Annotated in this window: 45 protein-coding genes, 6 tRNA genes and 1 pseudogene (1 of these 52 running past the window's edge); 16 read left to right on the top strand and 36 right to left on the bottom strand. The window is 59.5% G+C overall.

Going from position 1 to position 57020, the window contains the following annotated elements; genetic code table 11:
- Positions 1-189, top strand: a pseudogene (locus BN1117_RS19730) (alpha-amylase family glycosyl hydrolase); the annotation flags it as partial.
- 249 nt (positions 190-438) lie between these two features.
- Here BN1117_RS19730 and BN1117_RS14535 read toward each other — a convergent pair.
- A complete protein-coding gene (locus BN1117_RS14535; RefSeq protein WP_040098499.1) occupies positions 439-936 on the bottom strand; it encodes a DinB family protein in 498 nt (165 codons plus the stop codon).
- Positions 937-1213: 277 nt separating this feature from the next.
- On the opposite strand from BN1117_RS14535, the gene BN1117_RS14540 reads away from it, so the two are divergent.
- Positions 1214-2128: a Gfo/Idh/MocA family protein gene (locus BN1117_RS14540; RefSeq protein ID WP_040098502.1), complete on the top strand. Its 915-nt coding sequence runs from the start codon at positions 1214-1216 to the stop codon at positions 2126-2128.
- 111 nt (positions 2129-2239) lie between these two features.
- Here the strand turns inward: BN1117_RS14540 and BN1117_RS14545 are convergent, their stop codons facing one another.
- The 3 genes from BN1117_RS14545 to BN1117_RS14560 form a co-directional block, all read right to left on the bottom strand.
- Positions 2240-2590, bottom strand: coding sequence for a TusE/DsrC/DsvC family sulfur relay protein (locus tag BN1117_RS14545; protein ID WP_019446869.1), 351 nt, complete (start codon positions 2588-2590; stop codon positions 2240-2242).
- Positions 2591-2614: 24 nt separating this feature from the next.
- Positions 2615-4768 carry a YccS family putative transporter gene (gene yccS, locus BN1117_RS14550; RefSeq protein ID WP_040098504.1) on the bottom strand — a complete coding sequence of 718 codons (2154 nt, stop codon included), beginning with the start codon at positions 4766-4768 and terminating at the stop codon, positions 2615-2617.
- A 261-nt stretch (positions 4769-5029) separates the two neighbouring features.
- Positions 5030-5686 carry a Bax inhibitor-1/YccA family protein gene (locus BN1117_RS14560; RefSeq protein ID WP_040098508.1) on the bottom strand — a complete coding sequence of 219 codons (657 nt, stop codon included), beginning with the start codon at positions 5684-5686 and terminating at the stop codon, positions 5030-5032.
- Between the two features lie 206 nt (positions 5687-5892).
- On the opposite strand from BN1117_RS14560, the gene BN1117_RS14565 reads away from it, so the two are divergent.
- Positions 5893-5980: transfer RNA gene (locus BN1117_RS14565), tRNA-Ser, on the top strand.
- A 472-nt stretch (positions 5981-6452) separates the two neighbouring features.
- Here the strand turns inward: BN1117_RS14565 and grcA are convergent.
- Positions 6453-6833 carry an autonomous glycyl radical cofactor GrcA gene (gene grcA, locus BN1117_RS14570; RefSeq protein ID WP_040098509.1) on the bottom strand — a complete coding sequence of 127 codons (381 nt, stop codon included), beginning with the start codon at positions 6831-6833 and terminating at the stop codon, positions 6453-6455.
- 369 nt (positions 6834-7202) lie between these two features.
- Between grcA and BN1117_RS14575 the strand changes: the two genes are divergently transcribed.
- The 3 genes from BN1117_RS14575 to BN1117_RS14585 all read left to right on the top strand — a co-directional run bounded on the left by BN1117_RS14575 (position 7203) and on the right by BN1117_RS14585 (position 9318).
- Positions 7203-7949 (top strand): substrate-binding periplasmic protein, encoded by a 747-nt coding sequence (locus tag BN1117_RS14575; protein ID WP_040098511.1) that lies wholly within the window; start codon positions 7203-7205, stop codon positions 7947-7949.
- A gap of 69 nt (positions 7950-8018) precedes the next feature.
- Positions 8019-8696, top strand: a complete 678-nt coding sequence (gene ung, locus BN1117_RS14580) for a uracil-DNA glycosylase (protein WP_040098513.1) — start codon at positions 8019-8021, stop codon at positions 8694-8696.
- Positions 8697-8766: 70 nt separating this feature from the next.
- Positions 8767-9318 (top strand): hemerythrin domain-containing protein, encoded by a 552-nt coding sequence (locus BN1117_RS14585; RefSeq protein WP_040098515.1) that lies wholly within the window; start codon positions 8767-8769, stop codon positions 9316-9318.
- A gap of 100 nt (positions 9319-9418) precedes the next feature.
- Here BN1117_RS14585 and ygjK read toward each other — a convergent pair whose 3' ends face one another.
- From ygjK to BN1117_RS14605, 4 genes are all read right to left on the bottom strand, one after another.
- Positions 9419-11899: an alpha-glucosidase gene (ygjK, locus tag BN1117_RS14590; RefSeq protein WP_040098517.1), complete on the bottom strand. Its 2481-nt coding sequence runs from the start codon at positions 11897-11899 to the stop codon at positions 9419-9421.
- Positions 11900-12091: 192 nt separating this feature from the next.
- Positions 12092-12892 carry a helix-turn-helix transcriptional regulator gene (locus BN1117_RS14595; protein WP_040098519.1) on the bottom strand — a complete coding sequence of 267 codons (801 nt, stop codon included), beginning with the start codon at positions 12890-12892 and terminating at the stop codon, positions 12092-12094.
- Positions 12893-12903: 11 nt separating this feature from the next.
- Positions 12904-13440, bottom strand: coding sequence for a YbhB/YbcL family Raf kinase inhibitor-like protein (locus tag BN1117_RS14600; RefSeq protein ID WP_040098521.1), 537 nt, complete (start codon positions 13438-13440; stop codon positions 12904-12906).
- A gap of 198 nt (positions 13441-13638) precedes the next feature.
- A complete protein-coding gene (locus BN1117_RS14605; protein ID WP_040098523.1) occupies positions 13639-14895 on the bottom strand; it encodes an adenylosuccinate synthetase in 1257 nt (418 codons plus the stop codon).
- A 170-nt stretch (positions 14896-15065) separates the two neighbouring features.
- Between BN1117_RS14605 and BN1117_RS14610 the strand changes: the two genes are divergently transcribed.
- The gene (locus BN1117_RS14610) at positions 15066-15998 is read left to right on the top strand and encodes a LysR family transcriptional regulator (RefSeq protein ID WP_040098524.1); all 933 of its coding nucleotides are present in this window, start codon (positions 15066-15068) and stop codon (positions 15996-15998) included.
- Between the two features lie 122 nt (positions 15999-16120).
- On the opposite strand, the gene BN1117_RS14615 is transcribed toward BN1117_RS14610, so the two are convergent.
- Both BN1117_RS14615 and BN1117_RS14620 read right to left on the bottom strand, forming a co-directional pair.
- Positions 16121-17557: a TAXI family TRAP transporter solute-binding subunit gene (locus tag BN1117_RS14615; protein WP_040098526.1), complete on the bottom strand. Its 1437-nt coding sequence runs from the start codon at positions 17555-17557 to the stop codon at positions 16121-16123.
- Positions 17558-17637: 80 nt separating this feature from the next.
- The gene (locus tag BN1117_RS14620; protein ID WP_040098528.1) at positions 17638-18783 is read right to left on the bottom strand and encodes a MalY/PatB family protein; all 1146 of its coding nucleotides are present in this window, start codon (positions 18781-18783) and stop codon (positions 17638-17640) included.
- Positions 18784-18965: 182 nt separating this feature from the next.
- Here BN1117_RS14620 and BN1117_RS14625 point away from each other — a divergent pair, with 182 nt between their 5' ends.
- Entirely contained in the window at positions 18966-20138 is a 1173-nt protein-coding gene (locus BN1117_RS14625; protein ID WP_040098530.1) for an MFS transporter, read from the top strand.
- A gap of 16 nt (positions 20139-20154) precedes the next feature.
- Here BN1117_RS14625 and BN1117_RS14630 read toward each other — a convergent pair whose 3' ends face one another.
- Complete coding sequence (locus BN1117_RS14630) at positions 20155-21054, bottom strand: LysR family transcriptional regulator (RefSeq protein WP_040098531.1); 900 nt, start codon at positions 21052-21054, stop codon at positions 20155-20157.
- A 127-nt stretch (positions 21055-21181) separates the two neighbouring features.
- Complete coding sequence (locus tag BN1117_RS14635; RefSeq protein ID WP_040098533.1) at positions 21182-21937, bottom strand: YciK family oxidoreductase; 756 nt, start codon at positions 21935-21937, stop codon at positions 21182-21184.
- A 222-nt stretch (positions 21938-22159) separates the two neighbouring features.
- On the opposite strand from BN1117_RS14635, the gene sohB reads away from it, so the two are divergent.
- Complete coding sequence (sohB, locus tag BN1117_RS14640) at positions 22160-23167, top strand: protease SohB (protein ID WP_040098535.1); 1008 nt, start codon at positions 22160-22162, stop codon at positions 23165-23167.
- Between the two features lie 180 nt (positions 23168-23347).
- On the top strand, positions 23348-24553 hold the full coding sequence (locus BN1117_RS14645; protein WP_040098537.1) for an MDR family MFS transporter: 1206 nt from the start codon (positions 23348-23350) through the stop codon (positions 24551-24553).
- Position 24554: 1 nt separating this feature from the next.
- On the opposite strand, the gene BN1117_RS14650 is transcribed toward BN1117_RS14645, so the two are convergent.
- Positions 24555-24908 carry a DsrE/DsrF/TusD sulfur relay family protein gene (locus tag BN1117_RS14650; RefSeq protein WP_005334901.1) on the bottom strand — a complete coding sequence of 118 codons (354 nt, stop codon included), beginning with the start codon at positions 24906-24908 and terminating at the stop codon, positions 24555-24557.
- Between the two features lie 158 nt (positions 24909-25066).
- Between BN1117_RS14650 and BN1117_RS14655 the strand changes: the two genes are divergently transcribed.
- Positions 25067-25459, top strand: coding sequence for a DUF1090 domain-containing protein (locus tag BN1117_RS14655; protein WP_040098539.1), 393 nt, complete (start codon positions 25067-25069; stop codon positions 25457-25459).
- A gap of 55 nt (positions 25460-25514) precedes the next feature.
- On the opposite strand, the gene BN1117_RS14660 is transcribed toward BN1117_RS14655, so the two are convergent.
- The 7 genes from BN1117_RS14660 to astB form a co-directional block, all read right to left on the bottom strand.
- Positions 25515-25763 (bottom strand): YfhL family 4Fe-4S dicluster ferredoxin, encoded by a 249-nt coding sequence (locus BN1117_RS14660; RefSeq protein WP_005334896.1) that lies wholly within the window; start codon positions 25761-25763, stop codon positions 25515-25517.
- A gap of 1 nt (position 25764) precedes the next feature.
- Positions 25765-27126, bottom strand: coding sequence for a prephenate-dependent tRNA uridine(34) hydroxylase TrhP (trhP, locus tag BN1117_RS14665; protein ID WP_040098540.1), 1362 nt, complete (start codon positions 27124-27126; stop codon positions 25765-25767).
- 278 nt (positions 27127-27404) lie between these two features.
- Entirely contained in the window at positions 27405-27695 is a 291-nt protein-coding gene (locus BN1117_RS14675) for a hypothetical protein (protein WP_040098542.1), read from the bottom strand.
- A 142-nt stretch (positions 27696-27837) separates the two neighbouring features.
- A tRNA-Tyr gene (locus BN1117_RS14680) sits at positions 27838-27922 on the bottom strand.
- A 44-nt stretch (positions 27923-27966) separates the two neighbouring features.
- A tRNA-Tyr gene (locus BN1117_RS14685) sits at positions 27967-28051 on the bottom strand.
- 39 nt (positions 28052-28090) lie between these two features.
- Positions 28091-28175, bottom strand: a tRNA-Tyr gene (locus tag BN1117_RS14690).
- Between the two features lie 241 nt (positions 28176-28416).
- Positions 28417-29754 (bottom strand): N-succinylarginine dihydrolase, encoded by a 1338-nt coding sequence (gene astB / locus BN1117_RS14695; protein WP_040098543.1) that lies wholly within the window; start codon positions 29752-29754, stop codon positions 28417-28419.
- A 355-nt stretch (positions 29755-30109) separates the two neighbouring features.
- Here astB and topA point away from each other — a divergent pair, with 355 nt between their 5' ends.
- Both topA and BN1117_RS19675 read left to right on the top strand, forming a co-directional pair.
- Positions 30110-32731 (top strand): type I DNA topoisomerase, encoded by a 2622-nt coding sequence (gene topA, locus BN1117_RS14700; protein ID WP_040098544.1) that lies wholly within the window; start codon positions 30110-30112, stop codon positions 32729-32731.
- 109 nt (positions 32732-32840) lie between these two features.
- Positions 32841-33005: a hypothetical protein gene (locus BN1117_RS19675; RefSeq protein WP_005334891.1), complete on the top strand. Its 165-nt coding sequence runs from the start codon at positions 32841-32843 to the stop codon at positions 33003-33005.
- 15 nt (positions 33006-33020) lie between these two features.
- Here BN1117_RS19675 and BN1117_RS14705 read toward each other — a convergent pair whose 3' ends face one another.
- The 11 genes from BN1117_RS14705 to BN1117_RS14755 all read right to left on the bottom strand — a co-directional run bounded on the left by BN1117_RS14705 (position 33021) and on the right by BN1117_RS14755 (position 49450).
- Positions 33021-33377, bottom strand: a complete 357-nt coding sequence (locus BN1117_RS14705) for an MGMT family protein (RefSeq protein ID WP_040098545.1) — start codon at positions 33375-33377, stop codon at positions 33021-33023.
- A 66-nt stretch (positions 33378-33443) separates the two neighbouring features.
- Complete coding sequence (locus tag BN1117_RS14710; protein ID WP_040098546.1) at positions 33444-34997, bottom strand: methyl-accepting chemotaxis protein; 1554 nt, start codon at positions 34995-34997, stop codon at positions 33444-33446.
- Between the two features lie 204 nt (positions 34998-35201).
- Positions 35202-37067 carry a beta-N-acetylhexosaminidase gene (locus tag BN1117_RS14715; protein ID WP_040098547.1) on the bottom strand — a complete coding sequence of 622 codons (1866 nt, stop codon included), beginning with the start codon at positions 37065-37067 and terminating at the stop codon, positions 35202-35204.
- A complete protein-coding gene (locus tag BN1117_RS14720; RefSeq protein WP_040098548.1) occupies positions 37052-37924 on the bottom strand; it encodes a glucosamine kinase nucleotide-binding domain-containing protein in 873 nt (290 codons plus the stop codon). Before BN1117_RS14720 ends, BN1117_RS14715 begins: the two co-directional genes overlap by 16 nt.
- 107 nt (positions 37925-38031) lie before the next feature.
- Entirely contained in the window at positions 38032-39753 is a 1722-nt protein-coding gene (locus tag BN1117_RS14725; RefSeq protein WP_040098550.1) for a glycoside hydrolase family 9 protein, read from the bottom strand.
- A gap of 114 nt (positions 39754-39867) precedes the next feature.
- Entirely contained in the window at positions 39868-40860 is a 993-nt protein-coding gene (locus BN1117_RS14730) for an ABC transporter ATP-binding protein (protein WP_040098551.1), read from the bottom strand.
- A gap of 11 nt (positions 40861-40871) precedes the next feature.
- Entirely contained in the window at positions 40872-41891 is a 1020-nt protein-coding gene (locus tag BN1117_RS14735; protein WP_040098558.1) for an ABC transporter ATP-binding protein, read from the bottom strand.
- Positions 41888-42808: an ABC transporter permease gene (locus BN1117_RS14740; protein ID WP_040098559.1), complete on the bottom strand. Its 921-nt coding sequence runs from the start codon at positions 42806-42808 to the stop codon at positions 41888-41890. The genes BN1117_RS14735 and BN1117_RS14740 overlap by 4 nt, the downstream gene beginning before the upstream one ends.
- A 1-nt stretch (position 42809) precedes the next feature.
- Positions 42810-43793 (bottom strand): ABC transporter permease, encoded by a 984-nt coding sequence (locus tag BN1117_RS14745; RefSeq protein ID WP_040098561.1) that lies wholly within the window; start codon positions 43791-43793, stop codon positions 42810-42812.
- 118 nt (positions 43794-43911) lie between these two features.
- Complete coding sequence (locus tag BN1117_RS14750) at positions 43912-45597, bottom strand: ABC transporter substrate-binding protein (protein ID WP_040098563.1); 1686 nt, start codon at positions 45595-45597, stop codon at positions 43912-43914.
- Positions 45598-46012: 415 nt separating this feature from the next.
- Positions 46013-49450: an ATP-binding protein gene (locus BN1117_RS14755; RefSeq protein ID WP_040098564.1), complete on the bottom strand. Its 3438-nt coding sequence runs from the start codon at positions 49448-49450 to the stop codon at positions 46013-46015.
- Between the two features lie 249 nt (positions 49451-49699).
- Here BN1117_RS14755 and BN1117_RS14760 point away from each other — a divergent pair.
- Together BN1117_RS14760 and BN1117_RS14765 are read left to right on the top strand one after the other, a co-directional pair.
- Positions 49700-49775 (top strand) — tRNA-Gly (locus BN1117_RS14760).
- A gap of 57 nt (positions 49776-49832) precedes the next feature.
- Positions 49833-49906, top strand: a tRNA-Cys gene (locus tag BN1117_RS14765).
- 47 nt (positions 49907-49953) lie between these two features.
- Here BN1117_RS14765 and BN1117_RS14770 read toward each other — a convergent pair.
- Entirely contained in the window at positions 49954-50247 is a 294-nt protein-coding gene (locus BN1117_RS14770; RefSeq protein ID WP_040098566.1) for a hypothetical protein, read from the bottom strand.
- A gap of 211 nt (positions 50248-50458) precedes the next feature.
- Between BN1117_RS14770 and BN1117_RS14775 the strand changes: the two genes are divergently transcribed.
- Entirely contained in the window at positions 50459-50659 is a 201-nt protein-coding gene (locus tag BN1117_RS14775) for a YbfA family protein (protein ID WP_040098567.1), read from the top strand.
- 599 nt (positions 50660-51258) lie between these two features.
- Here BN1117_RS14775 and BN1117_RS14780 read toward each other — a convergent pair.
- The 3 genes from BN1117_RS14780 to pykF all read right to left on the bottom strand — a co-directional run.
- The gene (locus BN1117_RS14780; RefSeq protein WP_040098569.1) at positions 51259-52191 is read right to left on the bottom strand and encodes a GGDEF domain-containing protein; all 933 of its coding nucleotides are present in this window, start codon (positions 52189-52191) and stop codon (positions 51259-51261) included.
- Positions 52192-52414: 223 nt separating this feature from the next.
- On the bottom strand, positions 52415-55744 hold the full coding sequence (mscK, locus tag BN1117_RS14785; protein WP_040098571.1) for a mechanosensitive channel MscK: 3330 nt from the start codon (positions 55742-55744) through the stop codon (positions 52415-52417).
- Positions 55745-55894: 150 nt separating this feature from the next.
- Positions 55895-57020, bottom strand: partial view of a pyruvate kinase PykF gene (pykF, locus tag BN1117_RS14790; RefSeq protein WP_040098573.1) — the 3' portion only. It continues 287 nt past the right edge of the window; the window shows 1126 of its 1413 coding nt (coding positions 288-1413); the start codon falls outside the window, past its right edge; the stop codon is at positions 55895-55897.

Below are 57020 nucleotides of genomic sequence, written 5' to 3' on the forward strand. Positions count from 1 at the left end.
GACAAGCGGGGTCATATTCCGGCCCAACTCGACCCCATTCTGGAGCGGTTGGGTCTTGATGGTGTTCGTTGGTTGAAACAGGTGACGCTGTTCAGACGACAAGGGATCAGAGTGGTGGGAGACAGAGATCAATGTCAGCAGTTTGCCCGCCACTGTGGTCAACTGCGATGTCATCAACCACGGCTTTGATTACTTTATATCTACCCTGCCGCTCACTCCGGGTATTGCACACAGTTCAGTGAGGAGCTGTGCAGGCACAGTCACTTTCTAAATCTGAAAATCTCTCTCCAGCCAATTTTTGAAGACATTAGTTCGATGCGCTCCCCCATGTTGTGTATGCAAGCAGCCAGATAGTGGCTTGCTCCCAAAGGTGGGTGTCCCAAAATTATCCAAAATTACCACTCCCAAAGGTGGGTGTCCCAAAATTACCCAAAATTATCAGCATCGCTCCGGCTCGCTGCGATGCAAAAAGGTGGTCAGGGTATCGCGCGGCGGCGTGATGCCACACTGCACCAGAATCCGCCCGATGGCTCCTCTGTGATAGCCACCATGAGTCACCAGATGGAGCAGCATTTCATCGCGGCTCATCTGCCCCTTGTCGCCATCGACAAAGCGAAACGAGAGTGGGGTAGCCCCCTCCTGCGGGCTCAGTGCCGTGACGTAATCCACCAGCCAGTTATCCAGCTCGGTGACTGCGCTGCGTAGGGCGGGGAGGGTAGGCGTCTCCGGGGTATTGGTGGCGGCAAAGCCGTGGCTTTCCCCCAGCAGATTGGCCTTGAAGATGGTATCGACCACGTGGATATGGTTAAAGATCCTGAGGCTGGTATGGTGGGCCTCGCCATATTGCTGCGCATCGAGCGTGGCGATGGCATCCAGCAGTTCGCCATCGGCCCAACGCTTGTAGTGAAAGAGGGATTGCAGTGTCTTGTTGCTCATCGCGTCCTTGCCCTTGTCGCTTCGTGAAGTGCGGCATGTTAGCCAAAAAGGGCTCAATACGAAACCCATTTTGGTGCAACTGTTGCCCCCGCCATGCAAAAGCCCCGAGAGCTGGCGCTTTTGGGGAAACGCCTTGTACGGGAGATCTGCCTGTTTGATTGAAGAGACAGGCACTCACCAGCCAACGCGCTAACGGCAGGCTGGATCTGCGGGAGAAATCCTGCGATGGTGCGGGCAGTTATCCGCTTGTCCCGTTATCGAGTGAAAAGGAGTTGAGATGCGCATTGCCATGATTGGTCTGGGGGATATCGCCCAAAAAGCCTATCTGCCGCAGCTTGCAAGCGACGAGCGGGTCACCCCGCTGCTCTGTACCCGCAATCCGGCGGTGCTGGAAAAGCTGGCCCGCCAGTATCGGGTCGCCGAGTGCTTTACCGATGTGGCTGCCATGCTGGCCAGCCGTCCCGATGCCGTGATGATCCATGCCGCCACCGCCGTTCACCGCGAGCTGGCCGAGCAGTGCCTGCGCGCAGGGGTCCCCACCTTTGTCGACAAGCCCCTGTGCGACAATCTGGCCGAGGCCGAGGGACTGGCCAATCTCGCCATCGCGCAAGATTGCGCCCTCTTTACCGGCTTTAACCGCCGCTATCTGCCCGCCATGGACGCTGCGCGGGCCCAGCCGCTCACCGAGCTTAACTGGCAGAAACATCGCTTTGCTCTGCCCGGCAAGGCGCGGGATTTTATGTTCGACGACTTTATCCATGTGCTCGACAGCCTCTGCTTCTATGGCGGTGTGCCGGACGGCGACTTTCATGCGGTATTGCGCCCCTGTGCGCAGGACCACAGCCTGTTGGCCGGGGTCAGCGTCAGCTGGCAGAGCGGCGATCGCGCCATCAGCGGCAGCATGAACCGCAGCGCCGGGATCACAGAGGAGCGCGTCGATGCCTACGGTGACAACCTCTCCCTGCACCTTGAGAACTGCACCCGCGGCATCATCGCCCGCGACAAACAGGCGCAGATGCTTGGCCCCAGCGACTGGCAGCCGGTGCTGGCCCAGCGCGGCTTTGCCGCCATGCTGGCGCACTGGTATCAGCAGATTGAAATCGGCAAGGCGGATGGCGAGCTGATCGCCTCCTACCTGCACGGTCACCGGCTGGCGGAGCAGCTGGTGGCGCTGGCTGACAAGCGGAGTTAAGGCTGGCTGGTAGTCGGAGGGATATGAATACGAGGTGCGCGAAGGTAGCGCACCAAAAACAACGGGGGCCGCAGTTGCGGCCCCCGTTGTTATGGGATGAGATGCATGGGATCAGATGCACTTCACCGGCTTGGGCAGGCCGCCAATCTTGGTTGCCTGCTTGGCTGGGCCTTCCGGGAACAGCTTGTAGAGGTAGCGGCTGTTGCCCTTCTCGGGGCCGTACTGCTTCTCCATCGCCTTGACCAGCGCGCGGATGGCGGGGGAGGTGTTGAACTCCAGATAGAAGGCGCGCACAAAGCGCACCACTTCCCAGTGCGGTTCCTCAAGCGTGATCCCCTCCTGCGCGGCCAGTACCAACGCCAGCTCCTCGCTCCAGTCGTTGCTGTTGAGCAGGTAGCCCTTGGCATCGGTCTCGATGAGTTGGCCGTTGAATTCCAGCTGATGTTTTTCGGACGCAGACATGGGGGCTCCTCGCTAATGGGGCTATCAGGATTGGGCGGGCATGGTAGCGCCTTGATCCCCGGTGAGCAACCGGCTCTCGTTGGCCAGATGCAGCAGCTGATCCGCCAGCTCGCTGATCAGGTTGAGCTGCTGGGTCAGCATCAGCTGCTCCTCGCTGCTGTCCGTGCAAAGAATGGGGCACTGACCACCGATGGAGCTGGAGGGGTTGCCCGCCAGATGACCGGCGGCCTGCTCCAGGGTGTGGCAGATATGGTGGCGCACCTCATCCAGCCCGCTGATGGCCTCCAGCTTGTCGCGATGGGCCCCCAGCGCCGAGATGTAGGAGAGCAGGGCGTGGTTGCGCCAGGTGAGGGTAAAGCAGAGATCGAGGAAGCGGCGGCGCTTTTGCGGCTCCACCAGCATGCTCTGCCAGGCGGTGGCCAGCTCGCTATCAGCCAGATGAGCGCTCTTGCGTGCCACCCGATAGTCGATGGACTCATCTCGCTGTTGGGTGAGGCTTGCCAGCACTGCCGAGAGGTAGCGGGCGTTGGCCGAGAGCGAGTTGGCGATCAGGGTCGGCAGCCGCTTGTACTGCCAGTCCGGCCAGAGCCAGGCCACCAGCCCGTAGGAGATCAGGCAGCCGAGCAGGGTATCGAGCAGCCGAGGCCCGAGAATGGCAAAGCCGATGCCATCGAGCAGGTTGAACGCCATCAGCACGTAGAGGGTGATAAAGCAGACCGCGGCACTGTAGTTGTTGCGCACCTGGGTAAAGAAGAGGAAGGCGGCCAGCCCCATCACCACCAGCTGAACGTGCAGCTCGGGGAAAAGCCAGAGCACCGGAATACCCACCAGAATACCGACGAAGGTGCCGAGCATCCGCTGCACCAGTCGGCGGCGGGTGGCGCTGTAGCTGGGCTGGCAGACAAACAGCACGGTCAGCAAAATCCAGTAGCCCTTCTCCAGATCAAAGGCTTGCAGTATGCCGTAGCCGATCACCAGCCCCAAGGAGAGGCGCAGCGCATGGCGAAACACCATGGAGTGCAAGGTGAGGTGCTGTTTGAGCTGGGTCAGTAGCGGCAAACGGGGCGGGCGCGCCAACGCGGGCAGCTCCTGCTCCGGCTGCTCGGGGTTTTGCAGCACTTCGGCGCTGCCCAGCAGCTGGTTGATGCTGGCCAGATTGCGGCGCAGGAACTTCATCGGCGTCAGCAGAGTTTTCGGGTAGTGCTGCTTGAGATTGGTGAACTCCAGCTGATCGCCGAGGGCCTCCAGGGTCCAGTGAATGCGCTTGTTATGGGCGTAGGGCTTGTGCACCAGAATGGCGTAACCCAGCCGCTGGCACGCCTCGGAGAGCTGCAGGAACACCTCCTGAAATCCTTCCAGCACTATGCCCTGCTTGAGCTCCGCTTCCAGCCGGCTGTAGGGGTAGTGGCTGGAGGTGGCTCGCTCGTGAATTTCCAGCGCCAGCAGGTAGAGGCGCAGCAAGCTGGCCAGCTCGGGGCTGGCCGGATGGCGGCGGCTCAGGCGGGCGTTGAGGGCCGATTTGGTGAGGGTCAGCGCGCTCACCAGATTGATATTGAGCTGGGCCAGATTGTGGCGAATTGCCTGGGCGCCGTGCTCGTCCGCCGGGAAGAAGCGGGATTTTTCCAGCAGGTAGCGACCAAGGGCGAAGTAGCTCTGGGCCAGCTGCTCGTGCAGGGTTTTGTAGGGCAGCAGCCAGAGCCAGATAAACGAGACCAGCCCGTACCAGAGGGCGCCGGCGCCGAGTGCCAGCGGCTGGTAGAAGAGATCCGGTGCCTTGGCGGCACCCAGCATGGTGTAGATGGCGATCAGCAGCGAGCCGAAGCTGATGGTGGCGTAGCGGGCACCGAGCGCCCCCACCATCACGAAGATAAAGGTGGAGCTGGCCAGCCCGATGGCAAACAGCCAGGGGGTAGGGTAAAGATACTGCACGCAGAGGGACGCAAACATGAAGCAAATCAGCGTCATGGCGAGGTTTTTCAGGCGCCCCCACAGGCTGTCGTCGGTTTCGGCGATGGCGCCCGCCACCACCCCGAGGGAGAGCAGCACGGTGAGCTGGATATTGCCGGTGGCCAGGGTGAAGGCGAGCAGACCGAGAATGGCCAGCAGCACCTTGAGTGCAAAGTAGATCTGACTATCGCTTAGCAATCGGCGTAACAAACCGGAGAAGTCCATGGGCATGCTAGGCACCCCCCTTGAGCGAAGCAAAATCGATGTGGCTATCAGTCAGCAGTCGGTGCAGCAGGTCAGAGAATTCCATCGGCATGAGACAGGGGCAACCATCAGTAAGAAATCGGAACGAAACGAGAGCGAGATGGTAACCCGCCAAGCGGGAAGTGGCCCTGATCCAAATCAGGGCCACTTCGCTTCATATCCTTGATTTACAACTTATCCTGACAGAAAAAGGTGCCAATAAAAACCCCGCCGAAGCGGGGTTTCTGATTAGTTGCGGTTGCCGCCAAGCAGGCTCAGCAGGCTCAGGAAGATGTTGTAGATGGAGACATAGAGGGTAACGGTGGCAGAGATGTAGTTGGTCTCGCCGCCGCGCACGATCTGCTGGGTAGTCAGCAGGATGGCCCCGGAAGAGAACAGCATGAACATGGCAGACAGAGCCAGGCTCAGGGCGCTCATCTGCAGGAAGATGTTGGCGATCATGGCCACCAGCAGTACCCAGAAACCGACGAACAGCATGCCGCCGATGAAAGAGAGGTCACGCTTGGTGGTCAGGGCATAGGCCGACAGACCGAAGAAGGTGAGCGCGGTGCCGCCAAGGGCGGTCATCACGATCTCGCCACCACCATTGTTCATGTACATATTGATGATGGGGCCCAGGCTGTAGCCCATCAGACCGGTCAGGGCGAAAGTGAAAACCAGCCCCATGCCGTTATTCTGGTTTTTCTGGGTCAGGAACATCAGACCGTAGACGCCGATGAGGAACAGGGCCCAGTGCAGCGGCGGCATGTTCATGACGGTTGCAATCCCCGCGACTACCGCAGAGAAGCCCAGAGTCAGGGAGAGCAGCATATAGGCGTTACGCAGCACCTTGTTGGTGTCGCGTACGGCACCCTGGGTGCCAGTGAGGATAGAACGGGTATCCATCTTGGGAGTCCTCTTTATGTCGGGGTGAGGCGGCAAGTCGCCTCGTGATCACTGTTTGTTACTGCATATCATATGCATTGTATGTAGAACAAATAGGGATGACGAGGAACAATTTCAAGCCACCTGCCATTTTGCTCCCGCACACTATCCCACAGGAAATATGTATTGCATATGAACAAGGGCTTAGCGTAGTATGCACGCCGTTCGGAGGGGTGGCAGAGCGGCTGAATGCACCGGTCTTGAAAACCGGCGATGGGCGACCATCCGTGGGTTCAAATCCCACCTCCTCCGCCATATTTAAAGAGAAAGCCCAAGCGATTCAATCTCTTGGGCTTTTTCGTATCCCTTATTTTGCGTGACGGATTCAAGATAAAGGCGGCGAACTGTCCTGATGTTTGCCAGCCTATAAGCCATAGGCTGAGCCTCTTGAGGTGTTAAAATTCGAAACCTGTTGATTTTGAATCGGATTTTTATGCGTATCGACCAGGTTCTCGATCTTCTTCACACCACTCACACCGTCCAGTTTGAGTCACTACCCGACCTTATTTCCCGAGCTTATCATGACGCTGCCGGCGTATGAGGTGAGAGTATCACCTCTAATCAGGTGGCCAAATTCACTATGCCACTACAACCCCAGAGGTTGAGTGTGATGAGTGTGAAAAAGCGCAATAAAAAAATGCCAGTCAGGTTTTACTGACTGGCATTAGCCGATTCATCGTTGTGGTGCTGATACTGCGCGTATCAGTTGCTCACTACAGGGCGCTGCTTACAGGCTCTGGGTGAAAGTACGGGTCACCACGTCACGCTGCTGTTCCGGGGTCAGGGCGTTGAAACGCACTGCATAGCCGGATACACGGATGGTCAGCTGTGGGTATTTTTCCGGGTTCGCGATAGCATCTTCCAGCGTTTCGCGACGCAGTACGTTGACGTTCAGGTGCTGGCCACCTTCTACAGCAGGCTCAGCCTGAACCGGCAGTTCGCGGTATTCGAACTGACCCAGCTCAGCCAGTTGCACTTCCTGATCGGCAGCGAAAGCATCGCCTTTGACGCAGATGCAGCGAGCTTGTTGCTTCTCTTCGTCCAGCAGCCAGAAAGAGTTCAGCAGAGCGGTGTTGGCGGCTTGGGTGATTTGAATGCCTTTGATCATGGTATGACTCCTCAATGGGAACGCGAATCCAACTGTAAGGAAATTACCCTGATGTATTTAAGCTACCGTCGATGGCGATGACTTAAAGGGCCCTTGCCTTACACCTTTTCTTTGATGGGGTCATATATACCACGGTGGTAATATTACCAAAATTGATCTAGATCAAGAAAATTCGACAAAGCACCATTTAAATGGGATTAAATTCTTGAGTTGAATCAAAAATAGGTCATTTTTCTGATTTTGTAAGATATCCAAATTATGCATCTTTTATCTCGTTAATCTAGTAATTTAACTACACCTTTTCGGCTTTTTTCTGAGGTTAATTGAGGGGTTGGCTACACTCAGCAAAAAAAGCGAGGAGAGTGCCGGGTGAATAATGGGTGGCGAAAGTGGGCATGGCTCGCCCTGTTCTGTTGCTGGGCAAGCAGTGTTGCGGTACGGGCCGAGACGGTGCGTATTGCCGTGGGCGAGTGGCCACCCTATATCAGTGAGTCGCTACCCCATCAGGGCTTTCTCTGTGAGGTGGTGCGGCAAGCCTTTGCTGAGTCCGGTCTTGATATCAGTTTTCACTTCTATCCGTGGAGCAAGGCTTATCAGCTGACCTGGGATGGCAAGTATTTGATCACCATGCCATGGTTTCGTTCTGCTGAGCGTGAACGAGACTTCTATCTTTCGGCAGCGCTTGGTCACTTTACAACCCGCCTTTTTACCTTGGGTGGTACCCCGCTTAAAAATCTTGCGGAGCTGAAGGGTGAGCCGGTAGGTGTAACCCGTGGCTACTTTTACGGTGATGGTTTTACTGCCCGCCAGGCAGCGTTGGCTCTCGAGTGGTCTGATTCTGATGAAGAGAGTATGGAAAAACTGATGACCGGTCGCATCCATTATCTGGTGATGGATGAACAGGTCGCCAGAGCGCTGTTCCGCCAATATAAGGAACTACATCAGATCACGGCCATCCCTGATTTGGTGGGATATCCCGAGCCGGTCTGGTCAAAACCGGCCTATCTGCTGGTACGCAAGTCCGAACCCGATGCTCGCCATTTAATCACGCTGTTCAATGGCGGGCTGCTCAAATTACGACGATCCGGTCGCCTGGATGAGCTCTGGGGGCCATGAGTCACGGTTGCGTCTTGCGGGCATGCCCCCTATCCTGAGCCCTTTGCCGTATCAAGTGAGGAGATCGGGGTGCTGACCTGGAGTGATGTGATTGGCTCTGAGAAAGAGCAGGACTATTTCAAGAGTACGCTGGCAACTGTCAGAGCCGAGCGGGATGCAGGCAAGGTTATCTATCCGCCAGCCACCGATGTGTTCAATGCCTTCAAGTTGACCGAGCTGGATCAGGTCAAGGTGGTGATCCTGGGGCAAGACCCCTATCACGGCCCCAATCAGGCGCATGGTCTCTGTTTCTCTGTTCTGCCTGGTGTGCGCACCCCCCCATCGCTGGTCAACATCTATAAAGAGATGCAGCGTGACCTGCCTGGTTTCGTTACACCCAATCACGGCTTTCTTGAATCCTGGGCCAAACAGGGTGTCTTGCTGCTCAACACTGTGCTGACGGTGCAGGCCGGTCAGGCCCATTCCCACGCCCATCTGGGATGGGAGACCTTTACTGACCGGGTCATCGAGCAGATCAATGCCAGCTGTCAGGGGGTGGTCTTCCTGCTGTGGGGCGCCCACGCCCAGAAGAAGGGACGTTTCATCGACCGCCAGCGTCACTATGTACTGACTGCACCACATCCGAGCCCCCTCTCTGCCCACCGCGGTTTCATCGGTTGCGGCCACTTTAGCGAGACCAATCGCTTGCTGGAACAACAGGGCAAGAGTCCGATAGAGTGGCAATCTGTCTGTCGCCCGCTTGATTGAGTGCAAAGTTCGGGCGGCAAATGGCCGTATACTCAGGGATAGTGTGTTAATTCAGAGCCAAGGAGTGCCCATGTTAGCCAGTCTGCACAAGGATCACCTCAACATCGCCCGATTATTGGAGCTGCTCAAACACAAGCTGGCAGCCATCCGTGCCGAGCAGCCAATCAGTTATTTTCTGGTGCGTGATGTCATCGACTACCTGCGGGAGGTTTCAGACAAGTACCACCATCCTAAGGAAGACCTCATCTATGACTACTACCTGAAATATCGGGTAGTGGACGGTGAGGTCGCCAACCGCCTGCATGAAGAGCACGTCAAGCTGCTGGAGGCCGGGGCCGATCTCAAGGAGATGGTGGAGATGATCCTGATGGATGCGGTGATCCCCCTCGATCAGTTCACCGCCAAGCTGGAGCGCTTCGTGGAACTGCAAGAGGCGCATATGAACTACGAAGAGGGGGTGATTTTCCCCCATCTGCGTGACTCCCTGACCGAGGATGACTGGCGTCATCTGGAGCAAAGCTGGCAAAACCGCGCCATTGGCGACCCCCTGTTCGGGGCTGAGGTGAGCCAGCACTTCCAGGCACTGGCCAAACGCCTCTCTTTGCCGCTCACGACCGGCTAAGACGAGCCCGTACCCGCAGCGTGGCAGGTATTGTGTGAGTTCAACGTGAGTAAAAACAGAAAGGCCTCCATCCGGAGGCCTTTTGCATAATGGAGCAAGCTTACGCCTGTGGTTTCAGGAAGTTGCGATAGAGCATATAGAGGTGGGCCGAGCTCCAGCTGAAGTTGCTGGCCCCCTGCATGGCACCGGTCTCCGGATTGTAGTTTTCGCGGATGGGGCCGCTGCCCGCCAGTCCTTCGGCATTGTTGAACAGCTTGTTGACCAGTGCCTCGGCATCGCTGCGATAGCCGTAGTTTTCGAGCCCCTTCACCCCGAAGTAGAACTGATCGAGCCAGACCCGGCCGCGCCAGTAGATATCGGGGTCGTAAGCCGGGTTGGTCAGCGCCGCCGTGCCCAGCGGAATTGTGGTATTGAACTCCTGGGTGTTGAGCATCACTTCTCGCACCTTTTCTGCTTTCTCCTTATCGGCGACCTCTGCCCAGAGCGGGCTCCACCCTTCCGGGCCACGGCCGCGGGCGGTCAGCAATTTGCCGACGCAGCCGTTGCCGTCAGCAACATCCCCCTGAGCAATCTGACGATCGTAATAGAAGCCTGACGCCTCATCGAACATGCAACGGTTGATGTAGCCAGCCAGCTGGGTCGCGCCATCGCGGTAGCGGCTCGCGTCGTCCGGTTTGCCAAGCAGGTCGGCCATATCTGCCAAAATGCGCTTCTCCTTGGCGAGGAAGGCGTTCAGCTCCACCGACTCCTGATCGATGGAGAAACCGATCAAATCGCCATTGTCCTGATGGTTTTCAAAGAAGAAGACGTTCCAGTCCTGACGCGCCTTGGCCAGATCGCCGCCATAGGTCTTATCGGCATAACGTTTGAGTTGATCTTGATTGATAAAGCCGAAGCGGGCGGCATTGTCCATGCCGGACTCCCAACCGGCGCCATGCTGGGCACCGATATCCATCTCGCTGTAACCGCCCACATTCAACACCTGTTGATAGAGCGGCATACCGGCGCAGCCATACCAGCCATCCCCCTCACTGGTACAGCTGGAGAGATCCAGCCCGGCGGGAATACCGTTGGGGTACTGCACCTTGAAGGTGATATTGCCATGCTCGTCGTTGTGCTCCACATGCTTGGTGGCACCATATTCGATGATGCCGTTGCGGTTGTTGTCCCGCGCGCGGTACCACCAGTCGTGATAGGCCTGCAACTTGGGATACATCTCGGCGATAAAGGCTTTGTCATTGGTGGCGCTGTAGATTTCCCAGATGGCCCAGGCGGAGAGGGGTGGCTTGGTATCGCGCTCGTTCCAGTTGCCGCCATCGCCGCCGCGATCCGCCAGCTTGTTGTAGAAGACGGCATCGATCACCATGCCCGCATCCTGCGGCCGCACCGGATCATCCGGCTGCACCTGATAGTCATACATGGCGCGTACGTTGTTCTTGGCTACCTCCGGGTTGAAGTGTGCCATGGCATAGGCGTGCTTCCAGCTGTCCCAGGCCCAGACCCCGTCGAACCAGCGGGCGGTATTGGAAGGGGTCACCCCGTCGTGGAGGATAGCGCCAGCGGGGGAGCGCCAGTTGCCGTTGAGGGTCTCCATCGCCTTGACGGCGATGCGACGCTCCGACTCGGGGATCCCCTGATTGGAGAGACCGTTGGCAAGGTAGCCCTCCCAGCGGCGGATGGAGTCGGCAAAATAGCTGGCCGGGTTGGCCAGCAGGGCCTGACGGCTCTGCTGATGGCGGCTGGCGTCATCTGCGGAGTGGAGATAGCTCTGCAGGGTATAGATATCCTCACGCCCATTGGCGGCCAGGGTCAGAGTGGCGTCACTCTGGTAACCCAACGCCTTGTCATCGAGGGTGGTGCGACTTGGCAGGGTGCGGTCGATGCGATAGCGGGCGCTGCCGCTCTGCATGATGTTCCAGGTGCTGCGCAGTTTGCCGAACTGGAATTCGATTCCTTTGTCGCTCTCGCTGATGGTGCGAGTCCAGCCTGGATATTTGCTGGCAATCGTATCCTTGGCATCCCATTGGTTGAGCAACTCGCCCTGCCAGTTGAGGTTGAGGGTGAGCGGTGTATCGGTCTGGTTGATGAGTCGGGTACGGATAAGGGCGGTGCGGGCATCGCCATAACGCAGCTCCAGCTCCAGCGTAAAGGGCTCGAACTCGAAGCGTTGCACCAGTGCACCGGGAATGGCGTACACCTCCTGCTTGCGGGCGCTGGTGAGCGGGAACGGGCGGCCGCTCCCATCGCTCAGGGTGAGCTTGTCCAGCTCGCTGGCAAAGAAGAGGCTGTACTCCTCTGAGATGACCATGGGGCCGGTAAAGCCCCCCCACTCCTTGTCGCTGGCAGGCAGCAGGAAACCGTGCCATGCCCCCAGATCGAGCAGCGGGTTGTATTTGAGGTTGGAGTAGCTGTCAAAGTCGCGGAATTGGGTCGGTGTTCCCCGACGGTCGATCACGTCCTTGTACTGGATGGCTTGTTCCGGCTTGGCGATGGTGCTGCTTTCCGACTGATGGTCGTTACAGGCGGTCAGCCCGAACAGTGCGGTACCCAGGGCTATTGAAAGTAAAGTTTTACGAAACATGGTTCTCTCTCATTCCTTTTTTGTAGTTTTGACAGAGTGCTTTTTTATTTTTTAGTGAAAGCGTTTGCGGGGGAGATTGTACGTCATTGATTAATATAGGCAGTGGTGTGGGATCACACTATTGAAAGGAGAGAATGTGAGCTAAATCACCTGGTTACATCAAGTTACAGAGTTTATTTGTTTAGTAATATTTTACTTGTTTTTGCTTGTGATGGTAGTCGGGCAGGTTTGCAGATATTGATAGGGGGTCAAACCGAACTGCTCTTTGAAGCGGGCGGCAAAACGGCTGGGGGAGTCATAACCGCAGGCGAGGGCGACCTCCAGCGGGGTCAGGCCCTGTTGCAACAGGTTGAGGGCGTGGCCCATGCGTACCTGAGCCAGCAACTGGCGAAAGCTGCGACCTTCGGCGGCCAGCTTGCGCACCATGGAGGCGCGACTCATGGAGAAGTGGGGGGCCACAGCCTCCAGGGTGTGGTCGATGCCGGGTTCCACCGCCAGGTAGCGGGCCAGCCGCTCTGGGAGGGTCATGGTGCTGGCGGGAAAGAGCAACCCGAGGGCGTTGGCGGCCCGCAGCTCGGCATAGAAGCCGCGCAGCAGTTCGGCCTGGGTTGCTTCGCTCAGTCCCCGTTCGGCCATGGTGCTGATGAGCTCAAAGCAGAAGGCGAGCCCGGGGGTGACCTTGACGGCGGGTTCCTCCAGATCGGCGTGGGAAGGGGCTGACTCGGCCAGCCATTCTGGCGGCGGCGGGGTGAGCAGCGTGATGGCGTGGGAGCAAAACTTGCCCTGCTCCGGCTGATTGACGAAGGTGAGCTGGTGGCCTGCCGGGATCAGCAGCCACCGTCCCCTGTCAAACGACAGACGCCGCTCTCGCCACCATAGCTGTTTGCTCCCCTGGGTGACCCAGATAAGGGTCGGGGCATAGATGAGCACCCGATGCAGGGGCTGCTGGCGGATCCCGAGATAGTGGCTCTGTTGCAGCAGGGGAGTGCTCATCCGGTTGGCTCCTAGGGGGTGACGAAGGTGGCGGTCAGGGTGGCTTTGCCGAGCGCCATGCTGTTGAGCATGTAGCCTACCATAGCCGGCGGGGTATCAGCCTTTACCTCGAGATCATGGGGCAGGGCCCAGGCGGTGAACTGATAGCGGTGCATGCCGTGACCTGCGGGCGGGCAGGGGCCGCCGTAACCCTGGTTGCCAAAGTCGGTGCGGATCTCCAATCCCTGCTTGAGCTTGCCGGAGGCATTGCTGGCCAGTTCGCTCTGGGTGGCAGGCAGGTTCACCACCAGCCAGTGCCACCAACCGCTGCCGGTGGGGGCATCGGGGTCATAGGCGGTGATGGCAACGCTTTTGGTGCCTGCCGGCAGATCCTGCCAGCTCAGTTGGGGCGAGTGGTTGTCGCCGCTGCAGCCAAAGCCGTTGAAGCTGAACTGTTTGTCCATCAGCTGGCCTTCGTGAATATCTGTGCTCTTCAGGGTCATGGCAAAGGCAGGCATGGCCGTCAGGCAGAGCAGTGGCAACAGGGCACTGGGTTTGAGCAATTTCATCGGGTGACTCCTCGTGTGGTAACGGGTTCACTTTAGCGAGGGCAGGGCGGAATAATTTTGCAGAACAGCTCAATGTGAGGTCGATTGGTGAGTTAATTGAGCCTTTGGGTGATTTTATGGCGATAAAGTAAATAGCAGCCATAAAAAAAACCGGCATCATGGATGCCGGTTTTTTTGTTTGACGATAAGAGATGCGGCTTAGCGCAGGATCATCTCGTCACGGCCCGGGCCGACGGAAACCATCGGAACCGGTACGCCGAGCAGCGCTTCGATACGCAGCACGTAGTTCTGGGCCGCCTTGGGCAGCTCTTCGAAGGTGCGGCAACCGCTGATGTCTTCGCTCCAGCTTTCCATCTGCTCGTAAACCGGCTTCAGGGCTGCGGTTTGCGGCCAAATCGGGTTCTCGGTGTGGGCACCTTCGTAAGCCACGCAGATCTTCAGATCCGGCAGGCCGGTCAGGCAGTCCAGCTTGGTCAGGGCCACTTCGGTGGCGGCTTGCAGCTCGACACCGTTCTTGGTGGCGACAGCGTCGAAGTAACCGACATCACGGGGACGGCCGGTGGTAGCGCCGAACTCGTTGGTGATCTTGCGGAACTCGTCCTGGTTCTCCATGGCGGTCAGCAGGGTGCCGGTACCGACAGAGGAGCTGAATGCTTTGGCCACAGCGATGACGCGCTCCGGGCGCAGACCCGGCAGACCGCCACCGATACCGGCGTAGGCGCCGGATACGTGGGAGGAGGTGACCCAGGGGTATTCGCCATAGATCAGGTCACGGCCAGCGCCCAGCTGGGCTTCGAACAGCAGGGTCTTGCCTTCGGCCTGCAGCGCTTTGAGCGGCATGCTGACGTTGCAGACGGCGTCGATCCAGGGTGCAGAGACTTCCAGCAGCCAGTCGGCCATCTCCTGGGCAGTCTGGGTGAATTCGAAGGAGGGGTAGATAGCCTTCATCTGCGGCAGTTTCCAGTCCAGCATGAACTGGATGCGCTCGACCAGTACGTCCGGCTGTTTCAGCCAGCCAACCAGGATCGCTTTCTTCATCACGCGATCGCCGTAGGCAGGGGCGATGCCCTGACGGGTGGAGCCATAGGCGCCGTCACCCAGACGCTGCTCTTCCAGGGTATCTTCCAGTGCGTGCAGCGGCAGGCAGAGGGTTGCGCGGTCAGAGATGGCCAGCTTCGGAGTCACGCCGGAGGCTTTGACTTCCTCGAGCTCGACGGTCAGTTTCTCGGGGCTGATCACCATGCCCGGGCCGAGGACAACCAGGCAATCCGGGTTGAATACGCCACTCGGAACCTGGTGCAGCTTGAAGGTGCCAAGGTCGTTGACCACGGTGTGGCCAGCGTTGTTGCCGCCCTGGAAACGAATGCTGGCGCCAGCTTGACCTGCCAGATAATCAACGATGCGGCCTTTGCCTTCATCACCCCAGTTAGCACCTACGACTACGATAGACGACATGACTCTTTCTCCTAAGACGTTAGGCGTTTATCCTAGGAGCCTGATGCGGATTAGAAAAATTAATTATCTTTATAATTCCGATAAGAGAACCATATAATTATGGCCAATTAAGCGGCAAACCGTCCGATTTTGCCTGGCTGGCCCCGCATATCGCGGGTTGAGAGACTCTTATGCTGGATATTCACTGGCTGCAAACCTTTGTCACCCTGGCCCGATTGCAACATTTTGGCCAGACCGCCAACGAGCTGCACATGACTCAGCCCAATGTCAGCCTGCATATCAAGCGGCTGGAGCAGGCGACCCGGGTGCGGCTGATCGAGCGCAGTCCGTTTCGCCTGACGCAGGCGGGGGAGCGGCTGCTGCAAAGCGCCGAGCGCACCATCGCCGAGTTGCAGCTCTGCCAGTCCGATCTCAATGCCCTCAACCAGTTGAGTCAGGGGACGCTGGCCATCGCCGCCAGCGACATTATCTCCCGCCTGCTGCTGATCCAGCCGTTCCAGCGCTTCAAGCGGGAGTTCCCCGGCATCGACCTCACTCTGTTCAACACCACTTCGGATCAGGCTGCCGAGCTGGTCAAGGCGGGCAAGGCGGATCTGGGTTTCGTGATGGCGCAAAAGCGCAGCGAGCCGCTCTTCTATACCGAGCTGCAACAGGTGACCTGGTGCGCGCTGGGCCACGGCCTTGCCCGCTGGCAGGCGCGAGCGGTGGCGGGGCTTGTGGATGAAGAGAGAACGCGCGACCCCCTCGATGAACCGACCCTGATCCTGCTCGGTCACGACACCCGCACCCGGGCACTGATCGACCCGTCCCTGCCGCTGCTGGCCTTGCCCCCTTGCCGCATCATGGAGGTGGGCAGCGTCGATGCCCAGCTCGATTGGGCCGAGGCGGGCTTTGGTGTCGCCATCGTGCCGGACTTCTCCCTGCATCCGCGCCTCAACCTCACCGCACCGGTCACCAGCCTCGGCGACTTTCCCGGGACCAGTCTGGGTTATGTGGTGCGCCAGAATCAGGTGTTGTCACGGGCCATCAAGCAGTTGCTGCACTGGGTGGAGGAGGAGATCCAGAAGCCCAATCCCTATCTGACCAAGGGGATGGAGCCGTAGCGGTGCGGCAAGGTGAGCAGGCCTATCGGGGTGACTAAGCCGCCATCAATTGTCACTATCGAACGCGCGTAAACAATCAGGGCAGCCGAGGCTGCCCTGATGCATTTGTGTGAGCTGACCACTCAGGGTTGCGGCGGGGTGGCTGCGCTGGTGGCAGGGGAGGGAAGTGTAGTGGTTTTATCCTGCTGCGGGGTTTCGCCACTCACCGCGCTGTTGGCCGGCTGGGCTGCCTGCTCTTGCGGCGCAGTGGCCGCAGAGGCGTTTTGTGGCAACAGAGTCGACACGGCAGCCGATGGTGATGGAATCGTTGACACTGCAGAAGAGGCCGAGGGGGCCATGCTCTCACCCTCGCTGGCTGGCTCAGTCAGCTCGAAGGTGACCTCGAGCGCCTCTTCGGGCAAGGGATTAACCTCTGTGGCTTCTGTCGCCTCTGTCGCAACAGCGGCACTGCTGGTGGCGGTTGCGTCAGAGGGCGCGTCAAGGGGGGCTGTCGTCCCGTCGGCGGCACTCACCGGCTCTGTCGTGGGCACCGCCTCCGAGGCCGATGGCGCTGGTGTTAACGGCTCCGGCGTCAGTTGTTCCGCGGTTAACTGCTCGGGGGTCAGTGGCAAGGGGGCTGGCGTTTGATCCGACATCCCCGCATGGAGGGGCAGCTCGGTGTGGGCCTGCAACTGCTCGGGGGTCACCTTGCTCAGGGCGGGATGCAGCCGACTGAACTGTTTGACCCGGGCCAGCAGGGTATCGCGCACGGTACGGACGATGGGGTCCGGCAGGCTGGCCAGCGCCACCAGTTCGGCACTCATCCCGATGTTGTTGATGGCTGTGGTCTGCCCCGGATAGAGGTTGGCGGCGATGCGGCTGCGCTGGTAATAGGGGTGTTGCTTGAGCAGCCTGTCGATCTGCTCCCCTTCGATGGGGATGAGGCGCACCTTGCAGCGGCTGATCAGATCGCCGACCGCCAGACTGGGGTGACCGGCTACCACAAAAGCGGCATCCAGCGATCCATCGCACAGCCCTTCCAGCGGTTCGCTGTCCGATTTGAGCTGATAGGCAGCAAACTGCCCGGGTTGCCATCCCATGGCTGCCATCAGGGCCTGGCTGGTGATCTGCTCACCGGCGCCCTTGTTGCCCGGATAGACTCGTTTCCCTTCGATATCTGCCAGGGTGGTGATGCCGCTATTGGGGGCGGCCAGCAGGGTCAACGACTCCTGATAGAGGCGAAACAGGCTGCGTAGCTCATTGTTGGCCCCCTGCCCGCTGAAGGGGCCGGTGCCGTTCAAGGCGTGGTGCAACACATCAGACTGCACCAGTGCCAGCTGTACGTCCCCCTTACCGAGTGCCTTGAGGTTGGCCATCGAGCCACGGGTACTCTGCACGGTACAGCTGTCCCCATGCAGGGCATGGCCGGCATTGAGCACCCGGCAGATAGCGCCACCGGTCGGGTAGTAGACCCCGTTGAGCGGGCCCGTTCCGATCGTCAGCGCCAGGCTGCCAAAGGGGAGCAGCGCAGCGAGTGCACAGAGGGGGAACAGAAGGTGATGCAAGATCCGTAGAGACATAATTGACCGTTGACTGAGTTGACCGCTGGCTGATGACACAGGGAAAAGGGATGGGGCTTGCCCATCCCGTTGCTGGCTGATCAGGGCTTGCTGTGGTTGAGGATTGCCCGCTCCATCCGCGCCAGCGCATCGGTCAGCCGTGCTTTGGTGCAGCCGAAGTTGAGTCGCACGAACTGGCTGTTGCCAAACTGGGCGCCGGGGGAGAGGCCGACACCGGCCTGCTCGAAGAAGGCGATGGGATCGGCAAGGCCAAGGGCGCTCACATCGATCCAGGCCAGATACGTCGCCTGATGACTGGCCAGCTTGACGCCGGGCCAGCGGGCTACCGCCTGCTGGATCAGGGCCAGATTGGCCGCCAGATAGTCGAGTTGCTCGGTCAGCCACTGTTCGCCACCCTCATAGGCCGCTTCGGCGGCGACAAAGCCCAGCAGGTTGACATCGGCGCTGATGCCGCGCATCGCCTGTTGCAGCCTGAAGCGCAGACGGGGGTTGGGGATAATGGCGAAGGAGCAGCAGAGACCAGCGATATTGAAGGTCTTGCTCGGGGCCATCATCACTGCGCAGCGCTCGGCCGCTTGTGCACTGATGGCGCCGTAGGGAATGTGGCGAGCATTCTTATCCAGCAGCAGATCGCAGTGGATTTCATCGGAGCAGATCACCAGATTGTGGCGCGCGGCGATGGCATCGATGGCCAGCAGCTCGTCACGGGTGAAGATGGTGCCGCCCGGGTTGTGGGGGTTGCAGAGCAGCAGCAGATCTGCGGCGGGAGCCTGACGCTCCAGCTCTGCCAGATCCAGCACCCAGCGACCCGCTTCTTCAACCATCGGCACGGTGAGCAGGGGACGATCATTGAAGCCCGGCGCCTGCAGGAAGGGGTAATAGACCGGCTTGGGGGTGATGATACCGCGGCCATGCTGGCTCCACGCCTTGCAGGCGAGGTTGAGCCCCGGCACCACGCCCGGCAGGAATACCAGCCATTCGGGCTCGATGGCCCAGCCATAGCGGGTCGCCATCCGTTCGATAATGAGTTCGATCAGGCGCGGCGAGGGGCGTGAATAGCCGAAAATGCCGTGGGCGACCCGTTTGCTCAACGCCTCGATCACGGACGGGGGGGAGACAAAGTCGGTATCGGCAACCCACATGGGCAGCACATCCTGACCCTTGTACTTGTCCCATTTCAGGCTCATGGTGCCACTGCGGTCTACTTCCTGATCAAAATCAAACATGCGAACTCCTTGTGCTGGCAGGATGGGCTTTCACTCTACGGGGTCGCGGCCTCCCCCGCAAGGCGCACACCCGCTTATGCCATCCTTGAGCCCGCTCTTGATAGTGACATAAGATAGGCGCCGAATTTTCATACGGCTGCCGCCCGTTAGCCCGTATCCTCCTTCCAATCAGTGGTAACCATATGAGTTTGTCGATAGCGGCGGTCAAACGCCCGGACCCCGTCTCTCTTTCATTTCTTGCCGTGACCTTTATGACTGGCGTCGCGGTGGCACTGCAGGTGCCTACCTTAAGTCTGTTTCTGGCCGAAGAGGTGCAAGTGCGCCCCTTTCTGGTCGGGCTCTTCTATACCATCAATGCGGTGGTGGGCATTCTGGTCAGCCAGTGGCTGGGTCACCGCTCCGATAACAAGGGGGATCGCAAGCGACTGATCCTGCGCTGCTGCTTTGCCGGGGTGGCGCTCTCCTTGCTGTTTGCCTGGAACCGCAACTACTGGCTGCTGGCAAGCCTTGGGGTCATGCTGGCGGCGTTGGCGGCCACTGCCAGTCCCCAGTTGTTTGCGTTGGCGCGGGAGTACTCCGACAGCCGTAACCGGCGGGCGGACATGTTCAGCTCGGTGATGCGGGCCCAGTTTTCGCTGGCCTGGGTCATTGGCCCCCCCATCGCTTTCGCACTGGCCATCGGCTACGGCTTCGAGCTGATGTATCTGGCCTCGGCACTGGCCTACCTGCTCTGTGCCCTGGTGGTGTGGCGCTGGCTGCCCTCGCTGCCATTGCCCCAGATGGCCGAAGAGAGCGAGCGGGTCAGCAGCTGGCGGGATCCGGCGGTGCGGGCGCTCTTTATCGCCTCCACCCTGATGTGGACCTGCAACAGCATGTACCTCATCAATATGCCGCTCTATATCACCCGGGAGCTCGGGATGGATGAGAAGCTTGCCGGTATCCTGATGGGCACGGCGGCGGCGCTGGAGATCCCCTTCATGCTGCTGGCGGGTTATTACACGGCGCGTTTTGGCAAGCGCCCCATGATGTTGCTGGCGGTGCTGGCCGGCGCGGCCTTTTACACCGGTCTGGTCACCCTCACCGACGCATATTCCCTGATCGCCTTGCAGCTGTTCAACGCCATCTTCATCGGTATCGTGGCGGGGATCGGCATGTCTTACTTTCAGGATCTGATGCCGGGGCGGGCCGGGGTGGCGACCACCCTGTTTGCCAACAGTATCCGCACCGGATCCATCATGGCGGGGGCCATCGCCGGTGTGGTGGCGGAGGTGTGGAGTTTCCACGGGGTCTTTATGGTGGCGCTGGGATTGGCACTGATGGCACTGGCCGCCAGCTGGCGGGTGCCCAACGTCTGATGGGCTGATGTGGCGGTTATGTGTCGTGCGGGGGTGCTGACGATTCGCCCTGATACTCGTTACGCAGGCAGCGCAGCAGCAGCTCGGTCGCTGGGCCGAGGGATTCGGGGGAGAGGGTCAGCAGATAGGTGTAGAGGTGGCGCTCGTTGCCGCTCTCCAGATCCAGCTGTATGAGTGAACCTTCCGCCAACTCTTGCTCAACCAGATGGCGCGGCAGCCAGCCATAGCCGAGGCCAAGGCGCAGCATGGCGAGCACTTCGTGGTAGTGGGTCGCCTTCCAGCCGGTGTCATCCGCATCGTTCCAGTCCACCGAGCGGTGAATGGGGGGATGCAGGCTGATCTGGTTGTGGCCGTTTAGCACATCGCTGCGGATGGGCCCCTCCTCTTGCGCCAGCGGATGGCTGGCGGCGCAGAGAGGCAGCAGGCACACCTCGTCCAGCAACAGGCCGGTGCGATCGCCGGGCAGGTGCTCGGAGAGCATCAGATCCCCCGGCTGCAGGGCGTTGAAGTGGCAGTGAATGCGTTCGTGCAGGTTGACCCGGCAACCCCGGCTGCGGGGATAGAAGCTGGCCAGCGCCCGATAGAGGCGATCCCTTGGCTGCAGCGCCGAGACATAGAGGTTGATCTGTGGCTCCCACTGACGTTCCAGGTTGTTGGCCAGATTCTCCAGCTCCTCCACCTGCTGGCTCAACTGACGAGCCCGCTTGAGGAAGATCTCGCCCGCCGGGGTCAGCACCGCCTTGCGGCCGCGCACCTCCAGCAAGGGCACCCCCAGACTCTGCTGCAACTTCGCAACCGCATGATTGAGGGAGGACTGGCTCTTGTTCAGCGCCTCGGCCGCCTGGGCGTAACCGCCGCAGTCGACCACCGCCTGAAAGATCCGCCATTGCTCAAACGTGCTCTTGGGACGAAACATAGTTCAACCTGATTGGAGATAAGATGGTCAGTGGTTCGAACAGGGAGCCTCTGCTCCCTATTCAATTTAACCCCTGTCGCACAACACTCTGGCTATTTTATTGATTTATTTGGGCTGGGCCGCCTGTTTATTTTGGCTGAGCCACAAAGGTCTGGCCGGTTTTGCCGCGGCTGTCAGGCCCCATCAGATAGAGGTAGAGCGGCATCAGATCGGCCGGGGTCTTGAGGTTCATGGGATCTTCCGCCGGGAAGGCGCTGGCGCGCATCTTGGTGCGGGTACCGCCCGGGTTGAGGCTATTGACCCGCACGCCGGTGTTCTCCAGCTCGTCGGCCAGCACCTCCATCATCCCCTCGATGGCAAATTTGGAGATGGCATAGGTGCCCCAGTAGGCACGCCCCTTGCGTCCCACGCTGGAGGAGGTGTAGACGATGGAGGCATCGCCCTGCGCCTTGGCGGTCTGGCGCAGCAGCGGCAGCAGCGCCTGGGTCAGCAGAAATTCCGATTTGACGTTGACCTGCATCACCTCGTCCCACTCCTTCTCCTGAATATGTTCAAACGGAGAGAGGGTGCCGAGCAGACCGGCATTGAACAGCACGCCATCGAGGCGGCCAAACTGCTGGGCGAAGGTTTCGGCCATGCCGCGGTAGTGGGCGGCGGTGGCCCCTTTCAGATCCACCGGCACGATGGCGGGCAGCGGATAACCGGCCGCTTCAATCTGGTCATACACGGCTTCGAGTTTGGCGCTGGTGCGGCCGAGCAGGATCACGGTGGCACCATGAGCGGCGTAGGTGAGGGCGGCTTCGCGGCCGATCCCGTCGCCGGCACCTGTGACCAGAATGACTTTATCCTTGAGCAGATCGCGGGGTGCCTGATAATCGAGCATGACAACTCCTGTTAACAAATTCCGGCCATAAGTGCATGGCAATCGGCGCCAAGTGTACTGATCCGCGCGCCCGTTTGACCAGCCAGCGGCAAGAAAAATGTGAAGAAAATAGAGAGGTTGTGATGCTCGGGTTGGTTTTTCCGGGCTCTGGCTGCGATTTTTTGCGCGCATCCGCCAAACTCCCTAGAATGTGACGAAAACCGATCCATTGTGGAGTCCATCGTGACATTTCTGACCGAATATGGCCTGTTTCTGGCCAAGACAGTGACCTTCCTGCTGGCCATCGGCGCCATCATCCTGATGATCGTCAGCACTCGCCAGCCGAAAGCGCGCAAGGGTGAGCTGGTGGTGACCGATCTCTCGAGCGAGCTGGAGCAGGGGCAGTTTGCGCTCAAGAGCGCGCTCGCCAGCAAGGCCGAGCGCAAGGTGATGGAAAAGCAGCAGAAAGAGGAGCAGAAAAAGCGCGCCAAGGCGGGGGATGAACGCAGCCGCCTGTTCGTGCTCGATTTCAACGGCAGCATGGATGCCAAAGAGGTTGCCTCCCTGCGTGAGGAGGTGAGCGCGGTGATTGGCGTGGCCCAGCCCGGCGACGAGGTGCTGCTGCGGCTCGAATCCGGTGGTGGCGTAGTGCATGGCTATGGCTTGGCCGCTTCCCAGCTGCAGCGGCTGCGCGATCGTGACATCAAGCTCACCGTGGCGATTGACAAGGTGGCGGCGAGCGGCGGCTACATGATGGCCTGCGTGGCGGACAAGATCCTGGCTGCCCCCTTTGCCATCGTCGGCTCCATCGGGGTGATCGCCCAGATGCCGAACTTCAACAAGTTGCTGAAAAAGCACGATATCGAATTCGAGATGCACACCGCCGGTCAATACAAGCGCACCATCACCATGTTCGGCGAGAACGACGATCTGGGGCGCGAGAAGTTTCGCGAGGAGCTGGCGGCGATCCATGAGCGCTTCAAGCAGTTTGTTGCCGAACACCGGCCGCAACTCGATATCGATCAGGTCACCACCGGCGAGCATTGGCTGGCAAGTCAGGCCAAGGGGCTGGGGCTGGTGGATACCCTCTGCACCAGTGATGACTATCTGTTGGCGCAGGCGAGCCACCACAAGGTGATCGGCATCAGCTATCGCAAGCCAAAAAGCCTGACCCAGAAGCTGGGGCAGCAGGGCGCGCAGGCGCTGGAAGCCGGACTGGGGCGGCTGTGGCAGCAGAGCCCCTGGCGTTAGCCAGAGGGAAATCTCGCGATAAAAAGGCCAGCCGATGCCTATCGGCTGGCCTTTTTGCATCCGGTTGTACCTTGCTGGTGCACGAGGGTTGTTTCTATTGAGGCCCTCTGTTACAACTGAATGCTTTCCCCGTTTATGACAGGATCTTGTGGTAAGAGCTGCGGGGCATGGAGCATCGCGATGTCATGGAGCACCCTCAGACACTTTACCCCGCTGGTCTGGATCGTCATTCTGGGCACCTTTATGGTGCGCACCAGTTTTTTCATGGTCTGGCCTTTCCTCTCCATCCTGCTCTATCGGGAGTATGACCTCTCCGCCTCCGGGATCGGGATGTTGCTCGGAGGAGCCGCTGTGCTCTCCTGCCTGATCGGCTTCTACGTGGGATGGCTCTCCGACAAGATTGGCCGCCGCGCCATCTTGCTGCTGGGCTGCGCCGTGTCGTGCGGGGCCTACCTGCTGCTTGGCTTTGGTCACTCGCTTTGGCTGATCGCCCTGGGGGTGTTTGGCTCCGGCCTCTCCTATGCCTTTATCGATACCCCGGGCAAGGCGTTGATGGGGGACCTGCTGCCCGAGAGGACGCAGCGAGAGCTGGCGCTGCACCTGCGCTACTTCCTGCTCAATGTGGGGGCAGGGGTGGGCCCCTTGATTGGGGTGATGGTGGGGCTGGGGGCGCGGCAGGAGACCTTCGTGGTAACTGCGGTGAGCTACGGCCTGCTGGGGCTCGCCTTCTTGTTCGGGTTTCGTCGTGATTGTGCCAGTCAGCCTGCTGCGGGACTCACGCTGGGGGCCATGCTCAGGGTGGTGGCGCGGGATCGGGCCTTCATGCTGTTTATCCTCGCCAACTTGCTGATGATGCTGGTCTATGCCCAGGTGGAGTCGCCGCTTATCCAATATTTGACCCGGGCAGGGGCGCCGGAGGTGGAGACCCTGGTGGCGCTGCTGGTTGCGACCAATGCGGTCACCATCATCACGCTGCAATTTCCGCTGCTGCATCTGACCCGACGCTGGCGGGTGAGCCTGCGGTTGCAGTTCTCCATTCTGTTGATGGCGGCGGCCCAGGTGCTGTTCGCCCTGTCGAACCCGGCATTGCATTGGCCCTGGTTGCTGGCGGTGTTTTTGCTCAGTGTCGGGGAAGCGGTGCTTTTTCCGCTCTTTAACGTGCTGATCGACGAAATGGCGCCCCCTCACCTCAAGGGGAGTTACTTCGGAGCCAGTGCCCTTGCCGGACTTGGCTGGGCGCTGGCCCCCTTGGTGGGGGGATGGTTGTTGCAAGTATGGGGAGGGCCTGCCCTGTTTGCCGTAATGGCGGGGATCTGTGTGCTGGTGTTCGCCCTGTACGGAGCGGGCAACCGGGAGGCCAGGGGCCTGACCTGCCCGGTGAAGTAACTCAGAAGGTCAGTACTTTATCGGCAGCCAGGGTCCATTGGGCCAGCATCGGCAGGGTGCCGACCTCAATGCCCTCGATCAGCGGCAGGGCTGTGATGCCACGAGCATCGGTGCAGGTTTTGCACAGGCGAATGGTGACACCTTGCGCCAGCAGGATCTCCAGCATCTGGCGCAGGTTGTACCCCTCGGCCGGTGCCTGACCGGCCAGCGCTGCACTCACCGCATCAGACATCAGGAACAGCTTCAGGCTGGCTCCACCCTGTTCGTTGAGGGCGATAGCGAGACGCAGGGCGTTGAACAGGGATTCGCTGCCATAGGGGGCACCGTTGGCAATGACCACAATTTGTTGATTCATAACAGACTCCCGATTGGAAAGAGCGCCATTGTAGAACCAACAGGGTGGCAATTGCGTGATGTTGCACAACTTCTGTCGCACCTTTTTCCCGCTTGCTTGACCCTGCTGCCGATCGAGGTTTTGATGGTCAGCTCGCAAACAAGACCGGATGAATCGAGATGTGGAAAGTATTGGGAGCCGGCTTGCTGCTGTTGGCGGGTCAGGCCTTTGGCAGTGAGGCGGTCGGTTGCAAGGCCCGTCTGCACGCCGTCAACGACCAGCTGGTGTTTGCCAAAGCACACAATAACGCCGGGCAGATTGCCGGGCTGGAACAGGCCGCGCGCAATATCAAGGCCAACTGTACCGATGAAGGTCTGCTTAAGGAGCAGAAAGAGCGGGTTAACAAACTGCGTGGCGAGGTGGATAAGCGTCTGCTCGAGCTGCAGGAGGCGAGAGTGGCTGGCAAGCCGGGCAAGATTGCCGACAAGCAGAGCAAACTGGATCAGGCGCAGATCGACTTGCTGGCGGCGCAACGGGAGCTGGACAAACTGATCCGGCAGGTCGGCAAGTGATGGCCAGCCGCTGAACGCAGGATCAAAAAAGGCCGATTGCTCGGCCTTTTTGCATTTACTGTCGGTGCATCCGCACAAACTTTTCCATCAGCTGATCTTCTGTCTCCACATGAGCGGGATCCCAGATGATGCAGTCGATAGGGCAGACACTGATGCAGGTCGGCTTCTCATAGTGACCGACGCACTCGGTGCAGCGACTGGGGTCGATCTCGTAGATCTCCTCACCCAGGCTGATGGCCTGGTTGGGGCACTCGGGATCGCACATGTCACAGTTGATGCACTTGTCGGTGATGAGCAGCGCCATTTCAGGCCGCCGTGTGCGGGTTGCGGGTATCCTGGCTGTCGCCCAGATTGCGCAGCAAAATGCCGTAGTTCACATCCAGATCTTTCGGGACCGGCACATAGACCACGTGACCGTTGCCCGGCGCGGTGTCGATAAGCTCCCCTTTGCGGTTCTCCATCTGCTCCAGATTGAAACGGACGTTGCCCAGCGGGGTCATCAGCTCCAGGTTGTTGCCCACCAGGAACTTGTTCTTCACCTCGACCTCGACCATGTCACCTTTGCGACCGGTGATCTCGCCGACAAACTGCTGGGTGTCGGAGACGGAGTAGCCGTAGTCGTAGTTCTGGTATTCGCTGTGGTTGTGACGGCGCAGGAAGCCCTCGGTGTAGCCGCGGTGAGCCAGATTCTCGAGGGTGCCCATCAGGCTGCGATCGAACGGACGACCCGCCACCGCATCATCGATGGCCTTGCGGTAAACCTGAGCGGTACGGGCGCAGTAATAGAAGGATTTGGTGCGCCCTTCGATTTTCAGGGAGTGAACGCCCATCCTGGTCAGGCGCTCGACGTGCTCGACCGCGCGCAAGTCCTTGGAGTTCATGATGTAGGTGCCGTGTTCGTCTTCAAAGGCGCTCATGTACTCGCCCGGGCGGTTGGACTCTTCCAGCAGCACCAGGGCATCGGTCGGCTTGCCAAGGCCTAGCGTGTTGTCCGGACGCACTGCGATGGGCTCCTGACGGTGGACGATCTGGCCCACGTCATCTTCTTTACCTTCGTGCACCTTGTACTCCCAGCGGCAGGAGTTGGTGCAGGTGCCCTGGTTGGGGTCACGCTTGTTGATATAGCCGGAGAGCAGGCAGCGGCCGGAGTAGGCCATGCACAGGGCGCCGTGAACGAACACTTCCAGCTCCATCTCCGGCACCTGCATGCGGATCTCTTCGATCTCGTCCAGCGACAGCTCGCGGGAGAGGATGGCGCGGGTCAGGCCCATCTGATGCCAGAACTTCACCGTGGCCCAGTTGACCGCGTTGGCCTGCACCGAGAGGTGAATGGGCATATCCGGGAAGGCTTCACGCATCATCATGATAAGACCGGGGTCGGACATGATCAGCGCATCCGGCTTCATCTCCACCACAGGGCGCATGTCGCGGATAAAGGTCTTGAGCTTGGAGTTGTGGGGCTGGATGTTGGCCACCACATAGAACTGCTTGCCCAGTGCATGGGCTTCGCTGATGCCGAGCTGCAGGTTTTCATGATCGAATTCGTTGTTGCGCACCCGCAGGCTGTAGCGGGGCTGACCGGCATAGACGGCATCGGCGCCATAGGCATAGGCGTAACGCATGTTCTTGAGGGAACCTGCGGGGGAGAGCAATTCTGGTTTAAACATGGCGGACTCTTTATATCTGATTGCAAATCAGGACGATGCCACCTGATGGCATCGTAGTGGTTGAGTTGCGGTGCAAGATGCCCTCCGAGAGGAGGCTCAATGCCGCGCGACCCGATGACGGCATATCCGGGGCCTATCTACAGAAGATGCGCCGGATATTCGGGGTGCGAGATTGTACTCGCCCCCACGTCATCATGCAATTTGGCAGGAATATCATGCGAATGGAAAATCAGCTTTTGGGGAATCTTTGATGGTGGGTTAGCGATAGTTGCTGATCTTCAATTATCCACTGCGAGTTGAAAATCGGGGAACTGCTCACTCATAAAATTGCGGGGGCTGTGGCCATTGCCTGCGGTGGCCAGCCACTCCCAGTCCAGTCTTGGCGAGCCGGCTTTGAAGCGCTGGTAGGCCACCCCCTTGTGAACCGTCAGAAAAAGAGTCGTGGGGAGTCCCAGCTTGTTGCTGTAGCGCACCATCAGATCGCCCTGATAGTCATTGCCGATCCTGACTTTGAGCGCCTGCAGTGTCAGACCGGTGGCGTGGCCATGCTCGTCCCAGACTTCAAACATGATGTGAACACTCTGATGTGGATGATGCCACGATGGAAAAGACGGGATGCAATTGCAACTGTCAGATCTGACAAGCTCAGAAAAATGTGGGGAGAATGACAGAAAGCGAAAACCCGGCGCTAGGCCGGGTTTTCTTGAATGATGGTGGAGGGAGAAGGATTCGAACCTTCGAAGGCAGAGCCGTCAGATTTACAGTCTGATCCCTTTGGCCGCTCGGGAACCCCTCCACAGGGGCAAAGCAAATTGTATTCAGCCATTGCAATCAGGGAAATGGTGGAGGGAGAAGGATTCGAACCTTCGAAGGCAGAGCCGTCAGATTTACAGTCTGATCCCTTTGGCCGCTCGGGAACCCCTCCACGGGGTATTTCCTGATTGTCACTACTTTTGCACTTGAATGGTGGAGGGAGAAGGATTCGAACCTTCGAAGGCAGAGCCGTCAGATTTACAGTCTGATCCCTTTGGCCGCTCGGGAACCCCTCCCCAAGTGCGAGGCGCATACTATCAGATCCAGAGGCTTTGTGAACCCCTTGATGAGGCATCTGGCCGTAAAAAATGACTGTTCGTCGATTTTTTGATACATCCAGCTCAAAATTCAAGCTTATCAGCAAGTTGTGCGCTGCTTTTCTGCACAAAACAGCATCCGTGCAAGTTGGCGATCGCGCTGAAGAGAAGGCAAATAGCAGAAGACCGCCAGTGTCGGCGGTCTTCCCGGGCATCACATCTAGCGCTGGAACGGGTAGACCGAACCCAGTTTCAGGATCTGGGTCAGCTCGTCCAGCGCGCAGCGGGACTCCTGCACCAGTGCGGGATCCCGCAGATCGTCGAGGGTCAGTCGGTCACGGTAGTGGCGATCGACCCAGCCATCGAGGCGGGCAAACTGGCTGTCGTTGATGAGGCAAGCCGGATTGACCGCCGCGAGTTCCTGATCGTTCATGGCAACCCGTAGTCGCAGGCAGGCGGGGCCGCCGCCATTGCGCATGCTCTGTTTCACATCCATATAGTGGACCGCCTTGATCGGCGTCTCCTGCGTCAGCAGCTTGCCAAGATAGGCCGACACCGCCGGATTATCACGGCACTCGGTGGGGGCGATGATGGCCATCTCACCGCTCGGCAGGGTGAGGATCTGGGTGTTGAACAGATAGGATTTCACCGCATCCAGCACGGAAACTTCTGCAGTCGGCACTTCGATAAAGTGCAGGTCCCCTTCGCCAAACTTGGTACGTACCTCGGCCAGCGCCGACTCGGTATTGAGGAACGCCTGCTGGTGGAAGAAGAGCAGGTTCTGGTTGCCCACCGCGATCACGTCGTTGTGGAACACCCCCTGATCGATCACATCCGGGTTTTGCTGAATAAACACCACGCTCTCCTCGCCAAGGCCATGGAGACGGGAGATGGCCTGGCTTGCCTCCAGAGTCTGGCGGGCCGGATAGCGCTTCGGCGCCGGGCGGGAGTAGTCAAAGGCGCTGCGGCCATAGACAAACAGCTCGACCCCCGCCTCGCCATAGGCACGGCAGAGGCGGGTGTGGTTAGCTGCCCCCTCGTCGCCGAAGTGGTCATTCTCCGGCAGATGGAGGTGGTGGCTGAAGTGGCGATCATTGTTGAACACGGCTCGCAGGATACGGCCCGTGACGTCGGGCTCCAGAGAGCGGTGAAACTTGTTGGTCAGGTTGGCGGGGGTGAAGTGAATGCGGCCATCCTGAGTATCGGCACTGGGAGAAACGGTGGCGGCATTGGCGGTCCACATGCTGGAGGCTGAATAGCAGGCAGCCAGTACGGCAGGAGCCTGCTTGGCGGCCTGCTCCAGCACCCGGGCATCGTTGCCGGTGAAGCCTAGGCGGCGCAGGGTGGCGAGATCGGGACGCTCTTGTGGGGCCAGTACCCCCTGGGTCATGCCAAGCTCGGTCAGCGCCTTCATCTTGCGCAGCCCCTGCTTGGCGGCCTCTTTCGGATTGGAAGCCTCCTGGGCATTGCTCTGGGAGGCGACATTGCCGTAGGAGAGGCCGGCATAGTTATGAGTCGGGCCGACCAGACCGTCGAAATTGACCTCGAAGTGCTTCATTGAGTACATCCTTTCGATTTTTATGATGGGTAGCGGTTCCTTCCGCGCACAATGCGTCGGGGTTGGGCCATTATAAAGAGATTTTATGTTTTTGTAACAAGCTGGTAACCGGCAGACGTTTTTATGTCGTTTCAGATATAAAAAGAGGGGCGGTATGGCAGAAAATTGAAAAAGCGGTTGCGTCCGGCCTGTTGCCTTCGCATTAATAAATAAAGAAGCAATAAAAGAAGCTGTGTGGTGCGGGCTGGTCAGGCAAATTTGCTCACAAGATTGCTTTTTCGTGCCAAATCTCTTATACAGCCCCACAAAACCGCACACCAACCCCGTCGGGTGCAATGAGGATAATAGTTACAGCATGGGCAAATCACTGGTCATAGTGGAGTCTCCGGCCAAGGCCAAGACGATCAACAAATATCTGGGCAAGGACTACGTGGTGAAATCCAGCGTTGGTCATGTTCGCGATCTGCCCACCAGCGGCAGCGCCAGCACCGAGCCCAAGAAACCTGTCATTCGCGGCATCAAATTGAGCGAATCCGAGAAGGCTGCCAAGGATCGCAAGGCCCTGTTTGCCCGGATGGGTATCAATCCGACCGCTGGCTGGCAGGCTAACTACCAGATTTTGCCCGGCAAGGAGAAGGTGGTCAGCGAGTTGCAAAGTCTGGCCGAGAAAGCCGACACCATCTATCTCGCAACCGACTTGGATAGAGAGGGAGAAGCGATCGCCTGGCATCTGCGCGAGATCATCGGTGGCGACGACAGCCGCTACAAGCGCGTGGTGTTTAACGAAATCACCAAGAGCGCCATCAAGGAGGCGTTTGCCCAGCCGTCCGAACTCAATATTGACCGCGTCAATGCCCAGCAGGCCCGTCGTTTCCTCGACCGCGTGGTGGGTTACATGGTCTCCCCGCTGCTGTGGAAAAAGCTGGCACGCGGTCTCTCCGCCGGTCGAGTGCAGTCCGTTGCGGTGCGTCTCATCGTCGATAAAGAGCGCGAAATCAAGGCGTTCGTGCCGGTCGAGTTCTGGGATCTCAATGCCGACCTGCTGACCGCCGACAAGAGCGATCTGCGGATGGAAGTGGTCAGCCGCAACGGGGCTGACTTCAAGCCGGTGACCCAGGCCGAGACCTTTGCCGCTGTCGCTGCCCTGGAAGGGGTCGACTACAAGGTCGTTAACCGGGAAGACAAGCCGACCGGCTCCAAACCGTCCGCGCCGTTTATCACCTCCACCCTGCAGCAGGCGGCCTCTACCCGTCTGAGCTTCGGGGTCAAGAAGACCATGATGATGGCCCAGCGCCTCTATGAAGCGGGTTACATCACCTATATGCGTACCGACTCCACCAACCTCAGCAAAGAGGCGGTTGAAGCGGTGCGTGAATATATCGGCGAGCAGTATGGCGCGGCCTATCTGCCAGCCGAGCCGAATCTGTATGGCGCCAAGGCCAATGCCCAGGAAGCGCATGAGGCGATCCGTCCCTCCAACGTACAGGTGACTGCCGAGATGCTGGAAGGGATGGAGCCGGATGCCATGCGTCTGTACGATCTCATCTGGCGTCAGTTCGTTGCTTGCCAGATGACCCCGGCTCAATACGACTCCTCCACCCTGACCGTCAAGGCGGGTGAGTTCGAGCTCAAGGCCCGTGGTCGTACCCTGCGCTTCGCCGGTTGGACCAAGGCGCTGCCGCCGATGGGTCGCAAGGGCGAAGATAGCCAGCTGCCGGCGGTGACCGTTGGCGAGGTGCTGAAACTGGTCAAGCTGGATCCGCGCCAGCACTTCACCAAGCCGCCTGCCCGTTTCACTGAAGCTGCGCTGGTGCGCGAGCTGGAAAAACGCGGCATCGGCCGTCCGTCAACCTACGCCTCCATCATCTCCACCATCGTTGATCGCGGTTATGTGCGGGTCGAAAGCCGCCGCTTCTTTGCCGAGAAGATGGGTGAGATCGTCACCGATCGTCTGGTGGAGAACTTCGTCGAGCTGATGAACTACGAGTTCACCGCCAAGATGGAAGACAAGCTCGATGGCATCGCCGAAGGGAGCCTGGAGTGGAAGAAGGTGCTGGACAGCTTCTACGCCGAGTTTACCCAGGAGCTGGAGAAGGCTGACAAGGCACCCGAAGAGGGCGGCATGCGTGCCAACCAGATGGTGATGACCGACATCGACTGCCCGGATTGCGGCCGCAAGATGGGGATTCGTACTGCCACCACCGGCGTGTTCCTCGGCTGCTCCGGTTATGCTTTGCCGCCGAAAGAGCGCTGCAAGAAGACCATCAACCTGGTCTCTGCCGACGAGTTTGTCTCCGCCACCGACGGCGAAGAGGCTGAAACCGAAGCGCTGCGCGCCAAGCACCGCTGCGGCGTCTGTGGCACAGCGATGGATGCCTACATCATCGATGACAGCCGCAAGCTGCACGTCTGTGGCCGCAATCCGGACTGTGATGGCTACGAGATCGAGAAGGGCCAGTTCAAGCTCAAGGGCTACGAAGGGCCGAGCATCGAGTGCGACCGTTGCGGCGCCGAGATGCAGCTCAAGAACGGCCGTTTCGGCAAGTACATGGGCTGCACCAACGAGACCTGCAAGAACACCCGCAAGATCCTGAAAAACGGCGACATCGCGCCGCCGAAGGAGGATCCGGTGCCGCTGCCGGAGCTCAAGTGCACCCAGTCCGATGCCCATTTCGTGCTGCGTGACGGTGCTGCCGGTCTGTTCCTGGCGGCCAGCAACTTCCCCAAATCCCGCGAGACCCGCGCGCCGCTGGTGGAAGAGCTCAAGCGCTTCAAAGATCGCATCTCCGCCAAGCACAAGTATCTGGCCGGTGCACCGCTCACCGATCCGGACGGCAACCCCGCCATCGTGCGCTTCAGTCGCAAGACCAAGGAGCAGTACGTGATGAGCGAGGTCAACGGCAAGGCGACCGGCTGGACCGCTCACTACGATAACGGCAGCTGGAATCAGACTCTGCCCAAGCCGAAAAAAGCATGATGAGAAAGAGGTCCCGCACTGGGGCCTCTTTGCTTGGCGGGCGTCGTATACTGAGATGGCTGCAAGGAGTGCAGCTGTCGTCAATCGCGAAGTAGACAAGGAGGTTGAGATGGAGATTAACGAGATCCGGCCGGGCATGAGCTGCATGACCCGGGAAGGGGCAGCTTATGTGCTGGAGGTGGACCGGCAGAGCCTGCTGGTACTGCTGCAGCGCGCGGACGAGACCATACCGGTGCAGGTGCGCAGTGACGAGATCCTGGCGCCGCTGGAGTGATCCGGCCGTGCCCCTTCAAAACGGCAGTAGAAAAAGCAGCTCGGCCAAGTCGGGCTGCCATTGCCACTCCTTCATTCTGACCCTTCCACCAATCACGGGCACGCCCTCTTCCTGCAGCAATCCCGCCTGTCTGTCGAAGCCAGCCGATCCTTTCGGTAACGAGATAGTGCCCGCCGCGCCCAGCACCCGATGCCAGGGCAGTACCTTGTCGGTTTCCCGCAGCACCTTGCCCACCAGCCTTGCCCGTCCGGGCAGACCGGCCAGATCGGCCACCTGACCGTAACTGACCACCTTGCCCGCTGGAATGAGGGCGATGATCGCTTCGATACGGGCCGCTTTGTGCAATGGGGATGAACTTGATTCAATGCTCATAGCGACGATTCGTCAAAAACAACAGAAGCGCCATTGTGGCGCTTCTGTCATGGGGTTGGCAATGAGTCAGCCGAAGGTCTGACTGAGCCCTTTCAGTTGCTTGGCCCGTTCCAGCAGTTCGCGGCTAGAGTCATCTACTTTCTGCATTTTTGCGCTATTGGCGTGGGAGTATTCGGAGATCTGGTGGATGCTGCGGCTGATCTCCTCCACGACCGCTTGCTGCTGTTCTGCAGCGGTGGCGATCTGGGTGGAGTGTTCGGTGACCAGCTCTATTTCTGCCAGTACGGTATGGAGGTTGCTGGCGCCCTCCCGGGTCATCTGAGCGCACTCGCGGGTCTGTTGCAGATTCTCCTGCATCATGCCGCGCCAGCGCCCCAAGGTCTGCTGGATCTGCTGGATGCTGCCCTGGATCTGCTCGGTCGCCTTGTGGGTGCGGGTGGAGAGAGTTCGCACTTCGTCCGCCACCACCGCAAAACCACGGCCCTGATCCCCGGCGCGAGCGGCTTCGATGGCCGCGTTGAGAGCCAGCAGGTTAGTCTGCTCGGCGATGCCCTGGATCTCGCCCATGACACTGCCAATCCGTTCGGATTCGCTGGCGAGCTCTACCGCCGAGTTGAAGGCCAGCTCCGCCTGTCTGGCGAGTTGTTCCATCTGTTGCTCGGTCTGGTTTAACTGTCGATTGGTTTGTTCACAACGGTTGCGAGCTTCGTTGACTTGACTGTTGGAGTCCTGAATGTTGCGGGCGATTTCGTGAGCTGTGTTAGCCATCTGGGTCATAGCCGTGGCCATCTGCTGGGTCTGGGCATCTTGCTCGTTGATATCGAGACAGGCCTGATGAGAGGCCTGCTTAAGGTTGCTGGCCAGGGTTTGCAGAGGTGCCGTGGCATCGTTGACCCGCCCCAACACGGTGCGGATGCGGGCCTGCAGCATCTTGATATGAAAATCGGCAATGGCGCCGGGGTTGTCACCGGAGTAGACCAGCCGGGTCAGACTGTCATATTCACGGCCCAACTGCTGCAGATAGTGGGGCAGAGCGAAGATCTCGCGCCAGTAGGCGCCGCCGATGAGCAGCAGCGGCAGCAGCATCAGCAGGGCGGTCATGGCCCCCTGGCTGGCGAAGGTCCAGCCCATCAGGCCGAGCAGCAGCAAGGCGATGGTCGGAGCACGCAGCCGGGCAAGGGAAGGGAGACGGTTGGCCGTACCGCGCTCCGCCTTGAGCAGGGTCTGATAGGTCCGGGTGGCCACCCGTTTGAGCTCCGGATCGGGTTTGCAGCGGACCGACTGGTAGCCACTGATCCGCCCTGCCTCATAGATGGGGGTCACATAGGCATCGACCCAGTAGTAGCGGCCATCCTTGCAGCGGTTTTTCACCATGCCGCGCCAGGGTTTGCCCTCCTTGAGGCGAGCCCAGAGATCGGCAAAGGCCGCTTTGGGCATGTCGGGGTGGCGCACCAGATTGTGGTTGTATCCCACCAGCTCCTCTACCGAGTAGCCGGCGATGCGGCAAAAAGCCGGGTTGGCATAGGTGATAACCCCGCGCAGATCAGTGGTAGAGACCAGTTGCTCGTCGGCAGAAAATTCCACTTCGCTGTCCAGGGTATGGACGTCTCTGCGGGCCATAGGAATACGCTCCGATGTTATCGTTGACATGCTTGTCATAGATTAGGGTAGCAGCACCGGCGTGATATGCAGCTTGATAGCGGGCCGGCTTCATAGGGGGCTGTATTCTGCCAATAATGGCGGATGAATGGTAGGGGGGAAGTTGATGTTTTGTTGGCTAATCGTAAAAAAGGCGGCCGATTGGCCGCCAAAGTAGAGACAACATTACCTCTGTGGCATCCGGTAGCACACCTGCAACTGATCGAGGATCTGCAGCTGACCCGGCAGGCGGGCGGCGAAGTGATCCCAGCCCTTGTGGGCGGGATCGCTCCAGGCCACCTCGGCCGTGGCCAGCGTACGCGGGAACAACATGTAGTCGAGACGATCACGGCTGGTGATCAATTCTGACCACAAGGGGCTCAACACCCCGAGGATGTTATCGTTGGCATGGAAATCGGCTGGGGCAGGATCACACGAGTAGATCTGCTCCAGATTGAGGGTCCCCGCCCAGTAGAGGCCGGGTTCATGAATATCGGCGCTCCAGGCGAGATCCAGATAGAGGAACTGGGCGGGCGCCATCACCACCGGATAACCGGCCGCGGCAGCATCCAGCCCCGCCTGAAAGCTGGTCCAGGCGCAGATAGCCGCTTTGCGGCTCACCTTGTCACCATGCAGGATCTCCTCCCAGCCGATCATCTGTTTGCCTCTGGCGGCCAGATAGCGCTGGCAATGGCGCAGCAGATGGCCCTGCAGCTCACGGCAGTCGGAGTAGCCCTGTTCGGTCATCAGCTGCTGGCAGGCGGGGCTGTCGGTCCAGACCCCGGTCGGCACCTCGTCACCCCCCATGTGGATCTGCGGGCCGGGGAAGAGTTCGCACACCTCGTCCAGCACCGCTTCCAGAAAGCGGTAGGTGCCGGGCAGGGCGGGGTTGAGCACGTTGTCATCGAAATGCTGAACCGAGCGGTAGCGGGAGTGATCCGCCGCTTCCACCAGCAGCTCGGGCAGCGCCTTGATGGCGGCGTGGCAGTGGCCCGGAATGTCGATCTCGGGAATGACGGTGATGCCGAGCTCACTGGCATAGCTCACCAGCTCCTTCACCTCGCTCTGGGTGTAGTAGCCGCCATAGGGCTCGGCGCCGCCGCTCAGCTGGGGGCCGATCGCCAGATCGTAGCCGCGCCAGGCACCCACGTCGGTCAGCGCCGGGAAAGCCTTGATCTCGAGCCGCCACCCCTCGTCATCGGTCAGGTGCCAGTGGAAGCGGTTGAACTTGTAGAGGCTCATCAGCTTGAGCAGACGCTTGATGGTGGCCGGCGTGTGGAAGTGGCGGGCGCAGTCGAGAAAAATGCCGCGAAAGCCAAAGCGCGGGGCATCCTCCAGCGTGACGCAGGGCAGGCTCTCCCCATGTTGCAGATACCACTGGGCCAGGGTCACCAGCCCATGACGCCAACCCGCTTCGTCGGCGGCAGCAATCACCACCTCCTGCGGCGTGATGGTGAGTTGGTAGGCTTCGGGGGCCAGTTTGGCCTCGGTCAGCCTGATTTCTGCGTCGTGATCCTGCTCCAGCGCCAGCGACGTCAGCTCGTTAAAGTGGGCCAGCAGACCCGGTACATCACGGGGGGCGCTGACATGAGCCCGCTCGGCCAGCCGGAAGTTCCCCTCCAGCAGCACCAGATGGGCCGGTTGCGGCACGATTCCGGGCAGGGGCTCGACCTTGGGCAGGTCGGGGCGACTTACCGGCGGGTTCTCCAGTCCGAGATCCTGCTCCGCCAGGGTCACCGGCAGCAGCTGGGCGCCGGTGGTCGCCTCCGGCAAGCTGAGAAAAAAGCCCTGCGGCATGTCGGAGATCTTCTTGATGGGGGCCTGGCGGCAGCAAAAGCGCAGCTCGCGGCTACCTGCATTCGGAACCATCACCTTGTAGCTGCCGCTCTGGCGCTCCAGCTCGCCCCCTTGCAAGGATTCGGGGTCGATATGGCGGGCCAGACAGAAGTGAAGCTTCCATTGATTCTCTGGCAAGTGCGACAGAGTGAAGGTGAACCAGACATCCTCGCCGTCACGTCGGGCGACCTGGGTGTGGATCAGGGGTGTAGACATGGAAAATCCTCTGATTGGGCAAACAGGATGGCGCCATCGAGCGCATCTGCCTGGGGGGGGATCAGGTTGAGCTGGCCGAGACGGGGAGCGAGGCGGGTGCCAATCCCCCCCAGCAGGGCGATCTGTCTGGCACCCAGCTGGGTCATTCCCTCCAGCAGGATCCGCAGCTGTTCGCAGGCTTCGTCCAGCAGCTGATTGGCGAGCTCGTCGCCATCGTTGGCGGCATCGAATACCCAGGGGGCAAAGTGGCCATAGTCCGCCGGAATGGCGCGGGCGGCCCAGCGTACCACTTCGGCCTGATCCCGTTTGAAGCGGTCCATCAAGCGGATGGCGAGGGTGCTGGGGGGCAAAATGCCATCGTGGCAGAGCAGGGATTGCTGAATGGCGCGCAGCCCCAGCCAGGCGCCGCTGCCTATGTCTGAAATGGGGAAGCCGCGGCCGGAGCAGGTGCGGATCTGCCCCTCCTGATAGACCAGCCCCACCGAGCCGGTACCGGCGATCAGAATGGCTCCCTCGCGGCCGCCAAAGGCGCCGAGGCAGGCACCGAAGGCATCGGAGGTGAGCCTGACGCTGGCAAAGGGGAAGGGCATCTTGAGCAGGGCGTGATAGCTGTCGGCCAGCTCGGCGGAGGCGAGCGCCAGCCCGACCCCCATCTGTTGTTCACACTCGATGCCTAGCCCGGCAGCAAGGCGGGCGCTGGCGATGGCGGCCAGCACATTGGCGTGGGCATGGGGGATGCCCAGCTCCAGATTGGAGCCTGCCGCGCGCCCCTCTCCGAGCAGCTTGCCCGCCCGATCCCGAATGCGGGCGCGGGTGTGGGTGCCACCGCCATCGACGCCGACCCAGTACTCAATCATGGCGACCTCCATTTCCCTGCGCACTCTGCCAAGTGATGGCCAGAGCAAACCGGACTGCATGGAGGATCCGCTGTTCTTCCCTGTGCCAGTTATGATCGCTGTACATCTCAATCATGGCGACCTCCATTTCCCTGCGCACTCTGCCAAGTGATGGCCAGAGCAAACCAGGCTGCGTGGGGGATCCACTGCTCGCCCCAGCGCCAGTTCTGATCCAGCCTGTCCTTGTACTCCTCCGGAATAAAGGCCACCTCATTTTCGTCATCGAATCCGGCGGTGATGCCGTTGCAGATGCCCCCCTGCGCGTTGGGATACCCGGCGGTATAGGTGGGGTTGTTGATACCGTGGCCCGCCAGCATGCAGGCGTTGAAGGGGTTTTGCCCGAGGATCCAGTCGAGCTGGCGTTGGCCATAAGTGATTAGCGGCTGGCTCTGGCGGGGGAAGTGGCGGGCGCCAGCAAAGGCCATGGCCGCCAGCGAGGCGAGGCGGGCATTTTCCCCCTGCCACCAGTAACCGGACTCGTTGTTGTGGGGCATAAAGAAGCTGATGCGCGGCGCTTCATCTACCCCTTTCACATATTGGCGGGCGAGGGAGAAGGGGTTGCCCGCACGGGCGCAGAGCGCCAGCTCGGCGGCCAGCGCCTGCTCCACTACGGTGTGTACCCGGGCCTGGTGCCCCTGATCCGGCTCTACGCCCAGATATTCCAGCAGCGCCAGCACCGGCAGACCCGCCTCAGCGGCGTGATAGTAGGGGCGCGAGCCATCCTCGTTGGCCGACCAGTAGTGACCCAGCTCCGGATGAATGCGCTGGCGGGCGCAGAGCTTGCTGGCGCGGACTCTCGCTTCATTGAGCCACTCGGTGCCGAAGGTGCGGGTCAGCTCTACCGCCGCCAGCAGGGCGCAGTAGTCATCGATGATGTTCTCGACCCCGTCATCAAGGTAGGTGAGGTTGTGCTCGCACAGATGCAGGTAGCCGCGTTTGGCTGCCTCGGCGTAGCGGCTGGCATCGACGTCGCCGCTGACGCTCTCGCGGGCGGCGCGGGCCAGCGCGGCGATAGCCATGCCGCCCCCTTGGCGAAAACCCGCCTGCCAGTTGGCGGATTTGATCCCCTGTTGGGTAGCATAGGCACACAATTCGCGCTGGGCGGGATCCTTGCTCCACTTGTCGAACAGGGTCATGTAGAAGAAGCCCGACTCATCCTGCATCCGGCAGAGGAAATCGGCGCCGTGCAGCGCCTCGTCATTGAGCCGCTTGCAGAGGTTCACCCCGTCGATATCGCGGCGGGGGGCCAAGAGTTCGCGGCACTTGAGCAGGGCCCACACCACCATGGGGGTCTGCTGGGGGTTGAGGTAGTTGGCGTAGGAGAGGTGGCTCAGGTACTTGCTCATGTCGCCGCTGGCATCGAACCAGCCGCCGTGCACATCTTTGTGTTGGTCGGTGCCAAACAGGCGGGCGCTGCGGTCGGCCCGATCGAAGGTGCCGCTGGCGCGCTGTCCCTTGAAGTAGTGGATGACGTCCGAGAGACAGCGGCTGGCCAGCAGATCCTGGCCGATGGCAAAGCGGGTGGAGCGGACAATGCCTTGGGCAGTGATCGCCTCCAGCCGATAGTGACCGGGCTCCTTGAAGGCGGAGAAGTCGGCGCGCCAGTAAGCGCGGCCCTGCCAGCCGGGGACGCTGCCAGCCGGTTGCAGCGGGGTTTCAAACAGGATCTGGCCATCACCCTGGCGTTGCAGCCTGACATAGCCGCCGAGATCAGGGGCGGGGGAGGTTTGCAACAGGGCGACCTTGTGTCCGTCGCACTCGTAGCCCACCTGATTGATCAAGAGTTCCATCAAGGTATTACTCCTGTGGTTCACCGCCGGGCGGTGAGGCACATCACGGGGCTGTGGCCGCCCCGTATCGAGGCATGGCCGGACAGGGTTGTCCGGCCGGTCTAAGTCTCACCCTCACTCGTAGAGGTAGCAGCGCACGAAGTGGTTGTCGGCAAGCTTGGTGATGGGGGGCAGCGTCTCCTTGCAGCGGGGCATCGCCTGATTGCAACGCCCGGCAAAGGGGCAGCCACAGGATTCCGGCGTCCAGAGCGGGATCTCCCCCTTGCGGCCCCCCTCCAGCTCGGCGTGGATGCTCTTCTCCGGGTCGGGCACCGCCGAGATGAGCAGCTGGGTGTAGGGGTGCTGCGGGTGGTGCAGGATCTCGTCCACCTCACCCCACTCCACCATGTGCCCCACATACATCACCGCCAGATCTTCCGCCACATAGCGGGCGGTGGCGATGTCGTGGGTGATGTAGAGCATGGAGACGCCGAGCTCGTTCTTCATCTGCTCCATCAGGTTGAGGATGCCGATGCGAATGGAGACGTCGAGCATGGAGGTGGGTTCGTCCGCCAGTACCACTTCCGCCTCCACCGCCAGATTGCGGGCGATGTTGACCCGCTGGCGCTGACCGCCGGAGAGCTGGTGCGGATACTTGGCCGCCGTTGCCTTGGCGGGGGTGAGCCCTACCTTCTCAAGCAGGGCGTAGACCATGTCGGGCAGCTCTTTCTTGTCGATCACCTTGCTGTGCAGCAGCAGGGGGCGGGCGATGTGGTGATAGATGGTGTGGGTCGGATTGAGCGAACCGAACGGATCTTGCCACACCATCTGCACGCTCTGGCGATAGTCCAGCAGGGCGGTGCCCTTGTTGAACTCCTCCAGATCGTGGCCGCGATAGAGAATGCGCCCGGCACTGAGCTTGTACATCTTGGCGATGATCTTGGCGATGGTGCTCTTGCCGGAGCCCGACTCCCCGACCACCGCCAGGGCGCGGCCCCGGTGCAGGTTGAAGGTGATGTCGGAGAGTGCCCGCATCTTGCCACTTTTGATGGCATTGGAGTTGATGGGGAAGTCCTTGTAGAGGTGCTGGACTTCGATGATGGGTGCATCGGTTTTGGCGATTTGCATGACAGACATCCTTAACAGCCAGCGGCCTTGTCCAGATAGATCACGGGATCTTGTTGCAGTCCCTGCTCCTCATAGAGGTGGCAGGCGGTCTGTTGCCCGGGGCGGATCTCGGCCAATCTGGTGTACTCCTGACGGCAGCGATCGTGCACCTTGCCGCAGCGGGCCTGAAAGCGGCAGCCGACCGGCACCTCCAGCAGGTTGAGCGGGGTGCCCGGGATCCCCTCCAGCACCTTCTTCGGCCCGTGCAGGGGGGGGAAGGAGTTGCCGAGCCCTCTGGTATAGGGGTGTAGCGGCGCGGTCAGGATCGCCTTGGAAGGAGCGACCTCCACCAGTTCACCGGCATACATGATGCCGATGCGATCGCAGAACTCCACCATCAGGGAGAGGTCGTGGGTGATAAACAGAATGGAGAAGTTGAACTTCTCTTTCAGGGCATAGACCTTCTGCAGGATCTCCCGCTGTACCACCACATCGAGCGCTGTGGTCGGCTCATCCATGATGAGCAGCTCGGGGTTGAGCGCCATGGCGATGGCGATCACCAGCCGCTGGCGCATGCCGCCGGAGAACTGGTGCGGGTAATCCTTGAGCCGGCTCGGGTGGATATCGACGATGGCGAGCAGCTCCTGGGCGCGCTTGATCGCCTCATAGCGAGTCAGCCCCGGGTTGTGGGCCAGCAGCACGTCGCAGAACTGCTCCTCCATCCGCAGCACAGGGTTCAGGGCGTTCATGGCGGACTGGAACACCACCGACACCTGTTGCCAGCGGTAGGCGCGCAGCCGCTCGTCGTTGTAGTGGAGGATGTTCTCCCCCTTGAACAGGATCTCGCCACCGCTGATGTAGGCGGGCGGCTTGTGCAGCCGGGCCACCGAGAAGGCGACGGTGGATTTGCCGCAGCCCGACTCACCGGCGAGACCGAAGATCTCGCCCTGTCGGATATCGAAGCTCACCGAGTTGACGGCGCGCACGTCGCCATTTTCGGTGATGTAGTCGACGCAAAGATTGCGTACTGACAGCAGGGGATGCTTGTTCATGCTCTCTTCTCCTGTGCTGTGGCAACCGGTGTGGTGACTGGCGCCGCGAGTTTCTTCCAGCGGCTCAACCCTTTGTGGGAACGCAGTTGCGGGTTGGCAATCTCGTCGATGGCGAAGTTGAGCAGGGCCAGACCGGCACCCAGGGTGGCGATGGCAAAGCAGGGGGCCAGGATCTCCCACCAGGCGCCGACCAGAATGGCGCTGGAGGTCTGGGCGTTGTAGAGCATGATGCCCCAGCTCACCACGGTCGGGTCGCCGAGCCCGAGGAACTCCAGGGTCGCTTCGGTGACGATGGCGTAGATGATGGAGCCGATAAAGCTCACCCCTATGATGGAGATGAGGTTGGGCAGGATCTCCACCAGAATGATGCGCCAGGCCGGCTCGCCCAGCACTTCGGCGGCGATGACGAACTCCTTCTCGCGCAGGGCCAGGGTCTGGGCGCGGATCACCCGCGCGCCATAGGCCCACGAGGTCAAGCCGATTATCACGGCAATCACCGTCGGTGACGCCTCCCCGATAAAGCTCGCCAGCACCAGTAGCAAGGGGAGGTTGGGGATCACCAGCACCACGTTCATCAGGAAGGTGAGGCATTCATCCACCAGACCCCCGAAGTAACCGGCGGTGATGCCGATGGCGACGGCCAGGGTGCAGACCAGCAGGCCTGCGCTGAAGCCCACCAGCAGCGAGATACGGGCACCGTTGGTGAACTGGGCCCAGATATCGTGGCCCATGCGGGTGGAACCCATCACGAACTCGGCACTGGGCGGCTGGTGCGGGCGAGCGACCCGTTTGGTCGGCTCGTTGCTGGCCAGAATGGGGGCAAAGATAGCCATCAGTACGAAGGTAACCACGATGGCGAGGCCACAGGCAGCCTTCTTGTTGCCCAGCAGGATTTTCAAGATAGTCGGCATACGCATCTTATTTGCCTCCTGTACGCAGACGGGGATCCAGGAAGACGTAGAGCACGTCCGCCAGGAAGTTGAAGCTGAGCATGGTGATGGTCATGATGAGCAGCTGCCCCTGAATGAGCGGGTAGTCGCGGGCCAGAATGCCCTGATAGAGGGTCAGGCCCAGGCCCGGATAGTTGAAGATCACCTCGGTGATGAGAGAGCCACCGATAACGAAACCGAGCGCCATGGAGAGGGCGGTGACGCTGGGCAGAATGGCATTGCGGGCGCCGTAGTTGAAGATCACCCGGTTGCTGGAGAGCCCCTTGGCCTTGGCCATGGTGATGTAATCCTCGCCGAGCAGGTTGATCATGTTGTTGCGCATGGTGATGAGAAAGCCCCCCACCTGCACCACGGCCAGGGTCAGCACCGGCATGATGGCGTGGGTCATGATGCTCTTGATGTGCTCCCAGCCAAAATCGGCTTTTATCTCGGGGCTGTAGGCGTAGCCGATGGGCAGCCACTCGAGGCTGACCCCGAACAGGAACAGGGCAAGCAGGGAGACCACCACAGGCGGAATGGCCTGCATCACCAGGGTGAGCGGGGAGAGAATGCTGTCCATCCGGCCGCCGCGATACCAGGCGGCGAAGATGCCGACGATGGAACCGAGGGAGAAGCTCAAAATGGTGGAGGTGCCGACCAGAAACAGGGTCCAGCCGATGGCACGGCCCAGCACGTCAGAGACCTGCTGCGGGTAGAAGCGCACCGAGGTGCCGAGATCCCAGGTGAAGACACTCTTCACATAGGTGAGAAACTGGGTGCCGATGGGGCCGTCGACAAAGCCGAAGGTGGCTTTGAGGGCTTCCAGGGCGGCGGGTTCCATCATGGCGCCAGCACGGGCAAACATCACGGAGACAGGATCCCCTGGCATGGCACGGGGTAACAGGAAGTTGATGGTGGCGGCTACCAGAAAGGCAACCAGGTAGAAGGAAAAGCGTCTCAGTATGAATCCCATGATAGTACCTTTTACTGCAAGTCTGCCCCGCGTCGGGTATAGCTACCCCAACCCCGGCGGTGCCGGGCAAGAAGGGGATTAACGGGGAAGATGGCCCCCCGCAGGGGGCCGGGATTGTTTAGCTGTTTGGCTTGAGGGACAACACGTGCAGCAGACGCTCAGGGGTATCCGGGTGGAGCTGAGGTTTCGCTACCGGGTTATCAGCACTGAACCAGCCGTTGAAGCGCTTGGTGCTGTACTCATACCAGGTCGGGTTGTTGAAGACCGGAATGATGGTCTGGTTGGCACCAACACGATCCTGGATGGCGAACATGATCTCCTTCTGCTTGGCCGCATCGGCGGTCTGGGTGAAGTCATCGATCAGCTTGTCGAGTTCGGGATCCTTGTAACGGGGCGCGGCGAAGCGGTTGCCACGGTCACCCATGTTGCGGGAGTGGAATGCAGTCTCGAAGTACTTGTGCGGGTTGGCACCGGCAAAGTAGCCCTGCAGCGCCACGTCGAAGTTGCCAGTGATCAGGTTCTCGGTCCAGACGGTCGCTTCCGGGGTGGCGGTCTTGGCGTTCAGCCCCAGCGCCTGCAGCCCTTCTACACCGATCTGAACAGTGTTGACCCAGTCGGTCCAACCGTTCGGTACCAGCACCTTGAACTCGATCTTTTTGCAGCTAGGCGTGTCGAGGAACTTGTCGCCGTCACAATCCTTGTAGCCTGCCTCTTTGAGCAGTGCTTTGGCTTTCTCCAGGTCGAACTTGTTGTACTGGCCGTACTTCTTGTCCACTTCCGGGTTGTTCCAGGCGTCAAACGCCTTGCCCAGACCTGACGGGTACTCGTTGACGGTGGGGTAGCCGTAGCCCGCGATATCCACCATGGATTGTCTGTCCATCGCCATGGAGAAGGCGCGGCGGAAGTTGATGTCGTTGAAGGCTTCGTTATTGCCCGGGTGCTTGGTCTGGAAGTTGACGTTGAACGCCACGGTACCAGAGGCCGGGAACCAATATTTGTTGTTCTTCGGATCGTTACCGACGTAGAGGCGCTCGATATCCGGTACGAAGGAGCCGAACCAGTCGATGTCCCCCTTCATGACCGCTGCCAGCACCTGGTCGTTGGTGGCCAGCTGTGGCATGCGGATACAGTCGATAGCGAGGTTGGCGTTATCCCAGTAGTGCGGGTTGCGGCACTGGGTATAGAGCTGGGCGGAGAAGTTGTCCACTTCGGTGAAGGGACCGCTGCCGACCGGCTTGTCATTGGTGAAGGCAACCGGATCTTTCACCGATTTCCACTGATGCTCCGGCACGATAGGCACCAGCACCAGATCGTTCACCACGTTGGTGTTGACCTCGGTCAGGTCGAATTTGACCTTGTTGGGGGCCAGCTTCTCGACGCTCTTGATCTGGGTCCAGATTGAGCGCTCATCCAGCGCCTTGTTGGCCTTGACCAGATTGAAGGAGAAGAGGATGTCATCGGCATCAAAGGCTTCGCCGTCAGACCACTTCACGCCATCACGCAGATCGAAGGTGACGGATTTCAGGTCATCGCTGAACGCATAGTTGGTGGCCAGACGATAGACGGGTTTGCCCCCTTGCATATCGTTGAAGATCACCAGCGGTTCATAGATGAAGTGACGGGTGGTGTGCAGCAGGCCCGCTTGCAGGAAGGGGTTGAAGTTCTTGACCCAGGCGGTTTCCTGCTGTGCGACCATGGTCAGCACGGTTTTATTGTCTGCGGCCATGGCGTTACCGGCGGCACCGGCAAGCATCATGGTTCCCAGCATTACAGCGGTAGAGATTTTGGATACTTTGGCAAGCATATGTTTTCCTTTCTTATTTTTTGGCATTCCCGAGGGTTCGCCTTGTTTTGTGTGAGCACCGGTTTCGCATGCTGATGAAATCGGCCCTCTGTGTTGGTCAGGTGTCTAACCTTTGTCGTTCTGTTTTCCAACGCCTTAAGCAAACCAGAATTAACAGGAAAACAACAACTATTGATTTCGTTGTTTTCGTAAAAATTGACAGCGTTACGTCAATCTCGTCAAAATCGATTTTTATCTGTTTAAAATCATAAGTTTGCGTTATTTGCTCTCGCGTAAGAAGTGGTTGTGAAAATGGCGTATATGACAAATTTGTGAATTGGATCTGCTCTCGGTTTCGGGGTTGTGCGGGGCTTTGTTTTGCGCAAAAAGAAACCAGATGGCCAATTGTGATCCGGCGCCCGTTCAGGGCGCCGTGTCACGGCTTGCGGTTGGCGAGTTGACGCAGGGTTTGGGCGCTGTGCTGCAACTGCTGGCGCTGGTGGTCATTGAGCGGGCAGTGGCCCAGCACATACTCGGTGGTGGCCACCACCGTCTTCCAGCGTGGTGACTTGGGCAGGGTGTCCAGACTCAGGTATTTGTCGAGGGTACGGGTCTGCGGGCTGGATCTGTCCATATAGACCCGCCACAGCTTGCTCTTCTCTGCCAGCACGATTTTGCCCTTGCCAGTCCCCTGCTGCCAGGCATCCAGGGTGAGCTGCATGGTCTCTACCAGCGCCCGGCGCAGCGGCTCGTCATCCTGCTGGCGAATGAGGTCGTCCGCCAGCGAACGGAACTCGCCGCCAAGGCGGCTCAGCTCGCCCAGCAGCTGTTCATCTTCGATGATGGCTTGCCGCGAGAGGTTCTTGAGGGCGTTCTCCAGCGCCATCACCCGGTGCTCATCCTGACGCAGCTCGGTACTCAGAGTGAGGGCGAAAGCGGCTTGTCCTCCGAGCGCGATGGGCAGGGCACGGGCGTGGAGTACGTCCTTCTGCCCGGCCACCAGAAACTCCAGATTGTGTTCCCGCTCGTTGGCAAGGTCGGGCCACTGCTGTTGCAGCGGGGTGGTGAGCCACTCATTGAGGGGCTGCCCCTCCATGGCTTCCGGCTCCTGTCCCAGCAGGCGCGCCAGCACCCGGGAGGCAAACAGCACTGTGCCCTGCTCGTCGATAAAGATCATGGGATCGGCCCCTTCGCCGAGCAGGGCCAACAGCCGCTGCTGATCCTGATGGAGCCGATCCTGCAGGGTGAGGCGATGTTCGATCTCCTGCTTCAACAACCGGTTTTCTACCAGCGAGGCCCGTCCCGCCTTGGCTTCCAGCAGTGCCTTGACCCTGGCAAACAGCTCCTCCTTGCAGAAGGGTTTGACCAGATAGTCGTTGGCACCGGCCCCGAAGCCCTCCTCGATATCCTTGGGCTGGTTGAGGGCGGTGAGCAGCAGCACCGGCAACATATCTTTCGGGTGTTGCTGGCGCAGGCGACGGCAGACGTCAAAACCGGAGAGGGTCGGCATCATCACATCGAGCAGGATGAGGTCCACCGGCTCCTCGGCCAGCTTGGCCAGCGCATCGTGGCCGTCGCTGCTGGGCAGAATGCGGTAGCCGCAGGGCTGCAGCAGATGGCGCAGGATGTGCAGGTTGATGGGCTCGTCATCCACCACCAGAATGAGCGGCGCACCCTCGGGGGGAGAGGGCAGATCGTCGCTCTCCCAGTCCGGCAGGATCAGCGGTTGCTGGCGCACCAGCTGATGCTCGATCTGGCGGCTGCCCTGGGTCAGATTGGCCGCTTTGCCGGTGGCAAGGGGCAGGGTAAAGGCGAAGGTAGAGCCAACGCTCGGCTCGCTCTCGACAAACAGCTCGCCCCCCATCAGGTGCACCAGCTGGCGGGTGATGGAGAGGCCAAGGCCGGCCCCCTGTTTGCTCACCTCCGGGCTTATCTGCACCAGTGGCTCGAAGATGTGCTCCAGATGATCGGGGGCGATGCCGATGCCGGTATCCGTGACCTTGATGCGCAGGAAGTTGTTCTCGACGATGGCACTGAGCACCACCTTGCCCTGCGGCGTGTACTTGATGGCGTTGCCCACCAGGTTGTAGAGCACCTGCTCGAGCCGCTGCTCATCGGCGAGCACCGGCGGCAGTTCGGCCGGGCTGATATCCACCAGAGTGAGGGGTTTGGCCTGCACCAGATGCTGGCAGAGATCCAGTACCAGCCGGATAACGCCCTTGGACGAGACGGGCTGGGGGTGGATCTCCAGCTGGCCGTAGCGCATCTGGTGGTAGTCCAGCAGATCGTCCACCAGGCGGGCCAGGCCGTCGGCGCTCTTGATAATGAGGCCGAGCTGCTTTTGCTGCCCTTCGGTCAAATCCTGCTGGCTGGCGAGCATTGACTCGGCCATGCCCTTGATACCGTGAATGGGGGTGCGCAGCTCGTGGGAGGTGTTGGCCAGCAGTTCATCCTTGAGCTTGTCTGCCTGCTGCAGGCTGAGGTTCTGCTTGTGGGTCAGCTTGACCTGCTGTTGCAGCTCTTGGGTCTGCTGTTCGATCAGTTCGATCTTGTCCTTCACCGAGCGCTGCATATGGCGAAACGCTTCGGCCAGCCGGTCGATATCATCGCCGGTGCGCTCGATGGCGATGGGGTGATCCAGCGCGCCGTCGGCCACCTGCTCGGCTGCTTCGGTCAGGGAGCGCAGCGGCGCCGTGATAGAGTGGGAGAGCCAGCGGGAGAAGAGGATCAGTAGCAGTACCGAGCCCGCACCCAGCACAATCACCAGGGTTTCCAGCTGGCGGATCGGGGCATAGGCTTCCCGGGTGGAGATCTCGGCGATAAAGGCCCACTCGGTATCGAACACCTTCACCTGGGTATAGGCGGCCAGCACCTCGTCATCCTGGTAGGAGCGAAACAGACCGACCCCCTGCTCGCCGGAGAGGGTCTTGGTGATAAGGGGGGTTTGCAGTGGTCGGAAGTTGGGACTGAAGCTGTTCTCGACGCTGAACTCCGGCGCCAGCCAGGCATTGGCACGCATCCGCTTGTCGGGGCCTACCAGGATGGTTTCACCGGTTTTGCCGAGCCCTTCACGCTCCGCCATGATCTGGTTGAGCTTGTCCGGCAGCAGCTCGAATATGACCACACCACGCACATAGTCGTACTGCATCACGGGGGCCGCCAGGTAGGCGACCACCTGCCCGGTCAGTTCGTTGCGGCCAAAATCGGTGAACTCGAAGATCTGTTGCGGCTTCTGACCTCCGTCGAGGCGGCGCTTGATCTTGGCGAAGGTCTGGCCCAAGCCGCTGCTCTGATAGGTGCCGGAGAGCAGATTGGTGGCAAAGTTAGGGTGCTTGGTGACCGAATAGACCACATCACCGTTAAGATCCACCAGAAAGATGTCGCTGTAGTTGGACTTGCGCACCATATCGGCATAACCGCGATGAAAACGCTGGTGCACCCGGTCATACATCTCGTCGGCGAGGATAAGCGCCGTGATGGAGGGTTCGATCTCCACCTGACTGTCCGGTTTGCGCAGTTGATCCCAGGAGCCGGGCAGATAGCGTGCCTGAGCACGGCTGCGGGCCTCCTGCGGCGTGGTGCCCAACTTCTCGAAGGCGCCGGTAAAGCCATAGAAACGGCCGATACTGTTGCCGGCAAAATCCTGCTGGGAGAAGTTGATGATCTGCTCTTTGAGGTTGTTGAAGTAATCCTCGAGCTGACTCTTTTTGATATTACGGACGGAGACCAGATGGTTGGAGGTCTGGGTGGTGAGATCCTTGCCGTGGCTATAGAGGAAGAAGAGGGTGATGACCAAAAATGGCACCATACCCAACATGAAAAAAGCCAGCATTAACTGCGGCCTGAGCCCACGAAGCGTGAAGATCCCTTTCATCTTGTGATTTTCAATTGAGAATCCGGTTATTAAGCCGCTCAAGTCTCGAACGAAAGCGTAATCATTTCAACGACTTTATCCCAAATTCGCTTGGTGGGTCACAGCTGGCTGGAGAAAAATGCAGCAAGGCGTTTAAACCCTGAGCAAACAAACTGCATCAGGGCTTAAATTGCGAAAAAGGGGTTGTGCTGGCGCTCGTGGTACGTATAATGCGCCTCGTTGTCAGGAAACTGGCACGAAAGCAGTAACGCGGGAATAGCTCAGTTGGTAGAGCACGACCTTGCCAAGGTCGGGGTCGCGAGTTCGAGTCTCGTTTCCCGCTCCAATTTTCCATCGCATCAACGATGGAACTCACTTTCAAGACAATCAGTCTTGTCAGCATGGCGCGTTAGCAAAGCGGTTATGCAGCGGATTGCAAATCCGTTTAGTCCGGTTCGACTCCGGAACGTGCCTCCATATTCTATCTGTTTATCTCAATCATCACTCTTCGAGCTGAGCCTTGGTCAGTATCCTTGCTGTACCAGTAACTGCTCGCAGCCAGCCTGTTTCCACTCGCGCTCGAGATAGTGGCTCACATCCGCCATGTTTTGCCCCCGATATTGAAACTGCACCTCGGCACTGTGCTGGTTGAGATCCGCAATCCGTTGCTTCAGGCTGCCGCATTGCCACAGGCTGACGGTGGGCACGCCCCGTTCGGCCAGCACGATGGCATCTTCCCGATTCAGTTGCCACTCCTCCAGTTGTGCCCGTGTCAGGGCAACCATCAACACCAGCAGTGCCACTTCAGGTAGTTTCATGCGTGTCTCCCTACTGCATGTTTTTCCCCTGATAACTGTGGCAAAGCGCACGATTTTCGCAAGTTTGTTAATTGTTGGTTAATAACGTAACATTATTTCAGTGATTACCGTTTTTTGCGGTTTTTTAGCAAAAAATACACCTGGCATGTAGTAATCCTACATGTAGTGGGGTAATATTTGCTCAGTGGTCTTACCAGTAAGGAGTTGCATTATGTTTCACCCCTTTTCCCTGACTCAGATTATTATGCGTCGCATTTATGTATTGCTGGTGGGCATTCTGGCTTTTCCCGTGATGCTATTTCGCAGCGATCGTGCACGCTTCTACAGCTATTTGCACCGGATCTGGAACAAAACCAGCACCAAACCGGTTTGGCTCAAAATGAGCGAGCGTGGCGAGCGGATCTTCTACTAAATCCCATTCGCACGATCTGGTGCAAAAAATAGGTGTAAAAAAGAGACAGCATTGGCTGTCTCTTTTTTTATCTGCTGGTCTGGAGCCCTCTCTTCCGGCCATCCGCCCGTCTGTGGGGGGGGAGTGTTTAATGCGTATATCGTGACTGGTGCTATCCGCTCACAGTAGTTGTGACCGGATCGCTTGGCGGTGCTCGTTCTCTACACACCGGACAAGGGAAGTGTTGGCCGAATGGCAAGGGGGCTTATCGCGAGGTGAAATCTGCAGGAGGCCGAAGGCAAAATGCGGGTCTGAAGAATGGGAAGCAGTAATGCACCGTTTAGTCGAGCGAGCAAGATGATGAAGGCCGCACTGAATGAAGTCAGAGCGTGGCGTTCGTTGTGTTAACAGTGTGGGGTCAGACATATGCATCAAGCGTACATAGAGAAAGTGCTTTGAGGAATTGGGGTTGGCATTGCTGCAGGCGTAGCATAGAGAGCGCTTGAGTTAACGTGAACACGCAGTATGCGGGACCTCATCCAAGATGTGGTAAGCGTGTGGTAGTTGGAGACTCTCCTGCTTGAGCTGCAGAACCGCTTATCAGCAGTAGATTGGTTGGTTTAATCCGGTGAGATGACAACCTGGTTGCGCCCCTGGCCTTTGGCCTGATAAAGGGCCCGGTCTGCCATCATCAGCAGATAGTCTATGCTCTCTTGCCCCTTCATGGTGGCACACCCCAGACTAATGGTGAGAGAGATCCAATCCCCTTGCCACGATAACTTGGTGGTGCTGACATGCTGGCGCAGCTGCTCGGCACGACGTGCCGCCTGTTCAATGGTGCAACCCGGCAGGATCAGCAGGAACTCCTCCCCGCCCCAGCGGGCCAGACTCTCTCCCGGTAACAGCTGGTCGGCCATGGTGTGGGCGACAGAACAGAGCACGGCATCCCCCGCAGGATGGCCGAAAGTGTCATTAACCTGTTTGAAATGGTCGATATCTCCCAGCACTACCGAAAGGGGCTCACCTTGCAACCAAAGGGCCTGCAGCTGTTGCTGGGCGCCACGCCGGTTGGTCAGTTCGGTGAGGGGATCGGTGCAGGAGAGGCGGCTCACCTCTTCCACCATGCACTGCAGGTCGTGGATATCGCGAAAGGTGATGATATGGCCATCCGGGATGGCATCGGCTCCCAGCTGGGCAGTGACGATAAACCAGCGCGATTGACCGCTTTTGCAGCGGATCAGCGCAGGCATCTCGGCGACCTCCAGTCCTTGCGACAAACTCTGTTCTACCTGGGAGTGCCAGGAGTCAATGATGGTGCGGCGATACCCTTCATCCGGGTAGGCGACCTGAAACCAGGAGGCCATGTCAGGCAGATCGTCTAGGTTGTAGCCCAGCTGCTCAATAAAGGCTTTATTCAGGAAGCGGTGGCGCCGCTGCGGGATCATGTCGGGTGAGCCGCCATCGTGACGGGCAATGGATTCTGACACCAGAATAGGCAGCGGGATCACATCGAAGGAGCGAAACAGCATCTGCTGCAGTTGTTGGTCATCCATGGGCAAAACTCGGCTCCCTGCTCACCCTTTAACCTGATTACATTAAGTGAAGGCGTGTTGCCGGTAAACTCATTTATTGCAGTTGCAGTTGCAGGGCATGGAGATAAGCTGGACCCTGCCGAGGGGTCTGATGTTGGTCGATTTTCAGGTGTCTGATTGCCATAAAATAACAAAGCCGCTTCTATCTGGAGCGGCTTTTTCGTTAGGTCATGGCTATACGCAATCAGGCTGGCTGCTTGCCATCTTCTGCGGGCGGCGGCAGGGCGGCGGAGTTGGACTCCACCTTCTGCTCTTCGCCCTGCATGTTCTTGATATAGACATCCATCTGGTTGAAGGCGATCTCGATGCCGTTCTCGCGGAACAGCTGGTCGATCTTGCGGTTCAACTCGTCCACTGCCGGGTTGCGATCACCCAGTTCGCTCACGAAGAAGCGCAGCTCGTGATCCAGGGTGCTAGCGCCAAAGGTGAGGAAGTAGACGATAGGAGCCGGGTCTTTCAAGACGCGGCTGTTCTCTTCCGCAGCCTGTTTGAGCAGGGTACGGGTCAGCTCCAGATCCGAGCCATACGCCACGCCCACCCGCACGATGACACGGGTGACGGTATCACTCAGCGACCAGTTGATCAGCCGTTCGGTCATCAGCTGCTGGTTAGGGATAATCACCTCTTTGCGGTCGAAGTCAGTCAGGGTGGTGGCGCGAATGCGGATCCGCGAGACGGTACCGGAGAAGGAGCCGATGGTGACGGTGTCACCGATCCGCACCGGACGCTCGAACAGGATAATGATGCCGGAGACGAAGTTGGAGAGGATCTCCTTCATGCCGAAACCGATACCGACCGACAGACCACCCGCTACCCACTGCAGCTTGTCCCACTGCACGCCCATCATGGAGAGAGCAGTCAGGGAGCCGAAACCGATCAGCAGGTAGTTGAGCATGGTGGTGATGGCGTAGGCGGTACCCTGAGCCAGATTGAGCTTGGAGAGCACCAGCACCTCCAGCAAGCCCGGCAGGTTGCGCGCCAGTGACCAGGCACCGCCGAGCATCAGGAAGCCGATCAGCACGTCACTCAGGCTGATGGGGAACTGCATGGCGTTGGCGCCGCTGCCTTCACTGCGGTACCAGAGCTCTATGCTGTCGAGGTAAGAAAAGACAGCCACCAGATCTGACCAGAGCCAATAGAAGGCGACGCCGAAGATCAGCAGCAGCACGGTACGGGTCAGACGCAGTGACTGTTGGCTGACATCTTCCAGAGCCATAGGTTGTTCTTCGACTGACTCGCCACCTTCCGCATCTTCCGAAGATTTGTGCTCACGTTTGGCCACGGCGCGGCGATAGGCCAGACGACGAGCGGCCAATTCCAGACCACGCAGGGCGGTGCGGTAGACCAGGCTCCAGATAATGATGAGGTAGAAGGATTCAATCAGCCGACCGGTCAGCTTCAGCGCGGTATAGTAGTAACCGAGCACCGCCAGCACGATCAGTGCTACTGGTGCCAGTGCCAGAGCGATAGCAATCAGCGACTGCTGCATGCTCGCCTCGCCCTTGATGCGGGCGCGGGAGATAGGAAACACCAGATAGGCAGCCACTCCCAGCAGGGTCAGAGTCATGGCCTGACCGATGACATCATTACCCAGGGTAGAGGGTTCAACCACCGCCTTGGTCGCCAGCATGATGAGCGGTAGCAGCGGCAGCCAGAGGTAGCGCATGCTGGTGTGCTTGGCCTGCAGCTCCGCTTTCGGGATCCGGAAGTGGGTCTCGGCGATGCCACCCGGGCGCATGACGGCCAGGTAGACGCTGAACACCAGATGACCCAGAGCCAGATTGATGGTGATCTGGAACATCAATTTGGGGCTGAGCAGACCGCTATAGCTGAGCAACAGGCCGCCAGCCAGAATAAACAGGCTGCCCGGCAGACGCTGCAGCACGGTGTAAAAGAGAGCGACAGGAGTGTGCCACTGGTTGTCCTGACGGAAACGACCAAGGTCTTTGGCTATTTTCTTCTGATGTTCGGCAAGGGTAGGGCGTTTCCACATCAGCAGACCGCCAATCAGCAACAGCGGGAAGGCGAGCAGGGAGATCCCCAACAGCTCTTCGCGCCAGCGTGTCCAATCCGGTTTCAATACCCAGTCGGAGGCTTGTTTATAAGCCTGTGAAGGCCAATTGATAAACCACTTGCTGTCGATGGGCTTGTTGCTGCTTACCCAGAAGATGTGCTGTTGCAGGGTAAATTCGATGGCCGCATGGGTACGAGCAAGTTGCTGCTGAGTCAGCTGCAGGCTGATGGCGTTGGTAAGCTGGCTGTCGAGCTGGCGGTTAAGCTGGTCGAGCAGATTGATACGGGTATCGAGCAGTTTGGCAAGGCTGGCCTTGTCTTCTTCGCTGACCGGCTCCCTGCTGCTGGCGATCAAGTTGTCCAGATAGAGGTTCTTCTGAAACAGCTGGTCACGCTGCTGGCTCAGTTCAAACTGGGCCAGATGGAGATCGGCGATCTGCTCTTCCAGGTTCTTGACGGCAGTGGTCGGTGCCGCTTCCAGCTGCTGGTAGAGCTGATAGAGGATGCGTGACAGCAGCAGGTTTCCCTTGAGCATCTGCACCTGTTCATTGAGGTTGCGCTCGGTCTGGATGCCGCGCTCCAGCCAGCTCTTGGCTTGCAGGTTTTTCTGCACCAGGGCGTTGAGGCTGCTGGTGACGCTAATGAGCTGCTGGCTGAGCTGGTGGTTAAGCTCCTGCTCTCTTTGCACTAGCGGGCTGGATTGGGTGGCGACTAGCTCACCGGTCTGCTCGGCCGTTTTTTCGGTGTCGCCAAGGCGCTTGGCACTGCTCTGATCCTGCAGCAGCTGCAGTTTCTGCTCTTCGCTGGCCAGACGGGTACTCTGGTAGTCGCGTTGTTTGATCGCCAGATCCTGCATGCTGGTACGGTTGTCCAGCTGCTTTTGCAGATGGGCCAGTTGCAGGTCGAGCAGAGCATGCTCGGCACCGAGCTTCATCTTCTCGGCGACGGAGACGTTTTCACCCGCGTTGAGGCGGTTGCGGATCTCCTGACTGCGCTGATAGGCCCGGCTCATGCTGGTCTGGGCACGCTCCGGCAGGGTTTGCAGGCTGGTGAGCTGGCTGGCGATGGTGCCGAGGGCCTCCTGGGCCGCCTGCATATTGGCCAGTACTTCCGGTTGACGAGCGTCTAGCTCTGCCAGGCTCATGCTGGCGTATTCGTCTTTGATCTGTTCGGCGCTCTTGCCCTTGGTCAGTGCATCAAGCTTGGCGCTGATCTCTTTGAGTTCGGTGGGCAGGTTGCGAAGCCGTTGGGCTTGGGTCTTGGCCTTCGCCTCTTCCTTGTCGATGCTGTCGAGCAGGGCGAGGGTTTCGGTCAGTAACTTCTGCTCCGTCAGCTGACTGGTGGTCAGGGTCTCTGACTTACCCAGACCATCCAGTGCTCGTTGCACTGCGCTGCGGGAGGGGACATCTTGCGCCATGGCTTGCGAGACGCAGAGGCTGGCGAGGAGGCAGAGTAGCGGCAACAGGGTGGCCGAGACGCTTTTAAAACGTATTGAGGGCATATAACTTCCGGGCTATTACGCGATATTCGGGAGATTTCCCGCATAGATTAAATTCGCGTGGATTCTAACACCGGGCTTGTCAGGTAAGCAGGGGGGAGGGACAAAAAAAACGGCGCCCGCAGGCGCCGTTTTCAACTCGTTCAGCTCTGATTAAAGAACGTGAACAGAAGCGGTGTTGGTGGTGCCGCTCGGTACCAGAGCACCGGAGACCATCACAACAACGTCACCTTTCAGACCCATGCCGATTTCCAGCGCGGCTTCTTTACCGATGCGATAGAAATCGTCGGTAGAGGCGATGCTGTCAACCACGTGAGCAACCACACCCTTGGTCAGAACCAGTTGGGCAGCAGTTTTCTTGTTGGTGGTGATAGCCAGGATCCAGGCTTTCGGGAAGTACTTGCGAATGGCCTTGGCAGACTTGCCGCCTTCGGTAGCGACCACGATCAGCGGGGCGTCCAGCTTCTCGGAGGTCTCTACGGCGCCTTTACATACGGCTTCGGTGATGCGCAGCTTGTTGCTGTCGTTGGCAGCAGACAGGTTGGACGGCATCACGGCATCGGTACGCTCGCAGATGGTGGCCATGATGGTCACGGCTTCCAGCGGGTACTTACCCTTGGCGGATTCACCGGACAGCATGACTGCATCGGTACCGTCCAGGATGGCGTTCGCTACGTCGCCAGCTTCGGCGCGGGTCGGACGCGGGTTCTTGATCATGGAGTCCAGCATCTGGGTGGCAGTGATAACCACTTTGCGGGCTTTGTTACACTTGGCGATGATCATCTTCTGGGCGAAGATCACTTCTTCAACCGGGATCTCTACACCCATGTCGCCACGCGCAACCATGATGCCGTCGGAAACAGCCAGGATCTCGTCGAAGTTGTCCAGACCTTCCTGGTTTTCGATCTTGGAGATGATCTGGATGTTCTCGCCACCGTGAGCTTTCAGGTGCTCACGGATTTCCAGCACGTCTTCTTTTTTGCGGATGAAAGAAGCTGCAACGAAGTCAACGCTCTGCTCGCAACCGAAGATCAGGTCGCGCTTGTCTTTCTCGGCCAGGGCCGGCAGCTTGATGGAGACGCCCGGCAGGTTAACACCTTTGTTCTCGCCCAGATCACCGTTGTTCAGCACTTTACAGACCACTTCGCGCTCGGTGATTTCGATAACGTCCAGACCGATCAGGCCGTCATCAACCAGGATGCGGTTGCCGACGCGCAGATCGTTGGCGAAACCCGGGTAGGTTACGGCCACTTTGTCTTTGTTGCCAACCACGGTCTGG

Origin of the sequence: Aeromonas australiensis (assembly GCF_000819725.1) — a bacterium.
GTDB lineage: Bacteria > Pseudomonadota > Gammaproteobacteria > Enterobacterales > Aeromonadaceae > Aeromonas > Aeromonas australiensis.

Excerpts from the sequence above, each read along its gene's own strand:
- astB (WP_040098543.1), bottom strand. The coding sequence starts at position 29,754 with ATGAAGCACTTCGAGGTCAATTTCGACGGTCTGGTCGGCCCGACTCAT.
- mscK (WP_040098571.1), bottom strand. The coding sequence starts at position 55,744 with ATGCCCTCAATACGTTTTAAAAGCGTCTCGGCCACCCTGTTGCCGCTA.
- BN1117_RS14720 (WP_040098548.1), bottom strand. The coding sequence starts at position 37,924 with ATGATTGAGTACTGGGTCGGCGTCGATGGCGGTGGCACCCACACCCGC.
- BN1117_RS14600 (WP_040098521.1), bottom strand. The coding sequence starts at position 13,440 with ATGAAATTGCTCAAACCCAGTGCCCTGTTGCCACTGCTCTGCCTGACG.
- BN1117_RS14750 (WP_040098563.1), bottom strand. The coding sequence starts at position 45,597 with ATGCTTGCCAAAGTATCCAAAATCTCTACCGCTGTAATGCTGGGAACC.
- BN1117_RS14650 (WP_005334901.1), bottom strand. The coding sequence starts at position 24,908 with ATGAATCAACAAATTGTGGTCATTGCCAACGGTGCCCCCTATGGCAGC.
- ygjK (WP_040098517.1), bottom strand. The coding sequence starts at position 11,899 with ATGTTTCGTAAAACTTTACTTTCAATAGCCCTGGGTACCGCACTGTTC.
- BN1117_RS14780 (WP_040098569.1), bottom strand. The coding sequence starts at position 52,191 with ATGGATGACCAACAACTGCAGCAGATGCTGTTTCGCTCCTTCGATGTG.
- BN1117_RS14655 (WP_040098539.1), top strand. The coding sequence starts at position 25,067 with ATGTGGAAAGTATTGGGAGCCGGCTTGCTGCTGTTGGCGGGTCAGGCC.
- BN1117_RS14740 (WP_040098559.1), bottom strand. The coding sequence starts at position 42,808 with ATGCGTATGCCGACTATCTTGAAAATCCTGCTGGGCAACAAGAAGGCT.
- BN1117_RS14735 (WP_040098558.1), bottom strand. The coding sequence starts at position 41,891 with ATGAACAAGCATCCCCTGCTGTCAGTACGCAATCTTTGCGTCGACTAC.
- BN1117_RS14625 (WP_040098530.1), top strand. The coding sequence starts at position 18,966 with ATGAGTTTGTCGATAGCGGCGGTCAAACGCCCGGACCCCGTCTCTCTT.
- BN1117_RS14770 (WP_040098566.1), bottom strand. The coding sequence starts at position 50,247 with ATGAAACTACCTGAAGTGGCACTGCTGGTGTTGATGGTTGCCCTGACA.
- yccS (WP_040098504.1), bottom strand. The coding sequence starts at position 4,768 with ATGCCCATGGACTTCTCCGGTTTGTTACGCCGATTGCTAAGCGATAGT.
- BN1117_RS14540 (WP_040098502.1), top strand. The coding sequence starts at position 1,214 with ATGCGCATTGCCATGATTGGTCTGGGGGATATCGCCCAAAAAGCCTAT.
- BN1117_RS14560 (WP_040098508.1), bottom strand. The coding sequence starts at position 5,686 with ATGGATACCCGTTCTATCCTCACTGGCACCCAGGGTGCCGTACGCGAC.
- BN1117_RS14730 (WP_040098551.1), bottom strand. The coding sequence starts at position 40,860 with ATGCAAATCGCCAAAACCGATGCACCCATCATCGAAGTCCAGCACCTC.
- BN1117_RS14535 (WP_040098499.1), bottom strand. The coding sequence starts at position 936 with ATGAGCAACAAGACACTGCAATCCCTCTTTCACTACAAGCGTTGGGCC.
- BN1117_RS14745 (WP_040098561.1), bottom strand. The coding sequence starts at position 43,793 with ATGGGATTCATACTGAGACGCTTTTCCTTCTACCTGGTTGCCTTTCTG.
- BN1117_RS14585 (WP_040098515.1), top strand. The coding sequence starts at position 8,767 with ATGTTAGCCAGTCTGCACAAGGATCACCTCAACATCGCCCGATTATTG.
- BN1117_RS14705 (WP_040098545.1), bottom strand. The coding sequence starts at position 33,377 with ATGAGCATTGAATCAAGTTCATCCCCATTGCACAAAGCGGCCCGTATC.
- BN1117_RS14645 (WP_040098537.1), top strand. The coding sequence starts at position 23,348 with ATGTCATGGAGCACCCTCAGACACTTTACCCCGCTGGTCTGGATCGTC.
- BN1117_RS14715 (WP_040098547.1), bottom strand. The coding sequence starts at position 37,067 with ATGTCTACACCCCTGATCCACACCCAGGTCGCCCGACGTGACGGCGAG.
- BN1117_RS19675 (WP_005334891.1), top strand. The coding sequence starts at position 32,841 with ATGGAGATTAACGAGATCCGGCCGGGCATGAGCTGCATGACCCGGGAA.
- BN1117_RS14595 (WP_040098519.1), bottom strand. The coding sequence starts at position 12,892 with ATGAGCACTCCCCTGCTGCAACAGAGCCACTATCTCGGGATCCGCCAG.
- topA (WP_040098544.1), top strand. The coding sequence starts at position 30,110 with ATGGGCAAATCACTGGTCATAGTGGAGTCTCCGGCCAAGGCCAAGACG.
- BN1117_RS14545 (WP_019446869.1), bottom strand. The coding sequence starts at position 2,590 with ATGTCTGCGTCCGAAAAACATCAGCTGGAATTCAACGGCCAACTCATC.
- grcA (WP_040098509.1), bottom strand. The coding sequence starts at position 6,833 with ATGATCAAAGGCATTCAAATCACCCAAGCCGCCAACACCGCTCTGCTG.
- BN1117_RS14660 (WP_005334896.1), bottom strand. The coding sequence starts at position 25,763 with ATGGCGCTGCTCATCACCGACAAGTGCATCAACTGTGACATGTGCGAT.
- BN1117_RS14615 (WP_040098526.1), bottom strand. The coding sequence starts at position 17,557 with ATGTCTCTACGGATCTTGCATCACCTTCTGTTCCCCCTCTGTGCACTC.
- BN1117_RS14630 (WP_040098531.1), bottom strand. The coding sequence starts at position 21,054 with ATGTTTCGTCCCAAGAGCACGTTTGAGCAATGGCGGATCTTTCAGGCG.
- BN1117_RS14755 (WP_040098564.1), bottom strand. The coding sequence starts at position 49,450 with ATGAAAGGGATCTTCACGCTTCGTGGGCTCAGGCCGCAGTTAATGCTG.
- BN1117_RS14710 (WP_040098546.1), bottom strand. The coding sequence starts at position 34,997 with ATGGCCCGCAGAGACGTCCATACCCTGGACAGCGAAGTGGAATTTTCT.
- BN1117_RS14620 (WP_040098528.1), bottom strand. The coding sequence starts at position 18,783 with ATGTTTGATTTTGATCAGGAAGTAGACCGCAGTGGCACCATGAGCCTG.
- BN1117_RS14635 (WP_040098533.1), bottom strand. The coding sequence starts at position 21,937 with ATGCTCGATTATCAGGCACCCCGCGATCTGCTCAAGGATAAAGTCATT.
- BN1117_RS14725 (WP_040098550.1), bottom strand. The coding sequence starts at position 39,753 with ATGGAACTCTTGATCAATCAGGTGGGCTACGAGTGCGACGGACACAAG.
- BN1117_RS14675 (WP_040098542.1), bottom strand. The coding sequence starts at position 27,695 with ATGTTTGAAGTCTGGGACGAGCATGGCCACGCCACCGGTCTGACACTG.
- BN1117_RS14605 (WP_040098523.1), bottom strand. The coding sequence starts at position 14,895 with ATGTCGTCTATCGTAGTCGTAGGTGCTAACTGGGGTGATGAAGGCAAA.
- BN1117_RS14775 (WP_040098567.1), top strand. The coding sequence starts at position 50,459 with ATGTTTCACCCCTTTTCCCTGACTCAGATTATTATGCGTCGCATTTAT.
- trhP (WP_040098540.1), bottom strand. The coding sequence starts at position 27,126 with ATGTTTAAACCAGAATTGCTCTCCCCCGCAGGTTCCCTCAAGAACATG.
- BN1117_RS14610 (WP_040098524.1), top strand. The coding sequence starts at position 15,066 with ATGCTGGATATTCACTGGCTGCAAACCTTTGTCACCCTGGCCCGATTG.